Source organism: Tepidimonas ignava, from assembly GCF_004342625.1.
Taxonomy (GTDB): domain Bacteria; phylum Pseudomonadota; class Gammaproteobacteria; order Burkholderiales; family Burkholderiaceae_C; genus Tepidimonas; species Tepidimonas ignava.
Window position 1 is genome coordinate 1 of record NZ_SMAH01000007.1, and the last position, 55966, is coordinate 55966.

General features: G+C 69.9%; 50 protein-coding genes and 2 pseudogenes (1 of these 52 cut by a window edge). 14 read left to right on the forward strand and 38 right to left on the reverse strand.

Annotated features, from left to right (window positions below):
- The coding region (locus EDC36_RS06510; RefSeq protein WP_481557245.1) for an excinuclease ABC subunit UvrA at nt 1–1662 on the reverse strand (1662 nt) is incomplete at its 3' end.
- A gap of 107 nt (nt 1663–1769) precedes the next feature.
- Between EDC36_RS06510 and EDC36_RS06515 the strand changes: the two genes are divergently transcribed.
- Nucleotides 1770–2324, forward strand: coding sequence for a thioredoxin family protein (locus EDC36_RS06515; protein WP_132962438.1), 555 nt, complete (start codon nt 1770–1772; stop codon nt 2322–2324).
- Here the strand turns inward: EDC36_RS06515 and EDC36_RS06520 are convergent.
- From EDC36_RS06520 to EDC36_RS06580, 14 genes and pseudogenes are all read right to left on the reverse strand, one after another.
- Nucleotides 2305–2751: a universal stress protein gene (locus EDC36_RS06520; RefSeq protein ID WP_165902827.1), complete on the reverse strand. Its 447-nt coding sequence runs from the start codon at nt 2749–2751 to the stop codon at nt 2305–2307. The genes EDC36_RS06515 and EDC36_RS06520 overlap by 20 nt on opposite strands.
- A gap of 110 nt (nt 2752–2861) precedes the next feature.
- Nucleotides 2862–5714, reverse strand: coding sequence for a molybdopterin-dependent oxidoreductase (locus tag EDC36_RS06525; RefSeq protein WP_132962440.1), 2853 nt, complete (start codon nt 5712–5714; stop codon nt 2862–2864).
- On the reverse strand, nt 5711–7492 hold the full coding sequence (locus EDC36_RS06530) for an NAD(P)H-dependent oxidoreductase subunit E (RefSeq protein ID WP_132962441.1): 1782 nt from the start codon (nt 7490–7492) through the stop codon (nt 5711–5713). Before EDC36_RS06530 ends, EDC36_RS06525 begins: the two co-directional genes overlap by 4 nt.
- A gap of 61 nt (nt 7493–7553) precedes the next feature.
- Nucleotides 7554–7700, reverse strand: coding sequence for a DUF1289 domain-containing protein (locus tag EDC36_RS06535; RefSeq protein ID WP_243646499.1), 147 nt, complete (start codon nt 7698–7700; stop codon nt 7554–7556).
- Between the two features lie 97 nt (nt 7701–7797).
- Complete coding sequence (locus EDC36_RS06540) at nt 7798–8322, reverse strand: YbaK/EbsC family protein (RefSeq protein ID WP_132962442.1); 525 nt, start codon at nt 8320–8322, stop codon at nt 7798–7800.
- 27 nt (nt 8323–8349) lie between these two features.
- A pseudogene (locus EDC36_RS13355) lies at nt 8350–8490 on the reverse strand (type I restriction enzyme endonuclease domain-containing protein); the annotation flags it as partial.
- 37 nt (nt 8491–8527) lie between these two features.
- Nucleotides 8528–8659: pseudogene (locus tag EDC36_RS13495) on the reverse strand (hypothetical protein); the annotation flags it as partial.
- Nucleotides 8640–9674, reverse strand: a complete 1035-nt coding sequence (locus tag EDC36_RS06550) for a virulence RhuM family protein/type II toxin-antitoxin system death-on-curing family toxin (protein WP_207895059.1) — start codon at nt 9672–9674, stop codon at nt 8640–8642. The pseudogene EDC36_RS13495 and the gene EDC36_RS06550, both read right to left, overlap by 20 nt.
- 155 nt (nt 9675–9829) lie before the next feature.
- On the reverse strand, nt 9830–10201 hold the full coding sequence (locus EDC36_RS06555; RefSeq protein WP_132962443.1) for a nucleotidyltransferase family protein: 372 nt from the start codon (nt 10199–10201) through the stop codon (nt 9830–9832).
- Complete coding sequence (locus EDC36_RS13250) at nt 10161–10433, reverse strand: nucleotidyltransferase substrate binding protein (protein WP_185971187.1); 273 nt, start codon at nt 10431–10433, stop codon at nt 10161–10163. Before EDC36_RS13250 ends, EDC36_RS06555 begins: the two co-directional genes overlap by 41 nt.
- 189 nt (nt 10434–10622) lie before the next feature.
- Nucleotides 10623–11531 carry a hydroxymethylglutaryl-CoA lyase gene (locus tag EDC36_RS06565; protein WP_132962444.1) on the reverse strand — a complete coding sequence of 303 codons (909 nt, stop codon included), beginning with the start codon at nt 11529–11531 and terminating at the stop codon, nt 10623–10625.
- Between the two features lie 26 nt (nt 11532–11557).
- Complete coding sequence (locus tag EDC36_RS06570; protein ID WP_132962445.1) at nt 11558–13591, reverse strand: acetyl/propionyl/methylcrotonyl-CoA carboxylase subunit alpha; 2034 nt, start codon at nt 13589–13591, stop codon at nt 11558–11560.
- A gap of 25 nt (nt 13592–13616) precedes the next feature.
- The gene (locus EDC36_RS06575) at nt 13617–14438 is read right to left on the reverse strand and encodes an enoyl-CoA hydratase/isomerase family protein (RefSeq protein ID WP_132962446.1); all 822 of its coding nucleotides are present in this window, start codon (nt 14436–14438) and stop codon (nt 13617–13619) included.
- Nucleotides 14439–14479: 41 nt separating this feature from the next.
- Nucleotides 14480–16087 (reverse strand): carboxyl transferase domain-containing protein, encoded by a 1608-nt coding sequence (locus EDC36_RS06580; RefSeq protein ID WP_132962447.1) that lies wholly within the window; start codon nt 16085–16087, stop codon nt 14480–14482.
- 78 nt (nt 16088–16165) lie between these two features.
- On the opposite strand from EDC36_RS06580, the gene EDC36_RS06585 reads away from it, so the two are divergent.
- Nucleotides 16166–17242 (forward strand): AraC family transcriptional regulator, encoded by a 1077-nt coding sequence (locus tag EDC36_RS06585; protein WP_132962448.1) that lies wholly within the window; start codon nt 16166–16168, stop codon nt 17240–17242.
- A gap of 66 nt (nt 17243–17308) precedes the next feature.
- A complete protein-coding gene (locus EDC36_RS06590; protein WP_243646501.1) occupies nt 17309–17677 on the forward strand; it encodes a carboxymuconolactone decarboxylase family protein in 369 nt (122 codons plus the stop codon).
- A gap of 65 nt (nt 17678–17742) precedes the next feature.
- Here EDC36_RS06590 and EDC36_RS06595 read toward each other — a convergent pair whose 3' ends face one another.
- The 9 genes from EDC36_RS06595 to EDC36_RS06635 all read right to left on the reverse strand — a co-directional run bounded on the left by EDC36_RS06595 (nt 17743) and on the right by EDC36_RS06635 (nt 28852).
- Entirely contained in the window at nt 17743–19194 is a 1452-nt protein-coding gene (locus EDC36_RS06595) for a TrkH family potassium uptake protein (RefSeq protein WP_132962450.1), read from the reverse strand.
- Between the two features lie 14 nt (nt 19195–19208).
- Entirely contained in the window at nt 19209–20681 is a 1473-nt protein-coding gene (locus tag EDC36_RS06600; protein ID WP_132962451.1) for a TrkH family potassium uptake protein, read from the reverse strand.
- A gap of 15 nt (nt 20682–20696) precedes the next feature.
- Nucleotides 20697–22088 (reverse strand): Trk system potassium transporter TrkA, encoded by a 1392-nt coding sequence (gene trkA, locus EDC36_RS06605; protein ID WP_132962452.1) that lies wholly within the window; start codon nt 22086–22088, stop codon nt 20697–20699.
- A gap of 123 nt (nt 22089–22211) precedes the next feature.
- The gene (locus EDC36_RS06610) at nt 22212–23339 is read right to left on the reverse strand and encodes an acyl-CoA dehydrogenase family protein (protein ID WP_132962453.1); all 1128 of its coding nucleotides are present in this window, start codon (nt 23337–23339) and stop codon (nt 22212–22214) included.
- Between the two features lie 14 nt (nt 23340–23353).
- On the reverse strand, nt 23354–24544 hold the full coding sequence (locus EDC36_RS06615; protein ID WP_132962454.1) for an acetyl-CoA C-acyltransferase: 1191 nt from the start codon (nt 24542–24544) through the stop codon (nt 23354–23356).
- The gene (gene aceK / locus EDC36_RS06620) at nt 24541–26475 is read right to left on the reverse strand and encodes a bifunctional isocitrate dehydrogenase kinase/phosphatase (RefSeq protein ID WP_132962455.1); all 1935 of its coding nucleotides are present in this window, start codon (nt 26473–26475) and stop codon (nt 24541–24543) included. Before aceK ends, EDC36_RS06615 begins: the two co-directional genes overlap by 4 nt.
- 16 nt (nt 26476–26491) lie before the next feature.
- Nucleotides 26492–27166, reverse strand: coding sequence for a carbonate dehydratase (gene can / locus EDC36_RS06625; protein ID WP_132962456.1), 675 nt, complete (start codon nt 27164–27166; stop codon nt 26492–26494).
- Nucleotides 27166–28347, reverse strand: a complete 1182-nt coding sequence (locus tag EDC36_RS06630; protein ID WP_132962457.1) for an isovaleryl-CoA dehydrogenase — start codon at nt 28345–28347, stop codon at nt 27166–27168. Before EDC36_RS06630 ends, can begins: the two co-directional genes overlap by 1 nt.
- Before the next feature lie 79 nt (nt 28348–28426).
- Entirely contained in the window at nt 28427–28852 is a 426-nt protein-coding gene (locus EDC36_RS06635; protein ID WP_132962458.1) for a MerR family transcriptional regulator, read from the reverse strand.
- 99 nt (nt 28853–28951) lie between these two features.
- On the opposite strand from EDC36_RS06635, the gene EDC36_RS06640 reads away from it, so the two are divergent.
- Nucleotides 28952–29914 carry a prenyltransferase gene (locus tag EDC36_RS06640; RefSeq protein ID WP_132962459.1) on the forward strand — a complete coding sequence of 321 codons (963 nt, stop codon included), beginning with the start codon at nt 28952–28954 and terminating at the stop codon, nt 29912–29914.
- Nucleotides 29915–29920: 6 nt separating this feature from the next.
- On the opposite strand, the gene EDC36_RS06645 is transcribed toward EDC36_RS06640, so the two are convergent.
- From EDC36_RS06645 to EDC36_RS06700, 12 genes are all read right to left on the reverse strand, one after another.
- Nucleotides 29921–30673 (reverse strand): ABC transporter ATP-binding protein, encoded by a 753-nt coding sequence (locus EDC36_RS06645; protein ID WP_132962460.1) that lies wholly within the window; start codon nt 30671–30673, stop codon nt 29921–29923.
- On the reverse strand, nt 30670–31968 hold the full coding sequence (locus EDC36_RS06650; RefSeq protein WP_243646502.1) for an ABC transporter permease: 1299 nt from the start codon (nt 31966–31968) through the stop codon (nt 30670–30672). The genes EDC36_RS06645 and EDC36_RS06650 overlap by 4 nt, the downstream gene beginning before the upstream one ends.
- Complete coding sequence (locus tag EDC36_RS06655) at nt 31952–33202, reverse strand: efflux RND transporter periplasmic adaptor subunit (RefSeq protein WP_132962461.1); 1251 nt, start codon at nt 33200–33202, stop codon at nt 31952–31954. Before EDC36_RS06655 ends, EDC36_RS06650 begins: the two co-directional genes overlap by 17 nt.
- Before the next feature lie 5 nt (nt 33203–33207).
- Nucleotides 33208–33822, reverse strand: a complete 615-nt coding sequence (locus EDC36_RS06660; RefSeq protein WP_132962462.1) for a M48 family metallopeptidase — start codon at nt 33820–33822, stop codon at nt 33208–33210.
- Entirely contained in the window at nt 33788–34552 is a 765-nt protein-coding gene (locus tag EDC36_RS06665; RefSeq protein ID WP_132962463.1) for a lysophospholipid acyltransferase family protein, read from the reverse strand. The genes EDC36_RS06660 and EDC36_RS06665 overlap by 35 nt, the downstream gene beginning before the upstream one ends.
- Nucleotides 34549–35133 (reverse strand): D-glycero-beta-D-manno-heptose 1,7-bisphosphate 7-phosphatase, encoded by a 585-nt coding sequence (gene gmhB, locus EDC36_RS06670; RefSeq protein WP_132962464.1) that lies wholly within the window; start codon nt 35131–35133, stop codon nt 34549–34551. The genes EDC36_RS06665 and gmhB overlap by 4 nt, the downstream gene beginning before the upstream one ends.
- 25 nt (nt 35134–35158) lie before the next feature.
- On the reverse strand, nt 35159–37282 hold the full coding sequence (gene glyS / locus EDC36_RS06675) for a glycine--tRNA ligase subunit beta (protein ID WP_185971193.1): 2124 nt from the start codon (nt 37280–37282) through the stop codon (nt 35159–35161).
- Between the two features lie 2 nt (nt 37283–37284).
- The gene (glyQ, locus tag EDC36_RS06680; RefSeq protein ID WP_132962466.1) at nt 37285–38208 is read right to left on the reverse strand and encodes a glycine--tRNA ligase subunit alpha; all 924 of its coding nucleotides are present in this window, start codon (nt 38206–38208) and stop codon (nt 37285–37287) included.
- Between the two features lie 12 nt (nt 38209–38220).
- A complete protein-coding gene (lnt, locus tag EDC36_RS06685; protein ID WP_243646503.1) occupies nt 38221–39849 on the reverse strand; it encodes an apolipoprotein N-acyltransferase in 1629 nt (542 codons plus the stop codon).
- A complete protein-coding gene (locus EDC36_RS06690; RefSeq protein ID WP_132962467.1) occupies nt 39846–40718 on the reverse strand; it encodes an HlyC/CorC family transporter in 873 nt (290 codons plus the stop codon). Before EDC36_RS06690 ends, lnt begins: the two co-directional genes overlap by 4 nt.
- Nucleotides 40719–40831: 113 nt before the next feature.
- Nucleotides 40832–41965, reverse strand: coding sequence for an AAA family ATPase (locus EDC36_RS06695; RefSeq protein ID WP_132962468.1), 1134 nt, complete (start codon nt 41963–41965; stop codon nt 40832–40834).
- Nucleotides 41966–42019: 54 nt separating this feature from the next.
- Nucleotides 42020–42673 (reverse strand): GNAT family N-acetyltransferase, encoded by a 654-nt coding sequence (locus EDC36_RS06700; protein WP_132962469.1) that lies wholly within the window; start codon nt 42671–42673, stop codon nt 42020–42022.
- A gap of 197 nt (nt 42674–42870) precedes the next feature.
- On the opposite strand from EDC36_RS06700, the gene EDC36_RS06705 reads away from it, so the two are divergent.
- Genes EDC36_RS06705 through EDC36_RS06715 form a run of 3 tightly spaced genes read left to right on the forward strand, consistent with a single transcriptional unit; the run spans nt 42871 to nt 46792 of the window.
- The gene (locus tag EDC36_RS06705; RefSeq protein ID WP_132962470.1) at nt 42871–44565 is read left to right on the forward strand and encodes an AMP-binding protein; all 1695 of its coding nucleotides are present in this window, start codon (nt 42871–42873) and stop codon (nt 44563–44565) included.
- Nucleotides 44566–44620: 55 nt separating this feature from the next.
- On the forward strand, nt 44621–45829 hold the full coding sequence (locus tag EDC36_RS06710) for a GGDEF domain-containing protein (protein WP_132962471.1): 1209 nt from the start codon (nt 44621–44623) through the stop codon (nt 45827–45829).
- Between the two features lie 9 nt (nt 45830–45838).
- Nucleotides 45839–46792, forward strand: coding sequence for an MBL fold metallo-hydrolase (locus EDC36_RS06715; protein WP_132962472.1), 954 nt, complete (start codon nt 45839–45841; stop codon nt 46790–46792).
- A gap of 14 nt (nt 46793–46806) precedes the next feature.
- Here the strand turns inward: EDC36_RS06715 and argC are convergent, their stop codons facing one another.
- On the reverse strand, nt 46807–47727 hold the full coding sequence (argC, locus tag EDC36_RS06720; protein ID WP_132962588.1) for an N-acetyl-gamma-glutamyl-phosphate reductase: 921 nt from the start codon (nt 47725–47727) through the stop codon (nt 46807–46809).
- Between the two features lie 146 nt (nt 47728–47873).
- On the opposite strand from argC, the gene sucC reads away from it, so the two are divergent.
- The 3 genes from sucC (at nt 47874) to EDC36_RS06735 (ending at nt 50885) form a co-directional block, all read left to right on the forward strand.
- Nucleotides 47874–49043: an ADP-forming succinate--CoA ligase subunit beta gene (gene sucC / locus EDC36_RS06725; RefSeq protein ID WP_132962473.1), complete on the forward strand. Its 1170-nt coding sequence runs from the start codon at nt 47874–47876 to the stop codon at nt 49041–49043.
- A gap of 20 nt (nt 49044–49063) precedes the next feature.
- The gene (gene sucD / locus EDC36_RS06730; protein WP_132962474.1) at nt 49064–49957 is read left to right on the forward strand and encodes a succinate--CoA ligase subunit alpha; all 894 of its coding nucleotides are present in this window, start codon (nt 49064–49066) and stop codon (nt 49955–49957) included.
- 130 nt (nt 49958–50087) lie between these two features.
- Nucleotides 50088–50885 (forward strand): PP2C family protein-serine/threonine phosphatase, encoded by a 798-nt coding sequence (locus EDC36_RS06735; protein ID WP_132962475.1) that lies wholly within the window; start codon nt 50088–50090, stop codon nt 50883–50885.
- Nucleotides 50886–50895: 10 nt separating this feature from the next.
- Here the strand turns inward: EDC36_RS06735 and pyrF are convergent, their stop codons facing one another.
- Entirely contained in the window at nt 50896–51738 is an 843-nt protein-coding gene (gene pyrF / locus EDC36_RS06740) for an orotidine-5'-phosphate decarboxylase (protein WP_132962476.1), read from the reverse strand.
- Between the two features lie 38 nt (nt 51739–51776).
- On the opposite strand from pyrF, the gene EDC36_RS06745 reads away from it, so the two are divergent.
- The 4 genes from EDC36_RS06745 to EDC36_RS06760 all read left to right on the forward strand — a co-directional run.
- A complete protein-coding gene (locus EDC36_RS06745) occupies nt 51777–53255 on the forward strand; it encodes an MFS transporter (RefSeq protein WP_390616595.1) in 1479 nt (492 codons plus the stop codon).
- Between the two features lie 96 nt (nt 53256–53351).
- Entirely contained in the window at nt 53352–54383 is a 1032-nt protein-coding gene (locus EDC36_RS06750) for an ABC transporter substrate-binding protein (RefSeq protein ID WP_132962477.1), read from the forward strand.
- A complete protein-coding gene (locus EDC36_RS06755; protein ID WP_390616551.1) occupies nt 54361–55197 on the forward strand; it encodes an ABC transporter ATP-binding protein in 837 nt (278 codons plus the stop codon). Before EDC36_RS06750 ends, EDC36_RS06755 begins: the two co-directional genes overlap by 23 nt.
- Before the next feature lie 26 nt (nt 55198–55223).
- A protein-coding gene (locus EDC36_RS06760) for an ABC transporter permease (RefSeq protein ID WP_132962480.1) crosses the window boundary here: on the forward strand, nt 55224–55966 show its 5' portion. It continues 85 nt past the right edge of the window; the window shows 743 of its 828 coding nt (coding positions 1–743); it begins with the start codon at nt 55224–55226; its stop codon lies beyond the right edge, outside the window.

Below are 55966 nucleotides of genomic sequence, written 5' to 3' on the forward strand. Positions count from 1 at the left end.
GTCCTGTTGTTTTGGGGGGCCCCCGCCACCGGGTTTTGGCCCCGGGGGGGGGGGGGGGGGGGGCCCGGGGGGGGGGGGGGGCCACTTTTTCCGCTCGCTGCTTGCGGCCCCCCCACCCCCCCTAGGCCCTTGATGCCCAACAGGTTCTTCGCTGGGTTCTTGGCCCCCCCTCGGCTCCTCACCCGCCTCCGCCCCTTCGCCGCGTCCAACCGACGCCGCCAGCCGTTCCATGAACGCGCGCAGCCGCCCGATCGGCAACTGCATCAGGTCGTGCAAACACAGCCCTGGCAGCGCCTCCAACTGCGCGCGCGACCACGCCACCCCCGGGGGCATGAAGCGCCGCTCGGGGGGCAGCACCGCGTCGGCGTCGGCCTTGCGGCCAACGCGCCACAACAACGCTTCCGGCTTCAAGCGCGCGCCGTGGCACGCCGGGCACGGGGTGTAGCTGCGGTATTTGGACAGCAACACCCGGATGTGCATCTTGTAGGCCTTGCTCTCCAGGTAGTCGAAAAAGCGCCGAATGCCGTACCACTGGTGCCGCCAGTCGCCGCTGAACGCCGGGTCGCCCTCCAGCACCCAGTGGCGCTGCGCTTCGCTGAGGTGCGACCACGGGGTGTCACGCGGGATGCCGGCGGCCTCGGCGTGGCGCATCAGGTCGTCTTGGCACTCGCGAAACGCCGGGGTCTGGATCGGCTTGATGGCGCCGGCGCGCAGCGTCAACCGCGGGTCGGGAATCACCAGACCCCAATCCACGCCAATGACGCGCCCGAAGCCGCGGCAGGTGTCGCACGCGCCCGCGGGGCTGTTGAACGAGAACAACGCCGGGCGCGCGGGCGCGTAGCGCAGGCCGCTTTCCGGGCAATGCAGGCCGGCGGCGTAACGCCAGCGCTCGGGCGGGGCGTCGCCGTCGCGCAGCGCGAACACGCTCATCTGCCCGCCGCCGCGTTGCAGCGCCGCCTCCACCGCCTCCAGCAAGCGGGCGGGTTCGGCGGCGCCGGCGCGTAGGCGGTCCACCACCACCTCCAGCCGCCGCTGGCCATCGACCACCTCCTCAAGGTGCACGCGGGTGTAGCCGCTGGCCGCCAGCCACTGCTGCACGGTCTCGGGCGGGGTGTCGGCCGGCAAGGTCGCGGTGAAGGTCAGCACCAGGCGCGGGTCCCCGGCCGCCTCGGTGCGCGCACGGATCGCCGCGGCGATGCTGGCTGGGGTGTCGTCGCGCACCTCAAGCGCCGTCATCCGGTCGAACAGCCGCCCGGCGCGCGCCAGCAGCAGCTTGAGGTGGTCGTTCAGTTCGGTCATCGTGCCCACCGTGGAGCGCGAGTTGCGCACCGGGTTGGTCTGGTCGATGGCGATCGCAGGGGGCACACCGTCGATGCGGTCGACCGCGGGCTTGTCCATGCGGTCCAGAAACTGGCGCGCGTACGCCGAGAAGGTTTCGACGTAGCGCCGCTGGCCTTCGGCGAACAGGGTGTCGAACACCAGCGACGACTTGCCCGAACCGCTGGGCCCCGTGACCACGGTGATCTGACCGGTGTGGATGTCGACGTCCAGGTTGCGCAGGTTGTGCTGACGCGCGCCGCGAATACGGATCACCCCTTGCAAGGGCACGCCCTCGTCGTCGGCGGAGGGGGCGGCGGTAGGCAACGGCGGGCGGGCGGTCATGGCTCGGTTCCCTGGGGTACGGCAACGGGGCCAAACATTGTAGGCACGGGTCGCTAAACTTGCGCCTGACATACCCCCATGACCATGGAAGCGAAGGAGACGCATCGATGGCTGCCATCCCACCCGTGTGTGACTTTGGCTGGAAGGCGCCGGGCTTTGAGCTGCCCGGCGTGGACGGGCGCCGCTGGCGCTACGAGGACATCCGCGGCCCCAAGGGCACGCTGGTGATGTTCATCTGCAACCACTGCCCCTACGTGCAGGCCATCTTGCCGCGTTTGGTGCCGGTGACACGGCAACTGCTGGACATGGGCATAGGCGTGGCGGCGATTTCGTCCAACGACCCCGAGGCGTACCCGGAGGATTCGTTCGACAACATGCAACGCGTGGCGCGCGAGCGCGGCTTCCCCTTCCCCTACCTGTACGACGAAACGCAGGAGGTGGCGCGCACCTGGGGCGCCGTGTGCACACCGGACTTTTTTGGCTTCAACGCCGCCGACGAGCTGCAGTACCGTGGGCGCTTCGATGCTTCGCGCAAAGAGACGGCGCCCGAGGGCACGCCGTGCGATCTGCTGGAGGCGATGCAACGCATCGCCGCCACGGGCCAGGGGCCGCGCGAGCAGATCGCCAGCATCGGCTGCTCGATCAAGTGGCGCTCGGCTTGACCACCAGCACCGGCACCTTGGCGTGCGTGAGCACCTTTTGCGCCACGCTGCCCAGAATAAGCGCCTGCACGCCCTTGCGCCCGTGCGAGGCCATGACGATCAGGTCGCACCCCTCGGCCTCGCAGGTTTCGAGGATGCCCTCGTAGACCACGTTGCGCTCGATCGTGTCGCCCGCGTAGGGCACGCCGCGCGCTTCGCACACCTGGCGCAGGTCGTCCAGGGCCTGGGTGGCGGCGGCTTTGGCCTCGGCCAAGTAGGCTTGCAGGCCCACCGCCGAGGCGTCCCCGATGCCGATGTAGGGGAAGGGGTCGATCACGTACACCCCGACCACCTGCGCGCCATGCTGGCGAGCCAGGTCGGCCGCGAACTCGCCGGCCGCGTGCGCCAGGGTCGAGCCATCGACGGGAACCAGGATTTTTTTGAACATTGGTCGGTCTCCTGCTGGATGGGATGACGCCATCTTAGCCCAGCGCGCCGGCGCTGCCCAGCGGTGCGCCCCCGACCCGCGGCGCGCGCGTGCACATCGTTTGCGTTGCGTCAAACGGTGGCGGGGTCGGGCGCCAACGCCTCGACGGCCACGGCGCAGTACTTGACTTCGGCGATCTTGGCCACCGGGTCCAGCGCCGCGATGGTCAACAGGTTGGCGGCGGCCTCGGCGTAAGCGAACGGCAAAAAGACCACACCGTCGGGCACCGCCTCATCGACCCGCGTGGCCACCGTCACCTGGCCGCGGCGCGTGCGCAGCCGCACCGGCTGGCCGGCCTGCAGGCCCAGGCGCGCCAGCAACGCCGGGTGCACGCTGACGTGCGGCGCTGGCTCCAGCGCGTCCAACACGGCGCTGCGGCGCGTCATCGCGCCGGTGTGCCAGTGCTCCAGTTGCCGACCGGTGATCAGGACGTAGGGGTAGTCGGCGTCGGGCGGCTCGGCAGGCGCTCCCGGACGGGCGGGCACCAAACGCGCCCGGCCGTCGGTGGTGGGGAAGCGCTCGGTGAACACGATCGGGTGGCCCAGATCCTCGGGCGCTGGCACGGGGTGCGTGACGGCGCCCTCGCGCAACATGCGCGCCCACGACAGCCCCGCCAGCGCCGGCATCAGGCTGCGCATGTCATCAAACACGCGCCCAATACCGCTGTCGGGCTCGGGCGCCCCGCCGTGCGGGTCGATGCCGTAGTCCCAGCCCAGTCCGAGACGCTGCGCCAGTTGCTCCAGGATCCAGGCGTCGGCGCGCGCCTGGCCCGGCGGGGCCACGGCCGGGCGGCCCAGTTGCACCAGGCGGTCGGTGTTGGTGACGGTGCCGGTTTTTTCCGGCCAGGCCGCCGCCGGCAACACAACGTCGGCCAGCGCCGCGGTCTCGGTCAGGAAGATGTCGGCCACCACCAGGTGCTCCAGCCGCGCCAGCGCCGCACGGGCGTGGGCCGCGTCGGGGTCGCTCATGGCCGGGTTTTCACCTTGGATCAGCATGGCCCGGATGCGGCCCTCGTAGGCGGCGTCGAGGATTTCAACCACGGTCAACCCGGGCTCGTCGGGCAAGGTGCCGGGCGCAAGGCCCCACGCGGCCTCAGCCGCCGCACGGTGCGCCGCCACCCCGACGCGACGGTAGTCCGGCAGCACCATCGGGATCAGGCCGGCGTCGCTGGCGCCCTGCACGTTGTTTTGCCCCCGCAGCGGGTGCAGCCCCGTGCCGGGGCGACCGATCTGGCCGGTCAACAGCGCCAACGCGATCAGCGCCCGCACGTTGTCGGTGCCGTGGCTGTGCTGCGCCACACCCATGCCCCAAAAAATCATGCTGGCAGGCGCGCGGGCGTAGGCACGCGCCACCTCGCGCAGCGTCGCGGGGTCGATGCCGCACAGCGGCGCCATCGCCTCGGGCGACCACGGCTGCAGGTGCTCGCGCAGCGCCCGCAGGTCGTCCGGGTGCACGCGCGCCGCGACGAACGGTTCGTTGACCAGCCCCTCGGTGACGATGACGTGCAGCAGCGCGTTGAGCAGCGCCACGTCGCTGCCTGGCGTGAACCCCAGGTAGCGCCAGGCGTAGCGCGCCAACTCGGTGCGGCGGGGGTCGGCCAGCACCAGCCGGGCGCCACGGCGCACCGCGTTTTTGATCCAGGTGGCCGCCACCGGATGGTTCTGCACCGGGTTGGCGCCGATGACGACGATCACGTCGGCGTGGGCGCAGTCGCGCACCGGGTTGCTGACCGCGCCGGAGCCGATGCTTTCCATCAACGCCGCGACGCTGGAAGCGTGGCACAGCCGCGTGCAGTGGTCCACGTTGTGCGTGGCAAAGGCGCTGCGCATCAGCTTTTGGAACAGGTAAGCCTCTTCGTTGCTGCCCTTGGCGGATCCAAACCCCGCCACCGGCACCGTGCGGCCGCGCAGGCCGGCCGCACGCGCGGCGTCGCGCACACGCGCCAAGCCCGCCGCGGCCACGTCCAGCGCCTCTTCCCACGTGGCGGGGCGAAATTGCGCCAGCAGCGTCGCGTGGTCGGCCCGCCCTCCGGGGCCGTGCATCAAGATCGCAGGGTCTTTGGGGGCGTCGGCGCGTCGGATCAGCGGCTGGGTAAGGCGCTGCGGATGGTGCACGTAGTCCATGCCAAAGCGGCCTTTGACACACAGCCGCCCGTCGTTGGCGGGGCCAGGCGCCCCGTCGACACGGTCGATGCGCCCGTTGTGCACGTGCAGCGTCACGGCACAGCCCACGCCGCAGAAGGGGCACACGGTGTTCACCGTGCGCTCGGCGCGGCGGGTGTACGACCCGTTGGCCGGCGCCAGCGCCCCCGTGGGGCACGCTTGCACGCACTCGCCACACGCCACGCAGGTGCTGTCGGCCACGGCGTCGCCCTGGTCAAAGACGATGCGGGCCTGCGTACCGCGCCCAGCCAGGCCGAGCACGTCGTTGCCTTGCACGTCACGGCACGCCCGCACGCAGCGCGTGCACTGGATGCAAGCGTCGAGCCGCACGGTGAACGCAGGGTGGCTGGTGTCGGGCTGCGCCTCGGTCTGCGAGGCCCCGCGGGCCGGCCAGCGTTCGGGCTGGGCGGCGATCGCGCGCACCCAGTGCGTCAGTTCGCTGTCGCAGCGCAACGACGCGCTGTCCGGAGCGTCGGCCGCCAGCAGCTCCAGCACGGTGCGGCGGGCACGCTGGGCGCGCGGGCTGTCGGTGCGCACCTGCATCCCCGGCTCGGGGCGGCGGCAGCACGCCGCGGTCAGGGTGCGCTCGCCGGCCACCTCGACGACGCAGGCGCGGCAGTTGCCCGCCGGCGGCAACCCCGGGCGGTGGCACAGGTGCGGCAGCGTCGTGCCCAGGCGCTGCGCCACGGCCCACAGCGTTTCGCCCGGCTGGGCGTGCACGGTGCGCCCGTCCAACGTGAATTCGACGGTGGTGGGGTTCATGGGGACACCTCGTGCGGGAAGTAGCGCAGCACGCTGCCGAACGGGTTGGGCGCGGCCTGCCCCAAGCCGCAGATGGAGGCGTCGCGCATCGCCTGGGCCAAATCGTCCAGGCGGGCACCGTCCCACACCGGTTGCTGCATCAGCGCCACGGCCTGCCTGGTGCCAGCGCGGCATGGGGTGCATTGGCCGCACGATTCGTGCTCGAAAAAGCGCAGCAGCGACAGCGCTGCGTCGCGCGCGCGGTCAGCCTCCGACAGCACGACCACCGCCATCGAGCCGACGAAGGCGCCGTGCTCGGCCAGGGTGTCGAAATCCAGCGGCACGTCCGCCAGCGAGGCCGGCAGGATGCCGCCCGACGCCCCACCCGGCAAAAAGGCGTACAGGCGGTGGCCGTCGGCCATGCCGCCGGCGGCGTCGATGAGCTCGCGCAACGTGCTGCCCGCTGGCAGCAGGTAGCAACCGGGCCGCTGCACCCGCCCGCTGACGCTGTAGCGTCGCCAGCCATGGCGGCCGCGCACGCCCGCCGTTGCCCAGGCCGCGCCGCCGTCGCGCAGCAACGTGGGCAGCCACCACAGCGTTTCCACGTTGTGCGCCAGCGTGGGCCGCCCAAACACGCCCTGCACCGCCGTGATGGGCGGCCGCAACCGCGGCAGGCCGCGCTTGCCCTCCAGCGATTCGATCAGCGCCGATTCCTCGCCGCAGATGTACGCGCCCGCGCCACGGCGCAGCTCGATGACCGGACCGCCGGGTGGCAGCAGCGGGCGCTGCGCACGGCCAGGGTCGATCGCGGTGGTGTCGCCAAACGCCGCCGGGTAGCGCTGCTGCCACGCCGCCAGCCGGGCCTGCAGCGCAGCCAGCTCGTCGCGCAGCAGCGCGCGCACATCGTGGTACTCGTCGCGCACATAGATCCACAGCCGCTGCACGCCCACGACGGCCGCGGCGATCAGCATGCCCTCCAGCGCCGGGCGCGGGTCGTGCGCCAGCAGGTGCCAATCCTTGAAGGTGCCGACCTCCCCTTCGTCGATGTTGACCACCCCCTCGCGCGGCCCAGGTTGGCCCGCCACCGTGGCCCACTTGCGCCACGCTGGAAAGCCCGCGCCGCCCAAACCCCGCAAGTCGCTGGCCTGCAGCTCGCGCAGCACCGCCGCTGGCGTCAGCTCACCGGCCAGCAGGCGCTCCAACTGCGCGTAATCGTGCGGCTGCGGCGGCGCGCCGCTGGCCGGCAGCGCGCGCGGCGTGCTCGGGCCACTGCGCGCGCACGCCACCACCGCCTCGTCGGTCGCCGGCGCCATCTGGCGCTGCCCCACGCACGCCGCCGGCGCCTGGTGGCACTGCCCCATGCAGGGCGCAGCCTCCACCGCCACGGTGTCGTCGCCTCGCAGGGCCTGGCGTACGCGCGCCAGCAGCGCCTCGCCGCCCGCCAGCGCGCACGGCAGGCTGGTGCACACGCGCACCGTCACGCGCGGCGGCACGGCGCCGTCGTCCAGCACGCGAAAGTGGTGGTAAAACGTGGCGACTTCGTACACCTCGGCCTGGCTCAGGCGCAAGCGCTCGGCCACGGCGGCCATGTCGTCGCGCGTCAGCCCCCCCAAGGCGTCTTGCAGCCGGTGCAGGTGCTCGATCAGCAGGTCGCGCCGCGCGGCCAGCCCTGCGCATGCCTGCGCCACGCGCTCGCGCGCGGCGGGGCTGGGCGTGCGTCCTTTGGGTTGCGCCCGGCCACGGCCGATGCCCGACGGGGGAACCGCCACGGAGGGCGTCGGACCTGCTGTACGCTGCATACGTTGACTCCTCTTTGGGGTGGCATTATGCACAATTGTGCATACGCCAACCACCGCGGCTTTAGCAACCCGACGCGCGCTGCCGCGCTTCGACCCGCGCCCAGATGCCCAGGCGCGTGGCGTCGTCGGCGTCCGCCCACGCCGCGATCTCGTCCAGCGTGCGCCAACAGCCAGCGCACCAACCGCTGGCCGGATCGATGCGACACACGCCCACGCAAGGCGACGGCACGCCAGCGCCCCCCGTGGCCCGTCGCCGCGCTGCCTCCAGCGTAACCATCGGTCGCGGCCCGGGCGCCGTCGTTGGCTCAGCCATGATGATGCCCCGGACGCACGGTCACGTCCAGCACCGGCGCGCCGGTCCAGCGGCGCAGATCGTCGGGCGTGAGCTTGAACACCGCGTGCGGGTGGCCGGCGGCGGCCCAAATGACGTCAAAGCGCCACAGCTCGGCGTCGATCAGCGTCACCGGCGGCGTGGCATGGGCCAGCGGGGCCACCCCGCCGATCGAGAACCCCGTGGCCGCCTTGACGAAGGCGGCGTCGGCCCGCCCCAAGTGCTGGCCCGGACCGCACACGTGCGCGGCCACCTTGGTTTCGTCGACGCGCCGGTCGCCGCTGGTGATGACCAGCACCGCGGCATCGTCCGGCAGGCGGCGAAAGATGATGCTTTTGGCGATTTGGCCCAGCGCCACGCCCAAGGCGTCGGCGGCCTGCTGCGCGGTGCGCGCCGCGGCGTCCAGCATCACGGGCGCACCGGCGGCCCCCAGGTCACGCAACGCCGTCGCCACACGGCGCACCCCCTCGGGCAAGGCTTGCAGTTCGGATCCACACATGGGCGCATTATCACGGGCGGCGCAGCGTCACGCCGGCACCGCCCACGATGCGCACAAGGCCTCAGCCTGCGCCAACACCGTCTGCACCGCGGCATCCTGCAAGTCGGGCGGGTAGCCGTATGTGCGCCAAATGCGCTTGACCAGCACGCGCATGCGGCGGCAGGCCGTGGTTCAGGCGCGCCACGGCGTCAGTCAGCCGCTGCCACAGCGCCACCTCATCGTGGCTGCACCGCTCGGGACGACGCCCATCGGAACCGATGTCCCCCTCGCGCTCGAGGCTGTAGCCCAGACCGCGAAGCTGGTCCAGCAGGGCGTTTTCAACCTCGGCCTCGGACAGAAATGGCTTGGGTCATCCTCCCTGGCTGGCGGGCGCGGCCAGCATGTTCTCGATCAGCCGGATCATCACGTCCTTGTTTTGGGCGTCCGACTCCGCCACCAGCAGCGCCAGCGCTGCCAGCCCCACGTCGTTGATGACCGGCTCGCCGCCTCGGATGAGCCGCCCGTTGCGGGCCAGAAAGTCCACGAACAAAAACGCCCCGGTCGGTGCGTTTGTTGCCATCCGAAAACGGGTGGTTTTTGATGACGAAGTACAGCAGGTGCGCCGCCTTGGTCTCGATGGTGGGGTAGGCGGGCTCACCAAACACGGTTTGCTCCAGGTTGCCCAGGATGGCCGCGAAGGCGTCGCCCCGCTCCTGGCCAAAGAGCGCCGACGCCTCGCCGCGCGCCATCAGGTCGGCCTTGAGGCGGGCAATGGCGGCGCGGGCTTCGTCCAGCGTCGGCAGCACCCCGCCCGGGCTGCCCGCCGGGGCGGTGAGCAAGCCCTCGTCGTAGCGCTGCAACCACAGGAAGGTCTGCGTGTAGCGCGCGATCACGTCCACCAGCCCCCGGCCCTGGTCGGCGGTCAGCGCCTCCCCCGCCGCGGCTTTGCGCACCAGGGCCAGCGCCGCCTCCAGCTCGGCGGCGTTTCGCTCGAAGCGCTGGCGGTCCAGGCTGAAGCCGCGCGTCAGGTGTTCGCGCAGCACGGCGGTGGCCCATTGGCGGAAACGCGTGGCGCGGGTCGAGTTCACCCGATAACCGACAGAGATGATGGCGTCGAGGTTGTAGTGCTTCAGACGCCGCTGGACCTGACGCCGCCCCTCGGTTTGAACCGCTAAGAAATCCTTAGTGGTTGCCGCTTCCTCCAGCTCGCCGTCGCGGAAGATATTCTTCAAGTGCATGAGCACGTTTTCCGGCGTGGTCGCAAAGACCTCGGCCATTTGCCGCTGCGTCAGCCAGATGGATTCGCCTTCCAGTCGTACCTGCACCGGCTGTCCGCTCGATTCGAAGATGACGAGCTGATTTGGCGTGGTCATGGTCCTATCTCCCTGGCAAACGATTCAGTCATCCCTCGCCCAACTTATGCCGGAGCCGAGACAAAACCTCGGGCCTGGATCATGGGTCATATCCCGGACGATCACAAGGCCTCCGTGCCCCGGCGTAGCGATATGGGTATGATTAACCCAGATTGTTACCGTGCCGAGGACGTCGTCGCGCCACCCACCCCACCGGATTCCACGTCCTTCTCCTCATTCGCCTCCTGCACCACAACCCTGTTGCGCGCGATGATCTGGCGGAAGGCCGCGCTGGCCTGCGCCCAGTCCACCAGGTCCACTCTCCAGGGCAGGTCGGCTTCGTCGAAGGCGTCGCGCAGCTTGGCCAGGGTGCCCAGCGGCAGGGGCGCTGTGCCGATGATGGCCAGATCCAGGTCGGAGTGGAGTTTGGGCTGCCCGCCTGCGCGTGAGCCAAACGCCCACACCGTGTGCGTGGGGACGTGCGCGCGCAAGATGGCTCGAACCAGGTCAAGTTCCTGTGGGCGCAACAGCAGCGGCGGCTGATTCATGCGCGAGCGCTCCTTTCGTTGAGGGCGTCACGCAAAAAGCGCGCTTCCTCCACAAACGCTGGGATGCCGTCGACCACTTCCACGGCCACCTCTTCGTCTCCAGGTAGCGCTTGAGCAGGCGATGAGCGATTTCGTAGGTGAACTCGAAGCGCTGCACCAAGCCGGCGCGGTGAAAGCTGCCTTCGTTGTTCCAGCGGATGTCGGCATCCATCCCGCACACGGCCAGGCTCATCGTGCACAGGCGCCAAGGGGTGTGGTTGCTCTCGAGTCCCAAAAGGCGATGTCGCCGATGCGGCCGCCGGCGCGGGTGACGGGCGTTTGCGCATCGGTGCAGCTCCCTGCGGGATGGACTGGATGGACAAGCCGACATGCTGGCGCACCCCAGCCGCACCGCCGCAGCGCAAGCGGCCCCCTCTCCCGCTCAACCACGACGCGCCAGCAGCGCCCGTGCGGCGCGCGACGCGGTGGGGCGGCCCAGTTGGGCGCTGATCCAGGCCCCGGTGTCCACCAGGGCGTCGAGGTCAATGCCGGTGTCGATGCCCATGCCGTGCAGCATGTACACCACATCTTCGGTGGCCACGTTGCCGGTGGCGCCCTTGGCGTAGGGACAGCCCCCCAGCCCGGCCACCGAGGCTTGCACGTTCCACACCCCCAGTTGCAGCGCGGCCAGCGTGTTGGCCAGCGCCTGGCCGTAGGTGTCGTGAAAGTGCGCGCTGATGTGGTCGAGGTCGTAGTGGCGTGCGGCGGCCTCGATGGCGCGCTGCACCTTCAGCGGCGTGCCCACGCCGATGGTGTCGGCCACGTCCACCCGCTGCACGCCGATGGACTTCATCAGCCCGGCCAGCATCGCCACCCGCTCGGGCGGCACGTCGCCTTCGTAGGGGCAACCGACGGTGCAGCTCATGGCCCCGCGCACGGCGATGCCGGCCTTGCGCGCCGCCTCCACCACGGGGGCGAAGCGCTCGATGCTCTCAGCGATGCTGCAGTTGATGTTGCGCTGGCTGAAGGCTTCGCTGGCCGCACCAAAGACGACGATTTCGTCGGGCCGGTCGGCCAGCGCGGCCTCGAAGCCTTTGAGGTTGGGGGTCAGCACCGCGTAGCGCACGCCGGGGCGGCGCTGCAAGCCGGCCATCACCTCGTGGTTGTCGGCCATTTGCGGCACCCACTTGGGGCTGACGTAGCTGGTGACCTCGATTTCCCGCAAGCCGGCCGCTTGCAGCCGGTGCACGAGTTCGATCTTGACCGCGGCGGGCACGGGCTGCTTTTCGTTTTGCAGGCCGTCGCGTGGGCTCACGTCCACGATGCGTACTTGGTGCGGGTACTGGGGCATGGCGTGCTCCGGTGCGGGTGGCAGCGTCAAGGGGTGGCGCTGCGCAGGCGCAGCAGTTCGGCGCCCTCGGCCACCTGGTCGCCGGGGGTGTACAACAGTTCCTCGACCACGCCGTCGGCGGGGGCGGCGATGGTGTGCTCCATTTTCATCGCTTCCAGCACAGCCAGCGGCTGGCCGGCCTTGACCGCGTCGCCGGCCTGCACATGGAACGCGACCACCTTGCCCGGCATTGGGGCGGTCAGACGGCCACCCTCGGTGGCGGTGTCGCCGGCGTGCGCCAGGGGATCTTGCGCCAGCAGCGCCACCTCGCCTTGCGGGCAGAAAATGTGCAACCGCTCGCCCCAGGCGTAGACGGTGGCGCGGGTTTCCAGCCCGGCGTACGCCACCGCCAACGCCCAACCACCGCCGGGGTCGGTGTGCCAGCGCAGCTCGGCGTCGGTGGCGCCGTCCCCTTGCCCCACCTGCAGCCACACCGTGCCGCCTCGGCGCCAGGTCACGCGCGCGGACACGGCCTGCTCGCCAACCACGAAGTCCAGCCGCCGGCGGCGCTCACCGTGGCTGGCGTAACCGTCGCCAGCGCTCCAGGGGTCGGCGTCGGCACGCTGCCGCCACCCTTGCAACGTGTGGGCCACCGCCACGGCCACCGCCGCGGGCGTAGGCAGCGCGGCCTGCCCAAACAACCGATCCGCCTCGCGCTCGATCAGCGCGGTATCCAGCCGCGCCTGGGCAAACGACGGGCTTTGCACCACGCGCCGCAAAAACGCCACGTTGTTGGCCACGCCCACGATGTGCAAGCGCGCCAGCGCCTGGTCCAGCCGCGCCAGCGCCTGCGCGCGCGACTCGCCCCGCACGATCAGCTTGGCGATCATCGAATCGTAGTGCGGGCTGATGGTGTCGCCTTCGGCCACGCCGGCGTCCAGCCGCACGTCGCCCACCTCGAACGCGCGGTGGGGCGGGGTGCGCAGCACGTGCAGCGTGCCGGTGGCGGGCAAAAAGCCGCGCTCGGGGTCTTCGGCGCAGATGCGCGCTTCGATCGCGTGGCCGTGCAGCGCGAGTTCGTGTTGCTGCAACGGCAGTGGCTCGCCGGCGGCCACGCGCAACTGCCACTCGACCAGGTCCAGGCCGGTGATGGCTTCGGTCACCGGGTGCTCGACCTGCAGCCGCGTGTTCATCTCCATGAAATAAAAGCGCATCGCCTCCGGGTGGTCGTAGCCCAGCGGCTGCTCGACGATGAACTCCACCGTGCCGGCGCCCACGTAACCCACCGCACGCGCGGCAGCCACGGCCGCCAGGCCCATTTGCTGGCGCAGCTCGGGCGTCAGGCCGGGCGCGGGGGCTTCCTCCAGCACCTTTTGGTGACGGCGCTGCACCGAGCAGTCGCGCTCGAACAGGTACACGGCGTGGCCGTGGGTGTCGGCAAAGATCTGGATTTCGATGTGGCGCGGGCGCTGCACGTACTTTTCGATCAGCACCGCCGCGTCGCCAAAGCTGTTGAACGCCTCGCGCTGGCAGGAGGCCAAGGCTTCGTCGAACGCCTCGGGCGCGTCGACGCGCCGCATGCCCTTGCCGCCGCCGCCGGCGCTGGCCTTGATCAGCACGGGGTAGCCAATGCGCTCGGCCTCGGCCCGCAGCAGCCGGGGATCTTGGTCGGCGCCGTGGTAGCCCGGCACCAGCGGCACGCCCGCGGCCTCCATCAGCCGTTTGGATTCGGCCTTGAGACCCATCGCGGCGATCGCCGACGGCGGCGGACCGATGAACACCAGGCCAGCGTCGGCGCAAGCCTGGGCAAAGGCTTCGTTTTCACTCAAAAACCCATAGCCGGGGTGGATCGCCTGCGCGCCGGTGGCGCGCGCGGCGTCGATGATGCGCTCCCAACGCAGGTAGCTGTCCTTCGGGGCGGCGCCACCGATGGCCACGGCTTCGTCGCACGCGGCCACGTGGCGCGCGTGCGCGTCGGCGTCGGAGTACACCGCCACCGTGCGAATGCCCAGGCGGCGCGCGGTGGCCGCCACACGGCAGGCGATCTCCCCGCGGTTGGCGATCAAAATCTTGTCGAACATGGTGCGTGGTCCTCGGCGCTGGGGGTCAGCCTTGGGTGGGTGCGGTGGGTGGCACAGCCTCGGCCTGCGGCAGCCAGCCGGGCTTGCGTTTGTGCAAAAAGGCCTGCACGCCCTCGCGCCCTTCGGCGCTGGCGCGCACGTCGGCGATCATGCGCACCGTGCGCTCGACCAGCGCATCGTCCAGCGGCGCCGTTTCGATGTCGCGCAGCAACCGCTTGCAAGTGGCCAGCGCCTGCGGGCCGTTGGCGGCCAGCGCGCGCGCGATGACCTCGACACGCTCGTCGAGCCGCTCGGGCGCCACCACCTCGTGCACCAGCCCCAAGCGCAGCGCTTCGGCGGCGTCGAAGCGCTCGGCGGTCAGCATGTAGCGCCGCGCCGCGCGCAGCCCCATCGCCCGCACGACGTAGGGGCCGATGGTGGCGGGCACCAGGCCCAGCTTGACCTCGCTGAGGCAAAACCCCGCCCCCTGCACCGCCACCGCAATGTCGCAGCACGCCACCAGCCCCATGCCGCCGGCGTACACATCGCCCTGCACCCGCGCCACGGTGGGCTTGGGGCAGGTGTCCATGACGCGCAGCATGCGCGCCAACGCGGCCGCGTCGGCCAGGTTGTCGGCATGGCTGTAGTCGGCCATGCGGCGCATCCAGTTCAGGTCGGCCCCGGCGCAAAACGCCGGGCCCTCGGCCGCCAGCACGATCACGCGCACCGCGTCGTCGGCGCCCAGGGCTTCGAACGCCTGCGTCAGCCGCGCGATCACCTCGTCATTGAACGCGTTGCGCAGCGCGGGGCGGTTCAGCGTCACCCGCGCCACGGGGCCACGCCCCTCCACCAGCACCGTATCGTCCATCGTCAGGGTTCCTGTGGGGTTGACCATCGTGCACCACCGCCTCACATGCGGAACACGCCAAAGCGCGTGTCGGGGATGGGCGCGTTGAGCGCCGCGCTCAGCCCCAGCGCCAGCACCCGCCGGGTGTCCACCGGATCGATGACGCCGTCGTCCCACAGCCGCGCGGTGGCGTAGTACGGGTGCCCCTGGCGCTCGTACTGGGCACGGATAGGGGCCTTGAAGGCTTCTTCCTCTTCGGCGCTCCAGGTGCCACCCTTGGCCTCGATGCCATCGCGCTTGACGGTGGCCAGCACGCTGGCGGCCTGCTCGCCACCCATCACGCTGATGCGCGCGTTGGGCCACATCCACAGAAAGCGCGGCGAGTACGCCCGGCCGCACATGCCGTAGTTGCCCGCGCCGAACGAGCCCCCAATGATGACGGTGAACTTGGGCACTTGGGCACAGGCCACGGCCGTCACCATCTTGGCGCCCGCGCGGGCGATGCCGGCGTTTTCGTACTTGCGCCCCACCATGAAGCCGGTGATGTTTTGCAAAAACACCAGCGGCACCTTGCGCTGGCAGCACAGCTCGATGAAGTGCGCGCCCTTGTCGGCGCTTTCGGCAAACAGGATGCCGTTGTTGGCCACGATGCCCACCGGCATGCCCTCGAGGTGCGCAAAGCCGCACACCAGCGTGGTGCCGTAGCGGGCTTTGAATTCGTGCAGCTCCGAGCCGTCCACGATGCGCGCGATGACCTCGCGCACGTCAAACGGCTTGCGCGTGTCGGTGGGGATGATGCCGTACAGTTCCTCAGCCGGGTACAGCGGCGCACGCGGCGCGCGGCGCTCCAGGGGCCACACCTTGCCGCGGTTGAGGCGCGCCACCGCCTCGCGCGCCAGCGCCAGCGCGTGCAGGTCGTTTTCGGCCAGGTGGTCGGCCACCCCCGACAGGCGCGTGTGCACATCGCCGCCGCCCAGGTCCTCGGCGCTGACCACTTCGCCAGTGGCCGCCTTGACCAGCGGCGGCCCGCCCAAAAAGATCGTGCCCTGGTTTTTGACGATGATGGTCTCGTCGCTCATCGCCGGCACATAGGCGCCGCCCGCCGTGCACGAGCCCATGACGACCGCGATCTGCGCGATGCCCTGCGCGCTCATGTTGGCCTGGTTGTAAAAAATGCGGCCGAAGTGGTCTCGATCGGGGAACACCTCGTCCTGGTTGGGCAGGTTGGCGCCCCCCGAGTCCACCAGGTACACACAGGGCAAGCGGTTTTGCTGCGCGATTTCCTGCGCACGCAGGTGTTTTTTCACGGTCATCGGGTAGTAGGTGCCGCCCTTGACCGTCGCGTCGTTGCACACGATGACGCACTCCACCCCGGCGATGCGCCCGATGCCCGCGATCAGCCCGGCGCACGGCGCCTCGTTGTCGTACATGTCCAGCGCCGCCAGCGGCGCGATCTCCAGGAACGGCGAACCCGGATCGAGCAGCATTTCGACCCGCTCGCGCGGCAACAGCTTGCCACGCGCGGTGTGCTTGGCACGGGCGGCCTCGCCGCCGCCCAGCGCCACCTGGGCGATGCGGGCGTGCAGGTCATCGACCAGCGCACGCATGGCGGCGGCGTTGGCAGCAAAGTCGGCACTGCGGGGGTTGATGCGGGTGGGCAGGGTGCTCATGGTGCGCCGCATTGTGGGCGCGCCCGCCCACGCTGCCAACCCCCAGGCGCCCCACAAAGGTTGCATAATGCGCCAACCATGTCGCCCACCCTGCCGCCCACCCAGCGCCGCCCGGTGGCCGCCACGCCGATCGCGTTCGTGCGCGCCATCGCGCTGGCCTACGCGCAGCGCGGGCTCGATCCCCAGCCGGCGCTGATGGACGCGGGCATTGACCCCGCATGGCTGGCCACGCCCCAGGCGCGTGTCACCAGCCTGCCCTTCGAGCGGCTGGCCGCACGCGCCATGCGTGAGCTCGACGACGAGGCGCTGGGCTGGTTCAGCCGCCGGCTGCCGTGGGGCAGCTACGGCATGCTGGCGCGCGCCTCGCTGACCGCCCCGGACCTGGGCCTGGCGCTGCGGCGCTGGTGCCGCCACCACGCGCTGCTGACCGACGATGTGCTGCTGCAGTGGCGCGAACAGGAGCAGCACGCCGAGCTGACACTGATCGAACAGCGTGCGCCCGGCGCGGACCTGCCCGACGTTGCCCAACGCGCCACGGTGCGGGAGTTTGCCCACGTTTCGCTGCTGCGCAACGTGCTGGGGCTGGCCGCGTGGCTGATCGACGCGCGCATCGTGCCCACGCAGGTGCGGCTGGCCTTCCCCGCGCCGCCGCACGCCGACGTCTATCCGCTGCTGTTTGGCGGCGCCCCGGTGCTGTGGGACGCCAGCGCCACCGCGCTGCGCCTGGATCGCGCCTACCTGCGCGAACCCCTGCGCCGCGACGACGCCGCGCTGCGCGCCATGCTGCCCCACGCCGTGCGCCTGATGGTGCGGCCGTACCACCACGACCGTCTGCTGCTGGAGCGCGCGCGCGCGTGGCTGCGCACCCACCCCGGGGCCGACACCGCGCACCTGGCGCGCGCGCTGCACGTCTCGCCGCGCACCTTGCAGCGCCAACTGCACGACAGCGGCACCAGCGTGCACGCGCTGCGCGACCAAGTACGCCACGAACTGGCCACCGGCTACCTGCTGCGCACCCGCTGGCCCATCAAGCGCATCGCCGCGGCGGTGGGCTTTGACAACGACAAGAGCTTCATGCGCGCGTTTCGCGTCTGGACGGGCGTCAGCCCGGCGGCGTGGCGACGCCGAGCCTCGGCCAGACCGACACATCCTTGACGTGCGTCAACAGACCTCCGATATACCGGCGGTAGTATGGTGGCTCCCTACGAAGGAGCTGCCACCGTGCCCATCGTCGACCACAATGACCTGATCTGCGACATCAGCGCCCAATTGGCCAAACTGCGCAAGGCCCAGCCCGAGGCCATGCGCGGTTTTTCGCAGCTGGCGCAGGCCTCGATGGCCGAAGGCGCCATCAGCGCCAAGCACAAGGAGTTGATCGCGCTGGCCATCGGCATCACGCAGCGGTGCTCGGCCTGCATCGGCTACCACGTGCGCGCCCTTATCCAACTGGGCGGCACACGCCAGGAACTGGAAGAACTGCTGACGATTTGCACCTACATGGGCGGTGGCCCGGCGTTGATGTACGCCGCCGAAGCGCTCAAATGCTGGGATGCGATGAGCACCGAGCAGGTGTGCGCCGCCAGCGCCTGAACGCCGCAGCGCACAGCCCAGCGCGGGGGCCGGCATGGTGGCCACCGTGGGCTGGCAAGCGCGGCTCAACGCCGCCAAAACGCCCGCGTGAACAGCACCAGCACGCTCAGCAGCTCCAGCCGGCCCAGCAGCATGGCGGCGCTGAGCACCCAGAGCTGAAACGGCGTCAGCCCGCCGTAATTCCCGGCCGGCCCTACCTCGCCCAAGCCGGGGCCGATGTTGTTGACGGTGGCCACCACAGCCGAAAACGCCGTCACCACGTCCATGCCCGACAGCAGCAGCAAGAACGCCAGCCCCACGGTGGCCGCGCCGTAAATCAACATGAAGCCCAGCACACCGTTCATGACCGTCGGTGGCACGGCCTGGCCGCCCAGGGTGACCGGGTTGACCACGTGCGGGTGCACGATGCGCACGAGTTCGCGGCGCGCCTGCTTGATCAGCAGCACCATGCGCACCATTTTGATGCCACCGCCGGTGGAGCCCGCGCACGACACAAAAGTGCCCAGGAACAGCAACAGCACCGGGATGAAGGGCGGCCACTGCAGGTAGTCGGTGGTGGCGTAGCCGGTGGTGGTGGCCAGCGACAGCACGTGGAACGCCGCCAGGCGCAGCGCGGTGGGCACGTCGTCCACCACCCGCTGCGCCGCCAGCATCAGCGCCACCCACCCGGTGGCCGCCAGCAGCACCACCACGTAGGTGCGAATTTCGCGGTCGGCCCACAGCGGCCGCAGGGTCAGGCTGCGCACCACCATGAAGTAGCGCAAAAAGCTGATGCCGGCCAGCCCCATGAACACGATGGCCACCCACTCCACCGCCGGAGACTGGAAGTAGCCCAGGCTGGCGTCGTGCGACGAAAACCCCGCCAGCCCCATCGTTGTGCACATGTGCATGAAGGCATCCGCCCAGCTCATGCCTGCCCAGCGGTAGGCCAGCAGGCACGCCAACGAAAACACAAAATACACCCCCCACAAACCGCGCGCCGTCTCGGCGATGCGCGGCGTGAGCTTGTGGTCTTTCATCGGCCCCGGCGTTTCGGCCTTGTACAGCTGCATGCCACCCAGCCCCAGCATCGGCAACACCGCCACCACCAGCAGCATCACCCCCAAGCCACCCACGTACTGCAAAAAGCAACGCCACACGTTGACCGACACGGGCAGCGCGTCCAAACCGGACAGCGCGGTGGCGCCGGTGGCGGTCAGCGCGCTCATGGCTTCGAAGTACGCGTGGTGCCACGTGATGCCCGGCACCATCCACCCCAGGGGCAGCGCCGCGTAGGCGGGCAGCACCGACCACACCAGGTTAACCAGCACGAAGCCGTCGCGCGTGCCCAGCTCGCGCTTGTGCCGCCGCGTCGCCAACCACAGCGCCAACCCACTGGCCAGCGTCAAGCCGGCGGCTTGCGCCCACTGCACCTCGTGGGTCACGTCGTCGTGGACCCAGGCCCAGCCCATCGGCACCACGAACGCCAGGGCAAACGCCATCAACACGTGCGCAAAGACATGCAGCGTCGCCCCCATGCCCTGCCCTGCCCCTATTTGCGCCAATACCCCGGGGTGAACAACACCAGCAGCGCCAGCATCTCCAGCCGGCCCATGAGCATGGCCAACGTGCACAGCCACAACTGCACCGGGGCCAGCCCCGCGTAGTTGCCGGCCGGCCCCACCTCACCCAGGCCGGGCCCCAGGTTGTTGACGCTGGCCACAACGGCCGACAGCGCCGTGTCGAACGGCATGTCGGTCAGCAACAGCGCCATCGTCAGCACGGCGATCGTGCCCCCGTACACCAGCATGAACGCCAGCACCGCGTACACCACCTGCGCATCCACGGGCCGGCCGCCCAGCGTCACCGGGTTGACGATGCGCGGGTGGATGATGCGCGCCAGCTCGCGCCGCACCAGCTTCAGCAGGATCAGCAGCCGCACCATCTTGATGCCGGCCCCGGTCGAGCCGGCGCTGGTGGCCACGCCCGACAGCAGCAGCATCCAGATGGGCGCAAACACCGGCCACTGCAGGTAGTCGGTGGTGGCGTAGCCGGTGGTGGAGGCGGCCGACACCACGTTGAACGCCGCCAGACGCAGCGCCTCGGACCACTGCGGCACGGCGCCCCGCTGCACCAACAACCAGGCGATGAACAGCACCGAACCCAGCATCAGCAGCCACGTGCCGCGCCACTCGGCGTCGCGCCAAATGCGCGCGGGGCTGCGCTTGACCAGCGCCGCAAAGTACAGCGCAAAGCTGCCGCTGGCCACCAGCATGAACAGGGTGGCGGTCCACTCCAGCCGTGGCGAGTCGAAGTGCGCGAAGCTGGCGTCGTGCGACGACATGCCCCCCAGGCTCATCGTCGTGAACATGTGGATCCAGGCGTCCAGCCACGACATCCCGCCCCAACGGTAGGCCAGCACGCACGCCAGCGAAATGCCGGCGTACACGCTCCACAGCCCTTTGGCGGTTTCCTCGATACGGGGCGTCAGGCGGGTGTCCTTCATCGGCCCGGTGGATTCGGCCCGCAGCAGTTGCCCGCCCACCCCCAGCATCGGCAAAATGGCCACCGCCAGCACCAAAATGCCCATGCCGCCCAACCATTGCAGCAAGCCGCGCCAAAGGTTGATGGACGGCGGCAGCGCGTCCAGCCCCACCAACACCGTCGCGCCGGTGGTGGTCATCGCCGACACCGTCTCGAAGTACGCCTGGGTGAAGGTCAGGCTGCCGCCGTGGCGGTGGTAAAACAGCAGCAACGGCACGGTGGCAATGGCCGGCAGCACCGTCCAGGCCAGCGACACCAGCAGCATGCCGTCGCGCGGCTGCAAGTCGGGCTCGCGCCCCACCATGCGCTGACCCGTCCACCACAACACCCCCCCTGCCGCAAAGGCACCCAGCAACGGGCCCCCCCACAGCTCGGCGGTGCCGTCGTTCATGCCCAGCGCCACGGCCAGGGGCACCAACATGGTCAGCGCAAAGACCATGACAATGACGCCAAAAATGGGCGCAATGCGGACAAACGGCATGGCGTGCTTCGCCGGTCAGCCAAAAAACGTGGCGCCGACCTGGAACAGTTTTTCCACTTCGCGCACGAGGCGCTTGTTGGGAATGAAGATGATGATGTGGTCGTCGGCCTGGATCAAGGTGTCGTGGTGTGGCATCAGCACCTCGGCGTCGCGGCCCTCGCCGCGCACGATGGCGCCGATGCGCGCCCCGGCGGGCAGCTTGACCTCCTCGACCCGCCGCCCCACCAGGCGCGAGCTTTTGACGTCGCCACGGGCCACCCCCTCCAGCGCCTCGGCGGCGCCACGGCGCAGGCTGTGCACCGCCACCACGTCACCCCGGCGCACGTGCGCCAGCAGCTCGCCAATCACCGTTTGCGCCGGCGACACCGCGATGTCGATCGTGCTGCCCTGCATCATCTCGGCGTAGGCACGGCGGTTGATGAGCGCCAGTACGCGCCGCGCGCCCAGCCGCTTGGCCAGCATCGCCGCCATGATGTTGTCCTCGTCGTCGCTGGTCAGCGACAGAAACAGGTCCATCTCGGCGACGTTTTCTTCTTCCAGCAGCGCCTCGTCGGTGCAGTCGCCGTGCAGCACCAGCGTGCTGGAGGGCAACTGGCTGGCCAAATACTCGCAGCGTTTGGCGCTGGCTTCGACGATTTTGACCTGGCACTGGCCGATCAGCGAGCGCGCCAGCCGCAAGCCCACCTTGCCGCCGCCGGCGATCATGACGCGTTGCACCGGCTTGTCGCGCGCGTGCAGCGCCGCCAACACCGCGCGGATCTGGTCGTTGGCCGCGAGGATGAACACCTCGTCGCCGGGCAGGATGCGGGTGCTGGCGCTGGGGGCCATCTCGGCGTCCAGCCGGTACAGCGCCACCACGCGCATGTCCACCTGCGGCACAAGCTGGCGGAACTCCCCGATCGTGTGACCCACCAGCGCGCTGCCGGCGGTGGCCCGCACCGCAATGAGGCACACGCGCCCCTCGGCGAACTCCAGCACCTGCAGCGCCTCGGGGTAGTCGATGAGTTGGTGGATGTAGCGCATCACCGACTCTTCCGGGCAGATGACGTGGTCCACCGCAAAGCCCGACTTGCCCAGCAGGTCGCTGCCCTCCTCGAACTCGGGCGAGCGCAGCCGCGCGATCGTCGTGGGCACGTGGAACACGTCGTGCGCCACCTTGCACACAACCAGGTTGGACTCATCCAGCGCCGCGCAGGCGATCAACATGTCGGCGTCTTTGGCGCCCGCCTCGGCCAGCACCGAGGGTTGGATGCCGTTGCCGACCACGCCGCGCAGGTCGAGCCGCTCCTCCAGCGCCCGCACACGCGCCGGGTCCTGATCGATGACGGTGATGTCGTTTTGCTCGGAAACCAGGCTCTCGGCGACGCTTTCGCCCACGCGCCCGGCGCCGAAGATGATGATGTTCATGGCGTGTGTATCTTACGCCCGAACCCCGCGGGTCCCACCCGCCGCCCGGGCCGCGGCGCGACCCCGAACGACACGCGCCGGCGAGGCAGCGCCCGCTGCCCGGGCCGCGGCGGTTGGCCGCCGCTACAACGCCCGCTGGATCAGGATTTTTTGCACGTCGCTGGTGCCTTCGTAGATCTGGCACACGCGCACGTCGCGCCAGATGCGCTCGACCGGGAAGTCGCGCACGTAGCCGTAGCCGCCCAGCGTCTGGATCGCCGTGGAGCAGACCCACTCGGCGGTCTCGCTGGCGATCAGCTTGGCCATCGCGGCCTCTTTCAGGCAGGGCTGCCCCGCGTCGCGCAGCGTCGCCGCGTGCCAGGTGAGCTGGCGCGCCGCTTCCAGCCGGGCCGCGGCTTCGGCCAGGCGAAAGCCCACCGCCTGGTGCTCAAAAATCGGTTGGCCAAAGCTCTCGCGCTGCTTGGCGTAGTCGATGGCCACCTCCAGCGCGCTGCGCGCCATGCCGATGCTTTGCGCCGCGATGCCGATGCGCCCGCCTTCCAGCGCCGACAGCGCGATTTTGTAGCCCTCGCCCTCCTGGCCGATGCGGTGTTCGGCGGGGATGCGGCAGGCCTCGAAGCGGATCTGAGCCGTGTCGCTGGAGTGCTGGCCACACTTGTCTTCCAGCCGCTCGACGATGTAGCCGGGCGTGTCGGTGGGCACGAGGAAGGCGCTCATGCCGCGCTTGCCCGCCGTCTTGTCGGTCACGGCGATCACGATGGCCACCTGGCCGTTGCGGCCGCTGGTGATGAACTGCTTGACGCCGTCGAGCACGTAGCTGTCGCCGTCGCGCCGCGCGGTGGTGCGCAGCGCCGCCGCGTCGGAGCCGACGTGCGGCTCGGTGAGGCAAAACGCGCCCAGCAGCTCGCCGCGCGCGAGCGGCACCAGCCAGCGTTGCTTTTGCGCCTCGGTGCCGTAGCGCAGCAGGATCGCGCACACCGGGCAGTTGTTGACGCTGATGGCGGTGCTGGTGCCGCCGTCGCCCGCGGCGATCTCCTCCAGCACCAACGCCAGGCTCAGGTAGTCCAGCCCGGCCCCGCCGTACTCGGTGGGCACGCACACGCCGTAGCAGCCCAGCTCCGCCAGGCCGCGGTGCGCCTCGCGCGGAAAGGTGTGGTCGCGGTCCCACTGCGCGGCGTGGGGCCACAGCCGCTCGCGCGCAAACGCGCGCACGGCGTCGCGGATCATCTGCTGTTCGTCGGTCAGGATCATGGACGCCCCGGGCCTCAGAGCAGCTCCAGCGCGATGGCCGTGCCCTCGCCGCCGCCGATGCACAACGTGGCCACACCGCGCTTGAGACCACGCGCCTGCAGCGCGTGGATGAGCGTGACCATGATGCGCGCGCCGCTGGCGCCGATCGGGTGCCCCAGCGCGCAGGCGCCGCCGTTGACGTTGACGATGTCGTGGCCGATGCCCAGCTCCGTCATCAGCGCCATCGGCACCACGGCGAAGGCTTCGTTGACCTCCCACAGCTGCACATCGGCCACCTGCCAGCCGATCTGCGCCAACAGCTTGCGCGTGGCCCCCACCGGCGCGGTGGTGAACCAATTGGGTTCCTGGGCATGCGTGGCGTGGCCGACGATGCGCGCCAGCGGCCGGCAGCCCAGCTTGGCGGCGGTGGAGGCGCGCATCAGCACCAGCGCCGCGGCACCGTCGTTGATCGACGAGCTGGACGCGGCGGTGATGGTGCCGTCCTTTTTGAACGCGGGCTTGAGCTGCGGGATTTTGTCCAGCTTGATTTTGCCGGGACCCTCGTCGGTGGCCACGACGCGCTCGCCGCTGCGGTCTTTGACGGTGACCGGTGTGATTTCGGTGGCGAAGCTGCCGTCGGCCACGGCACGCTGGGCGCGCTTGACGCTCTCAGTGGCAAAAGCGTCCTGCTGCTCACGGGTGAACTGGTACTTGGCGGCGCAGTCCTCGCCAAAGGTGCCCATGCTGCGGCCGGGTTCGTAGGCGTCTTCCAGTCCGTCGAGCATCATGTGGTCGTAGACGCGGTCGTGCCCCATGCGGTAGCCACCGCGGCCCTTGAGCAGCAGGTACGGCGCGTTGGTCATGCTCTCCATGCCGCCGGCGACCATGACCTGCGCGCTGCCGGCCACCAGCATGTCGTGCGCCAGCATGGCGGCCTTCATGCCCGAGCCGCACATCTTGGACAGCGTGACCGCACCGGCGCTCTTGGGCAGACCGGCCTTGAGGGCGGCCTGGCGCGCCGGCGCCTGGCCTTGGCCCGCCATCAGGCAGTTGCCCATCAGCACTTCGTCCACCTGCTCGGGCGCGAGGCCGGCGCGCTCGATGGCGGCCCGAATCGCCGCGGCCCCCAGATCATGCGCGGCCAGGGCCGCAAAGTCGCCCTGGAAGCTGCCCATGGGGGTGCGGGCGGCGCCAACGATGACGATGGGATCGGTGGTGGTGCTCATGCGGTCACTCCTTCAGCGGATGAAAAGGTGGACGAAGCCGCCACCAGCGCCGCGCCATCCAGCGGCGGCGGCTCTGGCGCGGCGGCGCGGGCGGCCGATTCGGCGGTGGGGCTCAGCGCCACCGCTCGGCGCTTGGAAAAGCGGCGCGACTGCTCGTAGGGGAAGATGTCGTGCACGTGCCCCGCGCGCAGGCGCTGCTGGTGCGCCAGCCAGAATTCGACGTCGAGCAAGTCGGCGTGGTGGCGCATAAAAATCTCGCGCACCAGCGGGTTGGAAAGCAAAAACGGCCCGAACGTCTCCGGAAACACATCGTGCGGGCCAACGCTGTACCACACCTCGCCGCTGAGCTCATCGTCCTCGTTGCGCGGTGGCGGCACGCGCCGAAAGTTGCAGTCGGTGATGTATTCGATTTCGTCGTAGTCGTAAAACACCACCTTGCCGTGGCGCGTGATGCCAAAGTTCTTCCACAGCATGTCGCCCGGGAAGATGTTGGCCGCCACCAGATCCTTGATGGCGTTGCCGTATTCGATGACGGCGTGCTCGAGCTGCTGGCGCGCGCGCTGGTCGTCGGGGTTGGCCTGCAGCGCGTCGAAGCACTCTTGCAGGTAGATGTTGAGCGGGATCATGCGCCGCTCGATGTAGACGTGCTTGAGCACCACTTCGACGTTGCCGTCGCCGTTGCGGTCGCCGATTTCGATTTGGCTGGGGGCCTCGCGCAGGATTTCTTCGATCAGCTCGTCGGTGAAGCGCGCGCGCGGAAACCCCACCTCGGAAAACTCCAGCGTGTCGGCCATGCGGCCGGCACGGTCGTGCTGCTTGACGAGCTGGTATTTGGCGCGCACCTGCTCGGGCGTGATGTCTTTTTGCGGCGGGAAGCGGTCCTTGATGACCTTGAACACGAACGGAAAGCTCGGCAGGTCGAACACCAGCATCACCATGCCCTTGATGCCGGGTGCGATGCGGAACTTGTCCGTGCTGTGCCGCATGTGGTAGAGAAAGTCGCGGTAAAAGAGCGTCTTGCCCTGCTTGGCCAAGCCCAGCGCGTTGTAAAACTCGGCGCGCGGCTTGCGCGGCATCATGCTGCGCAAAAACTGCACGTAGGCGCTGGGCACCTCCATGTCGACCATGAAGTACGCGCGCGCAAAGCTGAACAGCATCAGCAGGTCGTCTTCGCCGTGCAGCAACGCGTCGATGACCAACTGGCCGTGCGCGTTGTGCAGGATGGGCAGCGCAAACGGCACTTCCTGAAACCCGTTGATCAGCTTGCCCACCGCGTACGCGCCTTTGTTGCGGTAAAAGAGGCTGTCGAGCACCTGGATTTGGAAGTTGGGGCGCAGCCGGCTGTGGTCGAACAGCGGCAGCAGCGCGTCGTGCACGTCGGCCACGTCGCGCGCCAAATCCTCAAACGGCACGCGCAGGCCAAAGTCCTGCACCATGCGCTGCAGCGTCGGCTGCAGCTCCTCCAGCGTTTGCGGGTAGTAGCAACGGTAGGTGGTGTGGCTGCTCGGGTCTTCGGGTTCGATGTACTCCGTGCTGATCGCGGGGCGCACGAAGATGAAGTCGTTTTGGAAGTAGCTGCGGTGCAGGATTTTGGTCGTGACCGAGTTGAAAAACGTCTCGGCCAGCTCGGGCTGGCGGTGGTCCACCAGCATGCCGATGTACAGCAGCTTGGCCTGTTGCCACACCTCCATCGGCTGCTGCGAGGCCTGGAACTCGCGCTCCAGCCGCGTCACACACTCCTTGACGCGCAGGTCGTAAAACTCGATGCGCTCGCGCTGCGCCCGTTGCTGCCCGGCCCAATCGGCGGTTTCGAAACGGTGCTTGGCACGCGCCGACTCGGCCCGAAACAGGCGGTAGTGGCGGTTGAAGCCGTCGATCATCGCGCGGGCGATGCCCCAGGCGACGTTGGAGTCGATGCGTTGCAGCAGCATGGTGCAGACCTTTGCCTCAGGCGGCGGGGCGGTCGTGCGCCCCCTGGCGCCGTTGCCGCACCGCCGCACAGGCCGCAGCATAACCCGCCTCGACGTCGCCGCCCAACCCGATCGACACCCCCAGGTCCTGCAGCAGACCGTCGCGCAAACCGTACACCCAGCCATGCACGGTGACCGCCTGCCCGCGCGCCCAGGCGTCTTGCAGCACCGTCGATTGCGCCACGTGACGCACCTGCTCGATGACGTTGAGCTCGCACAGGGCGTCCAGACGCGCGTCGTGCGCCATCGCCTGCAGCGTGTCGGCATGGCGCTCGGCGACGTCACGCACGTGACGCAGCCAGTTGTCGGCCAGCCCCACCCGCTGGCCCAGCAGCGCCGCTTGCACACCGCCGCAGCCGTAATGCCCCACGACCATCACGTGCTCAACCCGCAACACGTCGACCGCGTACTGCACGGCCGACAGGCAATTGAGGTCGGAGGGCACCACGACGTTGGCCACGTTGCGGTGCACGAACACCTCGCCCGGCTCCAGGCCGGTGATCTGGTTGGCCGGCACACGGCTGTCGGAGCAGCCGATCCACATGTAGCGCGGCGACTGCTGGCGCGCCAGCTCGGCAAAAAAGCCGGGGCGCTCGGCCTGGATGCGCTCGGCCCAGGCGCGGTTGCGCTGCAGCAGCACGCGCCACGGCATCAGGCGGTCTCCGCAAACAGCTCGCGGCCAATCAGCATGCGGCGGATTTCGCTGGTGCCGGCGCCGATTTCGTACAGCTTGGCGTCGCGCCACAGGCGCCCCAGCGGGTAGTCGTTGATGTAGCCGTTGCCGCCGAAGATCTGGATGCCGTCGCCCGCCATCTTGGTGGCCTGCTCGGCGCACCACAGGATGACGCTGGCGCAGTCCTTGCGCACCTGGCGCACGTGCGCCGCGCCCAGCCGGTCCAGGTTTTTGCCCACGGTGTACAGAAACGAGCGCGCCGCCTGCAGCGTGGTGTACATGTCGGCCACCTTGCCCTGGATGAGCTGGAACTCGCCGATGCTCTGGCCGAACTGCTTGCGCTCGTGGATGTAGGGGATGACGTTGTCCATCACCGCCTGCATGATGCCCACGGGCCCGGCGGCCAGCACCGCGCGCTCGTAGTCCAGACCGCTCATCAGCACCTTGACGCCGTTGTTGAGGCCGCCCAGGATGTTGTCGGCCGGCACTTCCACGTTGTGGAACACCAACTCGCCCGTGTGGCTGCCGCGCATGCCCAGTTTGTCAAGCTTTTGCGCCACCGAAAAGCCCTTCATGCCCTTTTCGATGATGAAGGCGGTGATGCCGCGTGCGCCCAGCTCCGGCTCGGTCTTGGCGTAGACCACCAGCGTGTCGGCGTCGGGGCCGTTGGTGATCCACATCTTGCTGCCGTTGAGCAGGTAGTAGCCGCCCTTGTCCTCGGCGCGCAGCTTCATGCTGACGACGTCGGAGCCGGCGCCCGGCTCGCTCATGGCCAGCGCGCCGACGTGCTCGCCGCTGATGAGCTTGGGCAGGTACTTGCGCTTTTGCGCTTCGGTGCCGTTGCGGCGAATCTGGTTGACGCACAGGTTGGAGTGCGCGCCGTACGACAGGCCCACCGAGGCGCTGGCGCGGCTGATTTCCTCCATCGCGATCATGTGCGCCAGGTAGCCCATGGCCGCGCCGCCGTACTCCTCCTCGACGGTGATGCCCAGCACGCCCAGCTCGCCCAGCTTGGGCCACAGGTCCATCGGGAACTGGTCGGTGCGGTCGATCTCGGCCGCGCGCGGGGCAATTTCGGCCTGCGCAAAGGCGCGCACCGCGTCGCGCAGCGCGTCGATGTCGTCACCAAGCTGGAAGTCGAGGCCGGGCAGATGGGTCATGGGGGGTCTCCGTGGGTGGGTTGGCCGGGGCGCCGACGGCGGCGGGCGCCCCCTTCATTGACGTTTACGTAAACGTCAATTATGCCGCCTTTTCGCGCCCGCTGGCCTCGCCTTCGCCCAGCTTGGCCAGCAGCGCACGCGCTTCTTTTTCGTGAGCTTTGATTTCGTCCAGCGTGGCTTGCAGGTCGGCCATCTGGTCTTCGATCTGGCGCCGGTGCACCGCCAGCACCTGCAAAAATTTGCGCAACTGCGGCCCGGTGTCGCGCGGGCTGTCGTACATGTCGATCAGCTCCTTGGCCTCAGACAGGCTCAGACCCAACCGCTTGGCGCGCAGCACGAGCTTGAGGCGTGTGCGATCCCGCGCCGAGTACACGCGGCTGCGCCCACCCGGCCCCGCACGGCGGGGCTGCAGCAGGCCCATGTCTTCGTAAAAACGGATGGCGCGGGTGGTGAGGTCGAATTCACGCGCCAAGTCGCCGATGGTGTAGGTGGTGCTTTTGCTCATGGTGGACAGCCGATCCGCGCCCTACAGCGTTGACGTTGACGTCAACGTCAGATGCCGCGCATGATACGCGCCAGCGCCCCTGCCGTATAGTGCATGGACATGAGCCCCACGCCCAGCACCGCCCCGCCGCCGTCCGCCCCGCTGCAGCCCGCCGTCGCATGGCGGTTGGTGCGGCCTGGTTTTTTGTGGGTCACGGTGGCCGGCGTGCTGCTGGGCCTGGCCAGTGCGGCCGCGTGTGGGTGCGGCTTTGACGTGGGGCGCGCGGCGCTGACGCTGGTGCTGGGGTTGCTGGCGCATGCCGCGGCCAACGCATGGAACGACCACCACGACGCGCTCAGCGGCGCCGATGCCGCCAACCCGGCGCCGCTGTCGCCGTTCACCGGGGGGTCACGCGTGATCCAACAGGGCCTGGCCAGCGCCGACGACGCGCGGCGCCTGGCGCTGGCGCTGGCGGCGCTGGTGGTGCTGGGCGGGCTGTGGCTGGCGCTGCACGCGGGCGGCGGCTTGGTGCTGATCGGGCTGGCCGGGTTGACGCTGGGGTGGGCGTACTCAGCGCCGCCGCTGCGGCTGATGGCGCGCGGGCTGGGGGAGCTGACGGTCGCGCTGGCGTGGTGGCTGATCGTCGTGGGGGCGGACTACGCCGAGCGTGGCCAGTGGAGTTGGGTGCCCGCGGCCAGCGCCGTGCCGTTTGCGTTGCTGGTGGCCAACATCCTGCTGATCAACGGCGTGCCCGATGCCCCCTACGACGCGCGGGTGGCCAAGCGCACGCTGGCGGTGCGGTTGGGGCCGGTGGGGGTGGCGGCGCTGTACACGGTGTTGGCGGTGTTGGCGCACGGCATCTTGCTGGTGCTGTGGCTGGCGCAAGTGCCGCCGAGCACCGCGTGGTGGGGCTTGGCCTCGGGGCCGCTGGCGCTGGCCGCGGCGTGGCTGTTGTGGCGCCATGTGGCGCTGGGGCGGGCGGTGACGGCGCTGCGGCCCGCGATCGGGCTCACCATCGGGGCGACGCTGGTGCACGCGCTGGCGCTGGCCGCGGCGTTCGCGGCGGTGGCGCTGCAGCGCTGACCAGGCCTACGCGCCGCCGCGGGCATGGCGCGGCGTGTCGGCCACCAACCGGCCATCGACCAGTTCCAGCACCCGGTCGCACCGGGCCGCCAGGCGGGGGTCGTGCGTGACGATCAGGCAGGCGCTGCCGTGCTCGCGGTTGAAGTCACGCAACAACGCGAACACGGCGTCGGCGCTGGCGGTGTCGAGGTTGCCGGTGGGCTCGTCGGCCAGAATCAGGCGCGGCTGCAGCACCAGCGCGCGGGCGATCGCCACGCGCTGCTGCATGCCGCCCGAGAGTTCGCCGGGCCGTTTGCCCATGGCTTGCGCCAACCCCACCCGCTGCAGCAGCGCGCGGGCGCGCGCCTCGGCTTGCGCCGTGGCCACGCCGTGGGCGATGATCGACGGCAGCAGCACATTTTCCAGCGCGGTGAACGCGGGCAGCAGGTGGTGGTACTGGAACACGAAGCCGATGGTGCTGCCGCGCAGCGCGGTCAGCGCCGCTTCGTCCAACGTGGCGGTGTCGTGGCCGTCGATGAACAGCCGGCCCGCGCTGGGCCGCTCCAGCAGCCCGATGACGTTGAGCAGCGTGCTCTTGCCCGACCCCGACGGTCCGGTGAGGGCGACGAATTCGTGCGCGCCCAGGCGCAGGTCGATGCCGTGCAGAACTTCGTTTTCGACCGGGGTGCCAACGTTGTAGCTTTTGCGAATGCCCTGCAGCACCAGCACGTCGCCCTGACCGGGCGACAGCGTCGAGGGCGCAACCGGCGGCGCGCTCATGATCGGATCGCCTGCACGGGGTCCATGCGCGCCGCGCGCCGCGCCGGGATCAGCGCCGCCAACAGGCCCACGACGCAGGCCACCAGCGCCGCCAACAGCACCAACCGCGGGTCGAGCTCGGCGTTGAACAACGGGCCGCCGTCGCCGGGGTTTTTGAACACGTGCGAAAACACCACCAACAGCGCGTAAGCCAATGCGGCCCCCAGGGTGGAGCCGACCAGCCCCACGATGCCGCCCTGCAGCAAAAACACCGCCATGATCTGCCGCCGTCCGGCCCCCATGGCGCGCAGGATGCCGATCTCGCGCTGTTTTTGCACCACGCTGACCACCAGCACGCTGGAGATGCCCAGCGCGACGATGATGACGACAAAACTGCGGATCAGGTTGTTGGACACCGTCTGGTTGGACAGCGCGGTCAGCAGGCTGGCGTTGGTCTGCATCCAACTGTCCACCGTCAGCCCGGTGGCGGCGCGCAGCTCGGCGGCCACCGCGTCGGCGCGGAACAGGTCGTTGACGGTCAGGTCCAGGTTGGTGACACCGCCCGGCACGTCCAGCAGGGTTTGCGCCAGCTTCAGCGGCACGAACACCCAGCGCCGGTTGAGGTCGCGGTTGCCAATGTCGAACAGGCCCGTGACGGTGACCACCTCGCCCCGCCCGTTGGCCGCTTGCAAACGAAGCTTGTCGCCCACGCTCACGCCCAGGTCGGCGGCCAGCTCGGTGCCGATGATGGCTTCGCTGCCGCTGACCTGAAAGCGCCCGCGCACCATCTTGTCGTCGATGCGCACGACGCGGCTGTAGGCGTCAGGCACCATGCCGATGATGGCGACGCTTTTGTTGCCCGCGCCGCGCACCGCAAACGCCGGCCCACTGGCCACCGGCGACACGGCCAGCACCCCAGGGGTGGCGGCGGCCAGTTGGGCCACGCGCTCCCACTGGTCGACCGAGCGCAGGCGCTGCTCGCGCGGCTGCACGCGTGCAGCCACCGTGGCTTCGGCAACAATGGGACGGTTGACCTCCTCCGGCGGACGGATGACGACGTGCGCCTGGGAGCCCAGCACGCGGTCGATGATCGAGTCCTGCAACTGGTTGATCAGCTGGGTCAGAAAGACGATCACCGCCACGCCACCGGTCACGCCGGCCAGGATCAGCGCGCTTTGCATGCGCCCTTCGCGCAAAAAACGCAGCGCGACCAGCAGCTCGAACGGCAGGCGGCGCGCCCACGGGCTCAGCGCGGCGCGCGCCCCCCGCATCCGCCAGCGCGCCCCCATCGCCCCCACCTCAGCGCCCCAACGCACCGGCGGGCACCTCCAGCCCACGGCGGACGGCGGCGTCGGGCAGCACGCGCACGCGCTCGCCCTCGGCGGCCTTTTCGGTCTGGGGAATGACGCGCTCGCCTTCGCGCAGCGGCCCGTCGGCGACTTCGACCACGCCCACACCACGCAGCCCCAGCGTCACCGGCACGCGCACCGCGCGCCCCTCACGCACCGCCAACACCCAGGGCGCGTCGCGGTCGGCGTCGCGCACGGCGGTGGCCGGCAACAGCAGCGCGCCCTCGCGGCGGCCACCCAGGAGCTCCACCGACACCGTCATGTCCGGCCGCACAAAGGCCGGCGGCTGCGGCACCCGCAACCGCACCGCTACCGTGCCGCGCTGCGCGTCCACCGCCGGCCCCACCCAATCCAGCACGGCGTCGAACGGCTGATGGGGGTAGGCGTCGGCCACCGCGCGGGCCGCCATGCCGGGCGTGAGCAGCCGCAGGTTTTTTTCGTCGATGGCCGCTTCGATGCGCGGCGGCCCGTCGGCCGCCAAAGACAGCAGCACGCGCCCCGGTTGCGCCAACGCACCCGGTTCGACCGTGCGGCTCAGCACGACCGCGTCCATCGGGGCGCGCAGCGTCAGGCGCTCCAGCCGCGCCTGCGCCAACGCCACGGCCGCGTGCGCCTGCTCGACCCGGGTGCGAACCAGCGCCGGCCCCACAGCGCCGGCGCGGTTGGCTTCGGCCTGCACACGCGCCGTCGCCAGCGCGCTGCGCGCGTTGGCCAGCACGCGCTCGGCTTCGTCGAGCCGCTGCGGAGGGTAAAAGCCCTGCGCCACCAGGGTGCGCACCCGCTCGGCCTCGCGCTCGGCGTTGATCAGGTTGGCGCGCGCCTGTTCCAGCGCCTGATCGCTCACCGGGGCGGTGACGCTGGCCTGTTCGTGCTGACGCTGCAGGGCCTCGGCCTGCTGCGCGCGCGCCTGCGCCAACGCCGCGCGCGCCTCGTCGTCCACCAGCTCGACCAGCGGCTGGCCGGCGCGCACGCGGTCGCCCTCCCGTACCCGAACCGCGCGCACCGTGGCCGTGACTTCGGCCGCCACGTCGATGCGCGCGGGGGCCTCGATGCGCCCCGTGGCCACGACCGACTGGGTGATGGCGCCGCGCGTCACCGCCACGGCACGCACCGCGGTGCCCCGCGCACCCAGGGCGGCCGCCAGCGCCAGCGCGGCCACCGCCGCCCCCACCCCCAGCGCCCACTTGGTTCGCGTGTTCATGGAGGTTAGCCTACCACCAAGCGGTGACGCCTTAGGGCGGCGCGGCGCTCGGCGTGGTCGGGCAGCACCGACGCCACCCAGGCCCAAAACGCCGGGCCGTGGTTCATCTCGCGCAAATGGGCCAGCTCGTGCACCACGACGTAGTCGCGCAGCGCCTCGGGCAGGCACACCAGGCGCCAGTTGAGGCTGATGGTGCCGCGGCTGCTGGCGCTGCCCCAGCGTGTGCGTGCGTTGGACAGGCGCACGCGCCGCGGCTGCACCCCCAAACGCGGCGCCCAGTGCGCCACGCGCGCATCAAGATCGTGGCGTGCCTGCCGCAGCAGGGCTTCGGTGGGTGCGGGCCACGGGTTCGCGGGGCACGCGGCCTGCCGTTGCAAGTGGTGCAACACCCAGCGCGCTTTGCGCTGCACAAAGGCCTCGACCAGCGGCCACGGGGCCTGGCGCGGCGCGCGCACGCTCAGGCCCTGCGGGCCGACGTGCAGGCCGATGGTGCGGCGCGCGCTGCGCTCGAAGCGGCAGTCGACGCGCTGACCCTGCAACCACACGGTGGCGTTGGCCGCCGGGTGGCGCCACGGCGCCGCCCCCTCAGGCAACGAGGCGCTCGGGTGACGCGGGTTCACGGTAGGCCTCCGGGTCCAAGCGGCGCATTTCGCCCTCGATCCAGTCGCGCACCTCGCGCATCAGGTCGTCCGGGTCACGGCCGACGCTCGCAATGGGCTTGCCAATCGAAAACACCACGGTGCCCGGGCGCTTGACGATGGCCCGCCGCGGCCAGCAACGCCCCGACGTCACCGCGATCGGGATCACCGGCACGCCGGTGGCCACCGCCAAACGGGTGCCGCCCGTCTTGTACTGCCCCACCGCGCCGCGCGGCACCCGCGTGCCCTCGGGGAACATGATGACCCACACCCCCCGCTGCAGCAGCGCACGGCCTTGCTCGACGACCTTTTGGAACGCCTGCGCGCGCTTGGCGCGGTCGATGTGGATCATGTCCAGCCGCCCCAGCGCCCAGCCGAAAAACGGGATGTACAGCAACTCACGCTTGAACACGAAGGCCAGCGGGTGCGGCATCATCGCCGGCAGCGCAAACGTCTCCCAGGTGGACTGGTGCTTGACCAACAAAATGGCCGGCGCCCGCGCATCGGTGGGCAGGTTGTCCCAACCGATCACCTCGTTGCGGATACCGAGCAGCCAGCGCGCGGCCCAGATTTGCAGGCGCACCCAGACGATGCAAAACCAGTACAGCCGCGTCGAGGGCAGCACCGGCGACAGCAGCACGGCCGCTGTGGCCCACGGCACCACCGTCACGGCCATGAACAGCAGGTGCAGCCACGAGCGCACGACGTTCATGGGCGCGCCCCCTCGGGTTCGTCGCGGGACAGCAAGGCGTCGGCCAGCGCCGACAGGTCGTCGTGCACGGCCACGGACGGCGGCAGCTCCGGGGGGCGTGGCGCGCCCCGCCAGTGCACGCTCTGCCCCGTGAGCACCAGGTGGGTCTCGCACCCGGCGGCGAGCCCGGCCTGCACGTCGCGCAGCGAGTCGCCCACCATCACCAGTTGCGTCGGCGCCAGCCCCCAGCGGCGCGCGATGTCGCGCAGCATGCCCGGCGCGGGTTTGCGGCAATCGCACTCTTCGTCGGGTGCGTGGGGGCAGAAAAACACCGCCTCGACGCGCGCACCGGCCTGCGCCAGCAGGCGGTGCATCTGCGCGTGCACGGCGTTGAGGGTGGCCAGGTCGAACACACCGCGGCCCAGGCCCGGCTGGTTGGTGGCCACGACGATGCGCCAGCCCGCCTCGTTCAGGCGCGCCAACGCCTCGGGCGCGCCGGGCAGCGGCTGCCAGTCCTGCGGGTCGCGCACAAAGTCCTCGGGGTCGCGGCTCAGGGTGCCGTCGCGGTCGATGACCAGCAGCCGGGCGTCGCGGGCAGGCATGGGGTTCCCCTTGCAGACCGGCGCTTTACACCGCCAACCGCGCCAGGTCGGCCACGCGGTTCATGGCGCGCTGCAGCGCCGCCAACAGCGCCAGTCGGTTGGCACGCAGCGCGGCGTCGTCGGCGTTGACCATGACGCTGTCGAAAAACGCATCGACAGGCGCTTTCAGCGCCGCCAACTGGCGCAGGCTGTCGGTGTAGTCGCCGCGGGCGTAGGCGGCCTCGGCCAGCGGTTGCACGGACTGCAGCGCCTGGTGCAGCGCCTGCTCGGCGGGTTCGCGCAACAGCGCCACGTCCACCTGCGCGGCCACCGCCGCGGCGTCGGCCTTGCGCAGGATGTTGGTGACGCGCTTGTTGGCCGCGGCCAGCGCGTCCGCCTCCGGCAGCGCGGCAAAGGCGCGCACCGCCGCCAGCCGGCGCGGCACCTCGTGCAACAAGGCGGGACGCAACGCCAGCACGGCGTCCACCTCCTGCGGGCGGTAACCCTGCTCGCGCAGGCTGACGGCCAGCCGGTCGTCGATGAAGTCGCGCAGCGCTGCGCGCGGGTCGCGGATGCGCTCGCCGAAGGCGGCCACCGCGATGTCGAGCAGCTCCGGCAACGGCAGCGGCAGCGCGCGCTCGATCAGCATGCGCACCACCCCCAGCGCGTGGCGGCGCAGCGCGTAGGGGTCTTTGTCCCCGCTGGGCAGCTGGCCGATGCCAAACAGGCCGGTGAGCGTTTCCAGTTTGTCAGCCAGCGCCAGCACCACGCCGACGTCGCCGCGCGGCAGCGCGTCGCCGGCAAAGCGGGGCTTGTAGTGGTCTTCGATCGCCTCGGCCACACGCGGGTCTTCGCCGTCGTGCAGCGCGTAGTAGCGCCCCATCGTGCCTTGCAGCTCGGGGAACTCGCCCACCATGTCGGTCAGCAAGTCGGCCTTGGCCAGCAGCGCCGCGCGGTCGGCCAGGCGCACCAGCTCCTCGCCGCCCAGCCTGGCCGCGATGGCGCGCGCGATCGCCCCCACGCGCTCGACCCGCTCGCCCTGCGTGCCCAATTGGTTGTGGTACACCACCTTGGCCAACCCCAGCACGCGCGACTCCAGCGGGCGCTTGCGGTCTTGGTCGAAGAAGAACTTGGCATCGGCCAAGCGTGGGCGCACCACGCGTTCGTTGCCCCCGATGACGGCACTGGGGTCGGCCGGCGTGATGTTGCTGACCACCAAGAAGCGGTGCGTCAGGCGCCCCTGCGCGTCCAGCAGCGGGAAGTACTTCTGGTTGGCCTTCATCGTCAGGATCAGGCACTCCTGCGGCACGTCCAGGAAGGCCGGATCGAACTGGCACACCAGCACGTTGGGGCGCTCGACCAGCGCCGTGACTTCGTCCAGCAGCGCGTCGTCATCGATGGGACGGCAGCCGCCCCCCACGCGGGCCGCCGCCGCGGCCAACTGGCGCTGGATCTCGGCGCGGCGCTGCTCGAAGCTGGCCAAAACGGCGCCTTCGCGCGCCAGCGTCTCGGCGTAGGCGTCGGCGTGGGGCAGCTCGATCGGGTCGCGCGCGGCTTCGAAGCGGTGCCCGCGCGTGGTACGGCCCGCGCTCAGGCCCAGCGCCTGCACCGGCACGACCTGGTCGCCATGCAACGCCACCAACCCATGCGCCGGGCGCACGAAGTGCACGTTGCGCCAGCCATCGGCCAGTTGGTAGGTCATGACCTTGGGGATGGGCAAGCGGCGCAGCGCTTCGTCCAGGGCCTTTTGCAGCCCCTCGGCCAAGGTGGCGCCGGGCACCACGCTGTCCCAGTACAGCAGCTCGGCTTTGCCGTCGTGCTGCCGCCGCAGCCGCGCCGCAAGCTGGGCGGTGTCGCCCGTGTCCACGCCCAGCGAGGCGAGTTTTTTCAGCAGCGCCGGCGTCGGTTGGCCGTGCGCGTCCAGCCCGACGCTGACCGGCATCAGCTTGAGTTGCACGGCACGGTCCTGGGCACGCGCCGCCACCTCGGTCAGGTGCGCGGCCAGCCGGCGCGGCGTGGCGTAGGTGGTCAGCGCGGCGCCCGGGCCAGCCAAGCCTTGTTCCCGCAGCGAGTCGGCCAGCACCCGACCGAAGGCGGCCCCGAGCTGCGGCAGCGCTTTGGGCGGCAGCTCTTCGACCAGCAGCTCCACCAGCAGGTTGGCGGTGTGGATCGTCATGCCGCAGCCCCCTTCTTGTCGAGTTGCGCCAGCACCTCGTCGGCCCAGGCGCGCGGGGCCATCGGGAAGCCCAGCCGCGCGCGGCTGTCCAGGTAGCTCTGCGCGACGCTGCGCGCCAGGTTGCGGATGCGGCCGATGTACGCGGCGCGCTCGGTGACGCTGATCGCGCCACGCGCGTCGAGCAGGTTGAAGGTGTGCGCGGCTTTGAGCACTTGTTCGTAGGCCGGCAGGGCCAGTTGCTGCTGCATCAGGTACTGCGCCTGCCGCTCGTGCGCGGCGAAGGCGGTGAACAAAAACGACACGTCGGCGTGCTCGAAGTTGTAGGCCGACTGCTCGACCTCGTTTTGGTGGAACACGTCGCCGTAGGTCAACCCCGGGGCGTAGACGAGGTCATAGACGTTTTCCACGCCCTGCAGGTACATGGCCAAGCGCTCCAGCCCGTAGGTGATCTCCCCGGTGATCGGGCGGCAGTCGATCCCCCCCACCTGCTGGAAGTAGGTGAACTGCGTCACCTCCATGCCGTTGAGCCAGACCTCCCAGCCCAGCCCCCACGCGCCCAGGGTGGGGTTTTCCCAGTCGTCTTCGACGAAGCGGATGTCATTGGCCTTGAGGTCGAAACCCAACGCCTGCAGGCTGCCCAGGTACAGCTCCAAAATGTCGCTGGGCGCCGGCTTGAGCACCACCTGGTACTGGTAGTAGTGCTGCAGCCGGTTGGGGTTGTCGCCGTAGCGGCCGTCCTTGGGGCGGCGGCTGGGCTGGACGTAAGCCGCTTTCCATGGCTCCGGCCCCAACGCACGCAAAAAAGTGGCCGTGTGGCTGGTGCCCGCCCCCACCTCCATGTCGTACGGCTGCAGCAGCGCGCAGCCCTGGGCGTCCCAGTACGCCTGGAGCTTGAGAATGATCTGTTGAAACGTCAGCATAAGCGCCGCATTCTACGGCGCGCGCCGCCGCCCCCCGAACAACCCGGCCAGCCCCCACAACAGCAGCGACGCCAGCAGCACCGGCGCCAAACCCCAGCGCGACGCCCACCGTGCGTACGGCGTCAGGCCGCTGCGCCCTTGCACCACCACATCCAGCACGCCGCGTTGCGCACGCGGCAGTTCGGCCAGCACCCGGCCACGGTGGTCGATGGCGGCGGTGCTGCCGGTGTTGGTGGCGCGCAGCATCGGACGGCCCAACTCCAGCGCCCGCACACGCGCAATTTGGCGGTGCTGGTCGATCGCCACCGTATCACCGAACCACGCGATGTTGCTGACGTTGACCAGCACCGTCGGCGCGCTGGCCGCATCGGCGAACGCGGCGGCCAGTTCCTCGCCAAACACGTCCTCGTAGCACACGTGCGGGGCGATGCGCTGCCCCGCCCAGGTCAGCGGCGGCTGCGGCAGCGCACCACGGGCAAAGTCCCCCAGCGGCATGCGCATCAGGTCCACGAACCACCGAAAACCCGGTGGTATGAACTCGCCAAAGGGCACCAGATGGTGCTTGTCGTAGCGGTACGCGCTCAGCGCTGCGGGCAGTTCGGCGTCGTCGACTGGCAGCGCCTGCCCCGGTCGCCACCCGACCACGGAGTTGGTGTAGCCGCGCTCGAAGCTGCCCAACGGCAGGCCGATCAACACCGCGACGTGGCCCTGCCTCACGTGGCCCAGCAGGGTGCGCCAATAGTCGGCCGGCACGTCCTGCGGCAGCAGCGGGATGGCGGTTTCGGGCGCCACGACCAACCCGCCGGCCAGCCGTTCGTCGGACGCTGCTTGGACGAGCTGCTGGCCGTACCAGCGCAGCGCCACGGCGATGCCGCGCTCAGGGTCGAATTTGTCGTCCTGCGCGATGGCGCCTTGCAGCAGACGAACCGGCAGCGTGCCCGCCGCAGCCGTCGCGTCGGGCAGCCGCTGCTGCACCCACGCGCCCAGGCCGGGCCAACCCCACAGCAGCACGCAAAGCGCCGCTGCGGCCCACCGCCACGCCCCGCGCGCCAGCGCCAGCCACGCCGCCAGCGCCGCCGTGACGAGCCCCAGGCCGTACACCCCCACCCAAGGCGCGGCCCAACCCAACGCGTCCACCTGCGTGTAACCGAGCGCCCCCCAGGGGAAGCCGGTCCACAACACCCCACGCGCCAGCTCGGCCAGCGTCCACGCGGCGGCCCAGGCCAACGCGGCCGCCCACGGTGCCGCCGGCCGCCAGCGCCACCACACCCACGCCATCACCGCGTAATCCAGGGCCAAAAAGAGCGCCAGCGCCGCCACCGCCACGGCGGCCAGCCAGCCCGGCATCCCGCCGTACACGTGCATCGAGATGTACAGCCATCCAAACGTGGTGGCCAGCCAGGTCGCCGTCCACACCAGCGCGCGGGCCGCGGCCGCGCCGGCGCTGCGGGCCCGCGCCACGCCGACCACCGCAGCGGCATGCGCCAGCAGCGCCAACCACGCCGCGGGCTCGCCCGAGCGCAGCCAGGGCCCCGCACCCACCGGCCACGGCCACGCCAGCGCCCAGGCTTGCAGCGCCCCCAGCGCGGCGGCCACCGCCAGCACCGCCCCAGCCGCCATGGCGTGCCCGCGCGTGCTCATGCCGGCGCGGGCGTGCGCGTCACCTTGAACCAGCGCACCGCGCCACCACGCGCGTGCTGCACGGTCAGCGTCAGGCCTTCGGCCTGAAACGTTTCGCCGCGGCGCGGCACGCGGCCCATGGCGTGCGCCACGTAGCCGCCGATGGTTTCGAACTCACCCTCGGGCAGGTGCACCTGGAACCAGGCGTTGACACGCTCCAGCGGCGTGTCGCCGCTGACCCGCCATGTCCCATCGGCCAGCGCAAAAATGTCGCCGTCGGGTTCGTCGTCGGCGTCAAACTCATCTTCGATGTCACCGACGATTTCTTCCAGCACGTCTTCGATCGTGACCAGCCCTGCGACCCGCCCGAACTCGTCAATGACGATGGCCAGGTGGTTGCGGTTGGCCCGGAAGTCGCGCAGCAAATCGTTGAGCGGCTTGGTCTCGGGCACAAACACCGCCGGACGCAGCAGCGCGCGCAGGTTGAGCTCCGGCGCGCGCTGCAGCTTGAGCAGGTCTTTGGCCAGCAAAATGCCAATGATGTTGTCACGCTCGCCGTCGTACACCGGAAAACGCGAATGCCCGGTGTCGATGACGGTGTTGAGCAACTCCGGGTATGGCGCCTGGATATCCAGCGCGTCCATGCGCGGCGCGGCCACCATGACGTCGCGCGCGGTCATGTCGGCGATGCGCAGCACGCCCTCCAACATCACGCGCGACTCGGCACCGATGACGTCGTTGTCTTCGGCCTCGGCCAGCGCTTCGATCAGCTCGGCGCGCGAGTCGGGCCCCGGGTGCAAAAATTCGACCAGGCGCTGCAAAAACGTGCGCTTGTCATCGTGGCGGCCGCGCACGGGGCCGCGTTCATGGGCAGGTTCAGGGTCGGCCACGGACGGTGGACAGGGGTTGCGATGGGGCAAGCATACACCAGCCCCGTCACATCCCCCACACGCCCACGGTGCGGTTGCCCACCCGCTCGGCACGCGGCGCGATCAGCACGCCCTCATGCCGTTGGCGATGGTGCCTGAACGTCACGTCCCAGCACCTGCTCGATCAACCGTGCGTAGATCCGGTTGGCTGCACGCATCTGGGGTCGCAGCGCCACCAAGCCGGTGTCCTCCACGTACTCGACGTCGTCGATGCTGGATAGGGGGTCCCACAGTGCTTGGCCACCGGCCAGCAGCGGGGCAATGACGCGGTGCACGCGCGGCTCGCGCAGCTTGTCGGTGAGCTGGTCCAGGTGCGTGGCACGGCTCTGGATGAGCCGCTCGCGCGCGGCCCAGTAGTGCGCCAGCGTCACGGGCTGGGCGCGGTTGAGACGCAGCGCCTTGTCTTTCCACGTGCATTCGTGCCCGAGCGCATTGACCAGCCACGGCTGCCCCTGGGTGTCTTGCGACAGCTCGGGCCAGATGGCCTCGTCAAACACCTGGCCCGTGGCCTCGGTGTGTTGCCGCCACAGCGCCACCGTCTCCTCACGGCTGAAGTTGCCCAGCCGCAGCGATTCGGCCTTGATGTTGAAGGCGCTGCCGCCCGTGATGATGTCGCCCCCGCCGCTGTGGATGCGGTAGTCGCGCACATCGCGCACGCCGCACAGCACCACCGTTTGCGGAAACGCCTGCGGGCGCTGCGCGTAGCCGGCGCGGATTTGCCTCAGCAGCGAAATGAGCGTGTCGCCCACCAGCGCGTCCACTTCATCCAGCAGCAGCACCGCCGGGCGCGCGGGGTCCAGTTGGCTCCAGTGCGCCAGCAGGCGTGAGAGTTTTTCTTCGGCTTCAACAGCACGGCCCTCGCCACGCAGCAGCCAGTCGTCCAACCGGGTGTCGCCCAGGTACACCTGGGCGCTGCGGGCAATGGCGCTGCAAGCGGCCGTGATGCCGCGCTCAACGTTGCCGCGCGCGGCTTGCGCGGTTTCGATGTTGGCGTACAGCGCTCGGTACCGGCCATGGGCGTTGAGGTGTTCCATCAGCGCCAGCAGCACGGTGGTTTTACCGGTCTGGCGCGGCGCGTGCAGCACGAAGTAGCGCTGCGCTTCGATCAGCGCTTCGATCTCTTGCAGATCCACCCGCGCCAACGGATCGAGCAGGTAGTGCAGCTCCGGCTTGCTGGGGCCGACGGTGTTGAACTGCTTTTCGGCCATGGGCGCAGTGTAGCGCTGGCCTGGGCTCGGGGCGGCGCCTGCCAAGGGCGGCCGTCAACCCTTGAACAGCCGCACCAGCCCATGCACCGCCCGGTGCCACACCCGTCGCAAGGCCTTCAGGCCGTAGTCCGCGCGCGCCACCTCCTCCTGCAGCAACTCGGCCACGTGGGAGTCGAAGTCGGCTGGCGGCAGCTCCAAATGACACTCACTCTCGCCGGCCTGCTGCACGACGGTGGCCCCGGCTGCGCGGGCGATGTGCAGCATCGGGGCGTTTTCACTCAGCGCATGGATGTACAGCCGACGCACGCCGTGGTTGCGCGCATGCAGCATGGCGCGCGCGAACAACCGGTGCCCATAGCCGCGCCCCCGCGCGTGGCGGCTGACGCTGACCCCAAACTCCGCCGCGTCACTGCCCCTTCCGGGGGTGACCATGTAGGCCAGGTGGGCCATCGCGATCAGGTGCAGGCGTCGGTTGAAAATGCCAAACACATCGTCGATGCCAAAGCGAATCGACTCGACGTAACGCCGGATGTGTTCATCCTGCGCGGCGAAGCCAAAGCGCAAGTAGCGATCACGCGGGTCCAACGCCAGCAAGTGGGCCACGATCGCCCCCCGGTCGTCGGGACCCAGGGTACGGATGGGCACCCCGGCGTCACGCCGCGGAACGCTCGGCCGGACGGTAGCGGGGGCGGCAGGCGCAGCAGACATGGGCGAACTATACGCGAAGCACCGCACAGGGGTAAGGGTTTTCCCTAATATCCTTCACCGTCGTTGGGCATCGGGGGCACGGCGGCTTGGCCCAGGTGTGCCGCGCGCGACAACTCGTACGGGCATCCCCTAGGCGCGACGGGCAAGCGAGCCGCCACAATGCCATGCTACCCGTTTGTTGCCTTACTGTTGTTGTCATGGAACGAATCTGGCTGCAAAGCTACCCCAGCGGCGTGCCCGCCGACATCGATCCGACCCAATACACCTCGCTGGTGGAGCTGCTGGAGCAGGCGTTCCGACGCAGCGCGCACGACCCCGTGTCGGTGTGCATGGACCGCTGGATGACCTACGGTGCGCTGGACCGCCTCAGCACCGCGCTGGGCGCGTACCTGCAGTCGCTCGGGCTGCCCACGGGTGCGCGCGTGGCCATCATGCTGCCCAACCTGCCGCAATTTTTGGTCACGATGGCGGCCGTGCTGCGCGCCGGCTACACCTGCGTCAACGTCAACCCGCTGTACACCGCGCGCGAGTTGGAACACCAGCTCAACGACAGTGGCGCGCAGGCCATTGTCATCCTGGAAAACTTTGCCCACACGTTGGAAGAAGTCATCGACCGCAGCCCGATCGAGCACGTGGTGGTGGCCAGCTTTGGCGACCTGCTGGGCCCCTGGTACGGACGCTGGATGACGTTCCTGGTGCGCCACGTGGCCAAGCTGGTGCCGGCGTTCAAGCTGCCGCTGCAGGGCCCGCGCGGATCGCGCACCATCGTGTCGTTCCGCCGCGCCTTGCGCCAGGGCGAGGCGCTCACCCTCAAGCCCGCGCAGGTCAACCGCGACAGCATCGCGTTCCTGCAGTACACCGGCGGCACCACCGGCCTGTCCAAAGGCGCGATCCTGACCCACGGCAACGTCGTGGCCGCCATCTTGCAGGCCGAAGCGTGGTTTCAGCCGGCGCTGGATAAGGTGGGCGATGCGCGGCGCACCAACCACATCATGGCGCTGCCGCTGTACCACATCTTTGCGCTGACGCTGATGCTGCTGGTGATGCGCCAAGGCGCGCACGCCACGCTGATCCCCAACCCGCGCGACATCCCCAAATTCGTCGAAGTGCTCAAGAGCCGCCCGTTCCACGTGCTGCCCGCGGTCAACACGCTGTTCAACGGGCTGCTGGCCAACGCACGCTTTCGGCAGCTTGATTTTTCCAGCCTCGTGCTGTCGCAAGCCGGTGGCATGGCGGCGTCCGAGGGCACGGCGCGCCAGTGGAAAAAGGTCACCGGCTGCACGATGATCGAAGGCTGGGGCATGAGTGAAACCTGCGCCATCGGCACCAACAACCCGGTCACCGCCACCGAATTTTCGGGCACCATCGGCCTGCCCTTGCCCAGCGTGGAGATCGCCATCAAGGACGACGACGGGCGTGATCTGCCACCCGGCACCGCCGGCGAAATCTGCATCCGTGGCCCCAACGTCATGCGCGGCTACTACAACCGGCCCGAGGAGACGGCCAACGTCTTCACGGCCGACGGCTACATGCGCACGGGCGACATCGGCATCATGGACGAGCGCGGCTACATCCGCATCGTCGACCGCAAGAAGGACATGATCATCGTGTCGGGCTTCAACGTGTACCCGACCGAAATCGACAACGTCGTCTCCACCTGCCCCGGCGTGCTGGAATGCGCCGCGGTGGGCGTGCCCGACCCCCACTCGGGCGAGGCGGTCAAGCTGTATGTCGTGCGCAGCGACCCCACGCTGACCGAGGAGCAGGTGATGCGTTTTTGCCACGACAACCTGACCGGCTACAAGCGCCCGAAATACATCGAATTCCGCGAGGAGCTGCCCAAGAGCAATGTCGGCAAAATCCTGCGCCGCGAGCTGCGCGGCAAGGCTTGATCCGCAACGCCCGCGCGCTACACTGGCAGCGCTGGACGCGTGGGATGGGGTGGCCATGGGCGAGCTGGATTTGCGGGCGTTGGTGCTGCTGCTGGGCGCCATCGGGGTGCTGACCTCGGTGGTGTTGCAGCACGTCTGGCGGCAAAACCGCGCGCTGCTGGGCGCAGCCCAGTGGTGGAGCGTGGGGCCGCTGGCCATCTTCGTGGGCACCGTGCTGCTGGCCTTGCGCGGCATCATCGGCGCGCCCGTCAGCATCGTGCTAGGCAACGTGTTGGTCATCGGCGGCATGACGGCCATGTACTTGGGCACGTGCCGCTACTGGGGCGAGCCGTTGCCGCGCTGGCCATGGGCGTTGCTGGCGGCCTGCGCGCTGGTTCTGCTGCTGTTCAGCGCCGTGTGGCCGCACTACGCGGTGCGCCTGACCGTGGTGCCCGGCCTGATGGCCCTGGTGCAATGGGCGCACCTGCGCGTGGTGTGGCGGCACGACCGCAGCACCTTCGCCAGCCAGTTTCTATCGTTCTGGATCGCGTTCAGCATCGTCGCGTTGGTCGTGCGCAGCGCCACGGCGCCCATGGAAGCGGCTGACAGCGACCTGCTCATCCCCAGCCCGCTGCAAAACGTGTACTTGATCAGCTACGCCTTTGCCCTGCTGGGCGAGGGTATCGGGTTCGTGCTGCTGTCGCAGCAGCGCTTGCAGCAGCACATCCGCGAACTGGCCTCGCACGACAGCCTAACCGGCGCCATGACGCGGGCGGCGTGGTGGAACGCGGCGCTGCACGAGGTGCTGCGCCAGCGGCGTCAGGGCGGCCCGCTGACGCTGCTGATGCTGGACCTGGACCACTTCAAGCGCATCAACGACACCCACGGCCACCCCATGGGTGACCGCGTGCTGCGCGACTTTGCGCAGCGCGTGCGCCAGTCGCTGCGCGCCACCGACCGCTTCGGCCGCTACGGGGGCGAGGAATTTGTCGTGCTGCTGCCCGACACCGGTACTGAGGCCGCTTGCGCCCTGGCCGAGCGCATCCGCGCCCAAGCGCTGGGGGCGGGGCTGCCGGCTTACACGGTCAGCATCGGCGTGGCCCAAATGAACGGCCACGACCCGCACGCTGACCCCGGCGGCGCGCTGGAAGCCACCATTGCGCGCGCCGACGCCGCCCTGTACGACGCCAAGACGCACGGCCGCGATCGCGTGGTGTGCGCACCCGCCGATGCGCCGGCTCCGCCCGCGGTGGCGCCCACGAGCGGGACCGCCGCCACCGCCTGAGCCGCCGCGATGCCCAGCCTTGCCCTACCCCCCGGTGTGCGCGTGCTGGAGCGCGGCTGGCTGTCGGCCAACAACATCGTGTTCGACGGCGCGCACGGCACGGCGCTGGTGGACAGCGGCTACGTCACGCACGCGGCGCAGACGCTGGCGCTGGTCGAGCACGCGCTGGGCGGGCGCCCCTTGCAGCGGCTGCTCAACACCCACCTGCACAGCGACCACTGCGGCGGCAACGCCGCGCTGCAGGCACGCTACCCAGGGCTGCACACCGCCATTCCCCCCGGGCAAGCCGAGGCCGTGCGGGTGTGGGACGAGGCGCGCCTGAGCTACCGCGCCACCGGGCAGTGCTGCGCGCGCTTTCGCTTCGACGCCGTGCTGCCGCCCGGCTCCACGGTGCCGCTGGGCCACCACCACTGGCAGGTGCACGCCGCCCCCGGGCACGACCCCGACGCCGTGATGCTGTTCGAGCCGGACTCACGCACCCTGATCAGCGGCGACGCGCTGTGGCAACACGGCTTTGGCGTGGTCTTTCCGGAACTGGACGGCGAGCCGGGCTTTGATGCCGTCGCCGCCACGCTCAACGTCATCGAAGCGCTGGCGCCGTGCATCGTCATCCCCGGCCACGGCAGCCCGTTTGGCGACGCCAGCCACCGTGGGCCCGGCCCCGCCGCCCCGGTGGCCGCCGCCCTGGAGGTTGCGCGGCAGCGCCTGCAGGCGTTTCGCGCCGACCCCGCGCGCCACCGTCGCCACGGCCTCAAGGTGCTGCTCAAGTTCAAGCTGCTGCAGTGGCAGCGTCGCCCGTTGGCCGACGTGCTGGGCTGGGCGCGCGAGGTGCCCTACCTGGTGCGGCTGCACGCCGCTGACGGCGGCCAACCGCCTTTCGACGTCTGGCTGCGCGGCTTGATCGACGAGCTGTGCACCAGCGGGGCCGCACGCGTTGCTGCAGGGGTGCTGATCGACGCCTGATGGCCACCGCGGCCTCAGACGCCCAGCATCAAGCGCAGGTTTTGCACCGCCGCACCGCTGGCGCCTTTGCCCAGGTTGTCCAGCCGCGCCACCAGCACCGCGTGGCGGTGTTGCTCGTTGCCGAAGACGCGCAGCTCCAGGTGATCCTGCCCCGCCAGCGCGACGGCGTCGAGCTTGCCGTCTTCGGTGGGGGGCAGCACGCGCACCCAGGTGCTGCCGGCGTAGTGCGCCGCCAGCGCCTCGTGCAGGTCGTGCACGCGCACCGTGCCCGGCAGCGTCTCCAGGTGCAACGGCAGTTGCACCAGCATGCCCTGCGCGAAGTTGCCCACCGACGGCACGAACAGCGGGCGGCGACGCAGGCCGGTGTAGGCCATGATCTCCGGCAGGTGCTTGTGGTTGAGGCCCAGCGCGTACAGCTCGAACGCAGGCGCCTGGCCCGACTCGTAGGCCTCGATCATCGCACGCCCCCCGCCCGTGTAGCCGCTGACGCTGGGCAGGCACAGCGGGTGGTCGGGCGGCACCAAGCCCGCCTCGACCAACGGTCGGATCAGCGCGATGGCGCCGGTGGCGTAGCAGCCGGGGTTGGCCACACGGTCGGCGCTGCGGATGGCCTCGGCCTGCCCGGGCGCGAGTTCGGCGAAGCCGTACACCCACCCCGGCGCCACCCGGTGCGCGGTGGACGCGTCGATGACGCGCGGCGCGCGCCCGCGGTCGGCGCGCAACGCATCGATCATCGCCACCGACTCGCGCGCCGCATCGTCATGCAGACACAGGATGACCAGATCGGCCTGCGCCATCAACGCGCGCTTGGCCTGCGGGTCTTTGCGCTGCTCGGGCGCGATGGCCAGCAGCTCCAGGCCGGCGATGGCTTGCAGCCGTTGGCGGATCTGCAGCCCGGTGGTGCCGGCCTCGCCGTCGATGAAGATGCGGTGCATGAGAATACCCCCGGGGGAAGCAGCCTTGCGCATGGGCGTACCATCGCGGCGCGCGACGGTGCCCAGGCATGTCAGCGTCGTTTCAGGTTGGTGCAGCGCACCATGATACAGTTTTGCCGTTTGCCCCCCAACGGACCTCGACTCCCATGAAGATTCACGAGTACCAAGGCAAGGACATCTTGCGTCAATACGGCGTGCCGGTGCCGCGTGGCATCCCGGCGTTCACGGTGCAAGAGGCGGTGGAAGCCGCCCAAAAACTGGGCGGCCCGGTGTGGGTCGTCAAGGCCCAGATCCACGCCGGCGGACGCGGCAAAGGCGGTGGCGTCAAGCTCGCGCGCAGCATCGACGAGGTGCGCGAACTCGCCAGCAAGATGCTGGGCATGCAGTTGGTGACGCACCAAACCGGCCCCGAAGGCCAAAAGGTGCGCCGCCTGTACATCGAAGAGGGCGCCGACATCGGCAAGGAGTACTACGTCTCGGTGCTGACCGACCGTGCCACGCAGAAGGTGGCCATGATCGCCTCCAGCGAAGGCGGCATGGACATCGAGGAGGTGGCCGCCAAGACGCCCGACAAAATCGTCAAGATCTTCATCGACCCGCTGGTGGGTCTGACCGATGAGCAAGCGCAGCAACTGGCGCAGGGCATCGGCATGGAAGGCCACACGGCCCAGCAAGCGGTGCCGTTGTTCAAAAACCTGTACCGCTGCTACATGGAGACGGACGCCTCGCTGGTCGAGATCAACCCGCTCAACCGCGACAGCAAGGGCAACCTGATCGCGCTGGACGCCAAGTTCAACTTCGACTCCAACGCGCTGTTCCGTCACCCCGAAATCGTGGCGCTGCGCGACCTCGACGAAGAAGACCCGGCCGAGGTCGAGGCCAGCAAATACGACCTGGCCTACATCAGCCTGGACGGCAACATCGGCTGCTTGGTCAACGGCGCCGGTCTGGCCATGGCCACGATGGACACCATCAAGCTGTTTGGCGGTGAGCCGGCCAACTTCCTCGACGTCGGCGGCGGCGCCACCACCGAGAAGGTCACCGAGGCCTTCAAGATCATGCTGCGCAACCCCAACGTCAAGGCCATCCTGGTCAACATCTTTGGCGGCATCATGCGCTGCGACGTCATCGCCGAGGGCGTCATCGCCGCGGCGCGCGCGGTCGGCCTGAAGGTGCCGCTGGTGGTGCGCATGAAGGGCACCAACGAAGACCTGGGCAAAAAGATGTTGGCCGAATCGGGCCTGCCCATCATCAGCGCCGACACGATGGCCGAAGCGGCGCAAAAGGTGGTCGCCGCGGCCGCCGGGGCCAAGTGAAGCGTTCGGAGTTGCACACCATGTCCATCCTGATCGACAAGAACACCAAGGTCATCACCCAAGGCATCACGGGCAAGACCGGCCAGTTCCACACGCGCATGTGCCGCGACTACGCCAACGGCAAACACTGCTTCGTCGCTGGCGTCAACCCCAAGAAGGCCGGTGAGGACTTCGAGGGCATCCCCATCTACGCCAGCGTGCGCGAAGCCAAGGAAGCCACCGGCGCCACCGTCAGCGTGATTTACGTGCCGCCGGCCGGCGCGGCCGACGCCATCTGGGAGGCCGTCGAAGCCGACCTGGACCTGGTGGTGTGCATCACCGAGGGCATCCCCGTGCGCGACATGCTGATGGTGCGCAACAAGATGAAGGCCAAGGAGGCCGCCGGCGGCAAGAAAACCCTGCTGCTGGGCCCCAACTGCCCGGGCCTGATCACGCCCGACGAGATCAAGATCGGCATCATGCCCGGCCACATCCACCGCAAGGGCCGCATCGGCGTGGTGTCGCGCTCGGGCACGCTGACCTACGAGGCCGTGGCGCAACTCACCGAGCTGGGCCTGGGCCAAAGCTCGGCGGTGGGCATCGGCGGTGACCCGATCAACGGCCTCAAGCACATCGACGTGATGAAGATGTTCAACGACGACCCCGACACGGACGCCGTCATCATGATCGGCGAAATCGGCGGTCCGGACGAGGCCGAAGCCGCGCGCTGGTGCAAGGACCACATGAAAAAGCCGGTCGTGGGCTTCATCGCCGGCGTCACCGCGCCCCCGGGCAAGCGCATGGGCCACGCCGGGGCGCTGATTTCGGGCGGCGCCGACACCGCCGAAGCCAAGCTCGCCATCATGGAGGAGTGCGGCTTCAAGGTCACGCGCAACCCGTCCGAGATGGGCAAGCTGCTCAAGAGCTTGCTGTAAGGCGCTGCGCCACGGCGGGGGCGTGCAGCCGCACGTCGTGCGCCTTCGCCATCAACCACGCCAGCCCCGCTGCGGCGGGGCTTGTTGTTGCGGCCGGCTGGCTGGCGCCCGCGCTACACTGCGGGCCACGATGCCGACGCCCGCCGCCCCCTTGACGTTTCAGTACGCCTGCGCCTCGGACCCGGGGCGGGTGCGCGCCAACAACGAAGACGCCGTGCTGATCGACCCCGCGCTGGGCTTGGTCGTGGTGGCCGATGGCATGGGGGGCTACAACGCCGGCGAAGTGGCCAGCCGCCTGTGCTGCGACGGCCTGCGCGCCGCGCTGACCTACGCACCGGCCGATGCCCCGGCGGCGCAGCGGTTGCAAGACGCCCTTGGCTCGGCCAACCACACGGTGTGGGCGCACGCCCAACAACACCCCGCCCAGCGCGGCATGGCCACGACCGTCGTGGCGGTGCTGCTCAGCCCGAACGCCCACGCGGTGGTGGCGCACGTCGGCGACTCGCGCCTGTACCGGCTGCGCCAGGGTCAGTTGGCGTTGCTCACGCGCGACCATTCGCTGGTGCAGCAGCACATCGACGCCGGGCTGCTGCCACCGGAACTCGCGCGCGCCGCCGGCTACCGCAACCTGGTCACACGCGCGGTCGGCGTGGGGCCGATGCTGTGGGCGGACGTGGCCGAGTTCGACCTGGCCGCCGGCGACACCCTGCTGCTGTGCACCGACGGTCTGACCGACGCGCTCGACGACCCCGCGATCGCCGCCGTGTTGCGCGCCCACGGCCCGTTGGACGAGGCCGCGCAGCGCCTGGTGCAAGCGGCCAACGAGGCTGGGGGGCGCGACAACATCTCCGTGGCGCTCGTGCGCTGCAGCCCGGCCGGGCCAACACCGCCACAGGCCACGCCCCCGGCGCGCCGCTGCGGGGCCTGACCGACGCAGGTCAGGCCGGCGCCAGCCACAGCGCCGCGCGCGTGCGCTCGGCCTCGGCGCGCGCGGCGGTGGCGAAGTCCTCGCCCCCGCTGGCGTACAGAATGGCGCGCGACGAGTTGACCACCACCGGCCCGGTGGTGCGACCGAGGGCGTCGCCACGCCAACCGGCGCGCACCGTGGTGGCGGCATCCCCCCCTTGCGCCCCGACGCCGGGGATCAACAGCGGCACCGTGGGCGCCAGCGCCCGTACACGCTCAATCTCGGTCGGGTACGTCGCGCCCACCACCAGGCCCATCTGGCCGTTGCGGTTCCACGGCCCCTGGGCCAGCGTGGCAATATGTTCGTACAGCCGCGGCTGGCCCGGCACGTCGGCCAGCCGCTGCGCCTGCAGGTCATCGCCGCCGGGGTTGCTGGTGCGGCACAGCAAAAACACCCCCTTGCCCGGGTAGCGCAGGTACGGCTCGATGGAATCGAAGCCCATGAACGGTGACAACGTCACCGCATCCGCGCCGTAGCGCTCGAAGGCCTCGCGCGCGTACTGCTCGGCCGTGCTGCCGATGTCGCCGCGCTTGGCGTCGAGGATGATCGGCACCTCGGGCGCCGTCACCCGGATGTGCGCCATCAGGCGCTCGAGCTGGTCCTCGGCGCCGCACGCGGCGAAGTAGGCGATCTGCGGCTTGTAGGCGCACACCAGGTCGGCGGTGGCGTCCACAATGGCGGCGCAAAAATCGTACAGGTGCGCCGCGTCGCCGCGCCAGCGGCCCGGCAGCCGGCCCGGGTCCGGGTCGAGCCCCACGCACAGGCGCGAACGGTGGCGCGCCTCGGCGCGCAGCAGCATGTCAACAAAGCTCATGCCGGCATTGTAGAAGCCGCTACGATGGCGGCGTGAGCCTGACCGACGCGCCGCCGCCTCCCCCCCACCCCCCGGGCAGCCTGCACGCGCTGCGTGCGCGCTACGGACCGCGCTACCGCTGGCGGTTGCTGCTGTCGGTGATGATCGGCGCGATGGCGGCGCTGGTGTCGTCCACCGTGGTCAACGTCGCCATCCCCGACCTGAGCCACCACTTTCACCTCGGGCAAGACCAGGCGCAGTGGGTCACCTCGGGGTTCATGGCGGCGTCGGTGGTGGCGATGCTGACCACGCCCTGGATGCTGGCGCGGTTTGGTTTTCGGCGCACCTACGTGCTGTGCATGGCGGTGCTGGTGGCCGGCGGGGTCGTGGGGGGGCTGGCCGACCACTACGCGCTGGTGCTGGCCGCCCGGTTGGCCGAGGGGGTGGCCGCTGGCATCGTGCAGCCCATTCCGGCCGTCATCATCCTGCGTGCGTTCGAGCCCCACGAACAAGGGCGCGCCAGCGGCCTGTTCGGCATGGGGGTGGTGTTGGCGCCAGCGTTGGGCCCCAGCGTGGGCGGCGTGCTGGTGCAGGCGCTGGGGTGGCGCTCGATTTTTTTCCTCGTGGTGCCGTTCGGCCTGTTGTCGTGGTGGCTGGCGCGGCGCTACGTGCCGGTGACCGCGCCCGGCGGCGTGCCGGCCCAGCCGGGGCTGCCGCTGGACGTGGGTGGGCTGGGGCTGGCCTCGGCGGCCACCCTGGCCTTGCTGCTGGGCCTGGCAGGGTTGCACGGGGGACCTCCGGCGCAGACCACGGCGCTGCTGGCGGCCGCCGTGGCGCTGCTGGCCGCGTTCGTGGCCTGGCAACGCCGCCGGGCGCGTCTGGGCGCGCCGCCGCCGCTGATGCACCTGGGCGTGTTCACGCACCGGGCGTTTGCCGCCGGCAGCGTGGTGTCGCTGATCTACGGCGCGGCCCTGTTTGGGTCCACCTACCTGTTTCCGGTGTACCTGCAGCTCGGCCTGGGCCTGCCCGCGGCCTACGTAGGCACGTTGCTGCTGCCGGCGGGGTTGGTGCTGGCGCTGACCATCGCCGTCGTGGGCCGCTTGGCCGACCGCCAACCGGCCCACCGCCTCGTCAGCGTGGGGTTGGCCCTGCTGACAGCCTCGTTCGCCGCCTTCGGGCTGGTTGGGCTGGACACGCCATTGCCGGTGCTGGTGCTGCTGGCGGTGCTGGGGCGCGTGGGCCTTGGGTTCGTGCTGCCCTCGCTCAACCTCGGGGCGATGCGCGGCCTGCCCGCAGCGGCGCTGGCGCAGGGCTCCAGCGCCATCAACGTGCTGCGCATGCTGGGCGGCGCCGCAGGGGTGAGCGTGTGCGGGGTGTTTCTGGAGTGGCGTTTGCGTGCGCACGGGGCCACCCTGGACGCGGCCAGCGCGGTGCTGACCGAGGCGCGCCTGGCCGCGTTCGCCGAAACGTTCGGGCTGCTGACGGCCGTGTGCGCGTTGGCCCTGGTCAGCGCACGCGCTTTGGCGCCCCAGCGCTGACCCCCGCGCCACGCCGACACGACACGCCGGCCCGGAGTTTTACGCTACAGTGTTCGGGTGCCCAAGCACGGCCATTTTGCTGAGGAGACAACCACCATGCGACGACGCCAACTGCTGGCCACGGCCGCCGCCCTGACCACGGTCAACATCAGCCCCTGGGGGCACGCCCAGGCGCTGGAAAAGCCCAAGGTCACGATCGCGGTCGGGGGCAAAAACCTCTTGTACTACCTGCCACTGACGATCGCTGAGCAGCTCGGCTACTTCAAGGCCGAGGGACTGGACGTCACCATCGTCGACTTCGCCGGCGGCGCCCGTGCGCTGCAAGCCGTGGTGGGTGGCAGCGCCGACGTGGTCTCGGGTGCCTTCGAGCACACCGTCAACATGCAGGCCAAGGGGCAGCCGATGCGTGCCTTCGTGCTGCAGGGGCTGGCGCCGCAGATCGTGCTGGGCGTCAACCCCAAGACGCTGCCGGGTTTCAAGACCGTGGCCGACCTCAAAGGCAAAAAGATTGGTGTCACGGCCCCGGGCAGCTCCACGCACATCATGCTCAACTTCGTGCTGGCCAAGGCGGGGCTCAAACCCAGTGACGTCAGCGTCATCGGGGTGGGGGCGAGCAACGGGGCGGTGGCGGCCATGCGGGCCGGGCAAATCGATGCCATCAGCAACCTGGACCCGGTCATCACGCTGCTGCAGCGCTCGGGTGACCTGCAGGTGGTGGTGGACACGCGCAAGCCCGCCGAGGCTGAAAAAGTCTTTGGCGGCCCGATGCCGGCGGGCTGCCTGTACGCTCCGGTGACCTTCGTCGACAAGCATCCCGCGACGGTGCAGGCCCTGACCAACGCCATGGTGCGCGCCAACAAGTGGATCCAGCAAGCCGGTCCGGGCGACATCATCAAGGTTGTGCCCGAAAGCTACCTGCTGGGTGACCGGGCGGTGTACATCGACGGCTTCCTCGCCGCCAAGCCCGCGCTGTCGCCCGACGGGCTGATCCCGCCCAAGGGGCCCGAAACGGCCCTGCGTGCGCTGGCCAGCGTGGACGACAAGCTGGCCAGTGCCAAGTTGGACCTGGCCGCCACCTACACCAACGCCTTCGCGCACAAGGCCAATGCCAAGTACCCCAAGGGCTGACGTGACGACTCCGGCGATCGAGCTGCAGGACGTGGCCTGCACCTTCATCAGCCCAGACGCCCCCGGGCAGCGCTACACCGCGGTGCAGGGGGTGGACCTGACCGTCGGTGCGGGCGAGTTTGTCAGCGTGGTCGGCCCCACCGGCTGTGGTAAGAGCACGTTGCTCAACGTCGCGGCAGGGCTGCTGGCGCCCAGCCGCGGCACGGTGCGCGTCTTTGGCCAGCCGCTGGTGGGCCTCAACACCCGCGCTGGCTACATGTTCCAAGCCGAAAGCCTGATGCCGTGGCGCACGGCGCTGGGCAACGTGATGGCGGGGCTGGAGTTTCGCGGCACGCCGGCGGCCGACGCGCGTGCGCTGGCCCAAGCGTGGTTGCGCCGGGTCGGCCTGGGCGCCTTCGGCGACCGCTACCCGCACCAAATGAGCGGCGGCATGCGCAAGCGCACAAGCCTGGCGCAGGTGCTGGCGCTGGACCCCGACATCATCCTGATGGACGAGCCCTTCTCAGCGCTGGACATCCAGACCCGGCAGTTGATGGAAAACGAGCTGCTGGCGCTGTGGCAGGCCAAGCGCAAGGCGGTGCTGTTCATCACCCACGATCTGGACGAGGCCATCGCGATGAGCGACCGCGTGGTGGTGATGAGCGCCGGCCCGGCGGCACGCCCCATCGGCGCTTTCGCCATCGACATCCCGCGCCCGCGCGACGTGGCCGAAGTCAAAGTGACGCCGCGCTTTTTGGAGCTGCACGCCGCTATCTGGGCGGTGCTGCGCGACGAAGTGCTCAAAGGCTACCAGCAGCAGTTGCGCGCCGCCTGACCCCCACCGAAGGAGACGACGACACGATGTGGTCCCGCATGCGCCCCCGCCCTGGCAACCTGCGTCTGTGGCAGATCGGGTTGCTGGCGGTGCTGTTCGTGCTGTGGCATGTGCTCACGCAGCCCGGGTTGATCCCGCCGTTGCTGTTCGACAACGACCGCCAAGCGGCGTTTTTCTTTGGTGAGCCGCTCAAGGTGCTGCAGCGCATCTGGGTCTGGTTCGTCGTGGACGCCGACATCTACCGTCACTTGGGTGTCACGCTGGCCGAGACCTTGCTGGCGTTCGGCATCGGCTCGGTCGCCGGGCTGGCCGCCGGGCTGTGGCTGGCGCTGTCGCCCATGGCCTCGGCGATCCTGGAGCCCTACATCAAAGCGCTCAACTCGATGCCGCGCATCATCCTGGCGCCGATCTTTTCGGTGTGGTTCGGGCTGGGCATCGGCTCCAAAGTGGCGCTGGGCGTGACGCTGGTGTTCTTCATCGTCTTTTTCAACGTCTACCAAGGCGTCAAGGAAGTCAGCCCGGTGGTGCTGGCCAACGCGCGTATGCTGGGCGCCAGCCCACGCCAGTTGCTGCGCTACGTTTACCTGCCCAGCGCCACGAGCTGGGTGTTCAGCTCGCTGCACACCTCGGTTGGGCTGGCCTTCGTGGGGGCGGTGGTGGGCGAATACCTGGGCTCCAGCCAAGGCGTGGGCTACCTGATTCTGCAGGCCGAAGGCACCTTCGACATCAACACGGTGATGGCGGGCATCCTGGTGCTGACCGCGTTCGC

Excerpts from the sequence above, each read along its gene's own strand:
- sucD (WP_132962474.1), top strand. The coding sequence starts at position 49,064 with ATGTCCATCCTGATCGACAAGAACACCAAGGTCATCACCCAAGGCATC.
- gmhB (WP_132962464.1), bottom strand. The coding sequence starts at position 35,133 with ATGCCTGCCCGCGACGCCCGGCTGCTGGTCATCGACCGCGACGGCACC.
- EDC36_RS06580 (WP_132962447.1), bottom strand. The coding sequence starts at position 16,087 with ATGAGCACCCTGCCCACCCGCATCAACCCCCGCAGTGCCGACTTTGCT.
- EDC36_RS06710 (WP_132962471.1), top strand. The coding sequence starts at position 44,621 with ATGGGCGAGCTGGATTTGCGGGCGTTGGTGCTGCTGCTGGGCGCCATC.
- EDC36_RS06615 (WP_132962454.1), bottom strand. The coding sequence starts at position 24,544 with ATGAGCACCACCACCGATCCCATCGTCATCGTTGGCGCCGCCCGCACC.
- EDC36_RS13250 (WP_185971187.1), bottom strand. The coding sequence starts at position 10,433 with ATGAGCCTGGCCGTGTGCGGGATGGATGCCGACATCCGCTGGAACAAC.
- EDC36_RS06715 (WP_132962472.1), top strand. The coding sequence starts at position 45,839 with ATGCCCAGCCTTGCCCTACCCCCCGGTGTGCGCGTGCTGGAGCGCGGC.
- EDC36_RS06610 (WP_132962453.1), bottom strand. The coding sequence starts at position 23,339 with ATGATCCTGACCGACGAACAGCAGATGATCCGCGACGCCGTGCGCGCG.
- EDC36_RS06530 (WP_132962441.1), bottom strand. The coding sequence starts at position 7,492 with ATGCAGCGTACAGCAGGTCCGACGCCCTCCGTGGCGGTTCCCCCGTCG.
- EDC36_RS06655 (WP_132962461.1), bottom strand. The coding sequence starts at position 33,202 with ATGAACACGCGAACCAAGTGGGCGCTGGGGGTGGGGGCGGCGGTGGCC.
- pyrF (WP_132962476.1), bottom strand. The coding sequence starts at position 51,738 with ATGAGCTTTGTTGACATGCTGCTGCGCGCCGAGGCGCGCCACCGTTCG.
- EDC36_RS06520 (WP_165902827.1), bottom strand. The coding sequence starts at position 2,751 with ATGTTCAAAAAAATCCTGGTTCCCGTCGATGGCTCGACCCTGGCGCAC.
- can (WP_132962456.1), bottom strand. The coding sequence starts at position 27,166 with ATGCCGTGGCGCGTGCTGCTGCAGCGCAACCGCGCCTGGGCCGAGCGC.
- EDC36_RS06700 (WP_132962469.1), bottom strand. The coding sequence starts at position 42,673 with ATGTCTGCTGCGCCTGCCGCCCCCGCTACCGTCCGGCCGAGCGTTCCG.
- trkA (WP_132962452.1), bottom strand. The coding sequence starts at position 22,088 with ATGAACATCATCATCTTCGGCGCCGGGCGCGTGGGCGAAAGCGTCGCC.
- EDC36_RS06630 (WP_132962457.1), bottom strand. The coding sequence starts at position 28,347 with ATGACCCATCTGCCCGGCCTCGACTTCCAGCTTGGTGACGACATCGAC.
- lnt (WP_243646503.1), bottom strand. The coding sequence starts at position 39,849 with ATGAGCACGCGCGGGCACGCCATGGCGGCTGGGGCGGTGCTGGCGGTG.
- EDC36_RS06640 (WP_132962459.1), top strand. The coding sequence starts at position 28,952 with ATGAGCCCCACGCCCAGCACCGCCCCGCCGCCGTCCGCCCCGCTGCAG.
- EDC36_RS06555 (WP_132962443.1), bottom strand. The coding sequence starts at position 10,201 with ATGAATCAGCCGCCGCTGCTGTTGCGCCCACAGGAACTTGACCTGGTT.
- EDC36_RS06705 (WP_132962470.1), top strand. The coding sequence starts at position 42,871 with ATGGAACGAATCTGGCTGCAAAGCTACCCCAGCGGCGTGCCCGCCGAC.
- EDC36_RS06540 (WP_132962442.1), bottom strand. The coding sequence starts at position 8,322 with ATGTGTGGATCCGAACTGCAAGCCTTGCCCGAGGGGGTGCGCCGTGTG.
- EDC36_RS06525 (WP_132962440.1), bottom strand. The coding sequence starts at position 5,714 with ATGAACCCCACCACCGTCGAATTCACGTTGGACGGGCGCACCGTGCAC.
- EDC36_RS06750 (WP_132962477.1), top strand. The coding sequence starts at position 53,352 with ATGCGACGACGCCAACTGCTGGCCACGGCCGCCGCCCTGACCACGGTC.
- EDC36_RS06575 (WP_132962446.1), bottom strand. The coding sequence starts at position 14,438 with ATGGACGATACGGTGCTGGTGGAGGGGCGTGGCCCCGTGGCGCGGGTG.
- EDC36_RS06600 (WP_132962451.1), bottom strand. The coding sequence starts at position 20,681 with ATGCCGTTTGTCCGCATTGCGCCCATTTTTGGCGTCATTGTCATGGTC.
- EDC36_RS06635 (WP_132962458.1), bottom strand. The coding sequence starts at position 28,852 with ATGAGCAAAAGCACCACCTACACCATCGGCGACTTGGCGCGTGAATTC.
- glyQ (WP_132962466.1), bottom strand. The coding sequence starts at position 38,208 with ATGCTGACGTTTCAACAGATCATTCTCAAGCTCCAGGCGTACTGGGAC.
- EDC36_RS06515 (WP_132962438.1), top strand. The coding sequence starts at position 1,770 with ATGGCTGCCATCCCACCCGTGTGTGACTTTGGCTGGAAGGCGCCGGGC.
- EDC36_RS06755 (WP_390616551.1), top strand. The coding sequence starts at position 54,361 with ATGCCAAGTACCCCAAGGGCTGACGTGACGACTCCGGCGATCGAGCTG.
- EDC36_RS06665 (WP_132962463.1), bottom strand. The coding sequence starts at position 34,552 with ATGAACGTCGTGCGCTCGTGGCTGCACCTGCTGTTCATGGCCGTGACG.
- aceK (WP_132962455.1), bottom strand. The coding sequence starts at position 26,475 with ATGCTGCTGCAACGCATCGACTCCAACGTCGCCTGGGGCATCGCCCGC.
- EDC36_RS06585 (WP_132962448.1), top strand. The coding sequence starts at position 16,166 with ATGTCGCCCACCCTGCCGCCCACCCAGCGCCGCCCGGTGGCCGCCACG.
- EDC36_RS06570 (WP_132962445.1), bottom strand. The coding sequence starts at position 13,591 with ATGTTCGACAAGATTTTGATCGCCAACCGCGGGGAGATCGCCTGCCGT.
- EDC36_RS06550 (WP_207895059.1), bottom strand. The coding sequence starts at position 9,674 with ATGACCACGCCAAATCAGCTCGTCATCTTCGAATCGAGCGGACAGCCG.
- argC (WP_132962588.1), bottom strand. The coding sequence starts at position 47,727 with ATGCACCGCATCTTCATCGACGGCGAGGCCGGCACCACCGGGCTGCAG.
- EDC36_RS06695 (WP_132962468.1), bottom strand. The coding sequence starts at position 41,965 with ATGGCCGAAAAGCAGTTCAACACCGTCGGCCCCAGCAAGCCGGAGCTG.
- EDC36_RS06645 (WP_132962460.1), bottom strand. The coding sequence starts at position 30,673 with ATGAGCGCGCCGCCGGTTGCGCCCTCGACGCTGTCGCCCGGTCAGGGC.
- EDC36_RS06735 (WP_132962475.1), top strand. The coding sequence starts at position 50,088 with ATGCCGACGCCCGCCGCCCCCTTGACGTTTCAGTACGCCTGCGCCTCG.
- sucC (WP_132962473.1), top strand. The coding sequence starts at position 47,874 with ATGAAGATTCACGAGTACCAAGGCAAGGACATCTTGCGTCAATACGGC.
- EDC36_RS06565 (WP_132962444.1), bottom strand. The coding sequence starts at position 11,531 with ATGCCCCAGTACCCGCACCAAGTACGCATCGTGGACGTGAGCCCACGC.
- EDC36_RS06595 (WP_132962450.1), bottom strand. The coding sequence starts at position 19,194 with ATGGGGGCGACGCTGCATGTCTTTGCGCACGTGTTGATGGCGTTTGCC.